Source organism: Kitasatospora sp. NPDC058170, assembly GCF_042883905.1.
Taxonomy (GTDB): Bacteria; Actinomycetota; Actinomycetes; order Streptomycetales; family Streptomycetaceae; genus Kitasatospora.
In genome coordinates, this window is the sequence record NZ_JBHVUV010000004.1 from 114,164 (window position 1) to 170,549 (window position 56,386).

Annotated in this window: 53 protein-coding genes (2 of these 53 cut by a window edge); 18 read left to right on the top strand and 35 right to left on the bottom strand. The window is 72.8% G+C overall.

What is annotated here, in order from left to right; genetic code table 11:
* Together ACFVVX_RS06605 and ACFVVX_RS06610 are read right to left on the bottom strand one after the other, a co-directional pair.
* A protein-coding gene (locus ACFVVX_RS06605) for a response regulator (RefSeq protein WP_387942107.1) crosses the window boundary here: on the bottom strand, window positions 1-7 show its 5' portion. 746 nt of this gene lie to the left of the window's left edge; 7 of the gene's 753 nt are visible here — the first part of the coding sequence; its start codon is at window positions 5-7; the stop codon falls past the left edge of the window.
* A complete protein-coding gene (locus tag ACFVVX_RS06610; RefSeq protein WP_387942109.1) occupies window positions 4-1,068 on the bottom strand; it encodes a sensor histidine kinase in 1,065 nt (354 codons plus the stop codon). The genes ACFVVX_RS06605 and ACFVVX_RS06610 overlap by 4 nt, the downstream gene beginning before the upstream one ends.
* A gap of 192 nt (window positions 1,069-1,260) precedes the next feature.
* On the opposite strand from ACFVVX_RS06610, the gene ACFVVX_RS06615 reads away from it, so the two are divergent.
* A complete protein-coding gene (locus ACFVVX_RS06615) occupies window positions 1,261-1,818 on the top strand; it encodes a hypothetical protein (protein WP_387942112.1) in 558 nt (185 codons plus the stop codon).
* A 9-nt stretch (window positions 1,819-1,827) separates the two neighbouring features.
* On the opposite strand, the gene ACFVVX_RS06620 is transcribed toward ACFVVX_RS06615, so the two are convergent.
* The gene (locus tag ACFVVX_RS06620; RefSeq protein WP_387942114.1) at window positions 1,828-2,844 is read right to left on the bottom strand and encodes an EamA family transporter; all 1,017 of its coding nucleotides are present in this window, start codon (window positions 2,842-2,844) and stop codon (window positions 1,828-1,830) included.
* A 202-nt stretch (window positions 2,845-3,046) separates the two neighbouring features.
* Window positions 3,047-3,745, bottom strand: a complete 699-nt coding sequence (locus tag ACFVVX_RS06625) for a CatB-related O-acetyltransferase (RefSeq protein WP_387942116.1) — start codon at window positions 3,743-3,745, stop codon at window positions 3,047-3,049.
* Between the two features lie 190 nt (window positions 3,746-3,935).
* Here ACFVVX_RS06625 and ACFVVX_RS06630 point away from each other — a divergent pair, with 190 nt between their 5' ends.
* From ACFVVX_RS06630 to ACFVVX_RS06645, 4 genes are all read left to right on the top strand, one after another.
* Window positions 3,936-4,553, top strand: a complete 618-nt coding sequence (locus ACFVVX_RS06630) for a TetR/AcrR family transcriptional regulator (protein ID WP_387942118.1) — start codon at window positions 3,936-3,938, stop codon at window positions 4,551-4,553.
* Window positions 4,554-4,781: 228 nt separating this feature from the next.
* Window positions 4,782-5,447, top strand: a complete 666-nt coding sequence (locus ACFVVX_RS06635) for a peptidylprolyl isomerase (protein WP_387942120.1) — start codon at window positions 4,782-4,784, stop codon at window positions 5,445-5,447.
* A gap of 251 nt (window positions 5,448-5,698) precedes the next feature.
* A complete protein-coding gene (locus ACFVVX_RS06640) occupies window positions 5,699-6,046 on the top strand; it encodes a MazG-like family protein (RefSeq protein ID WP_387942122.1) in 348 nt (115 codons plus the stop codon).
* 165 nt (window positions 6,047-6,211) lie between these two features.
* Entirely contained in the window at window positions 6,212-6,793 is a 582-nt protein-coding gene (locus ACFVVX_RS06645; protein ID WP_387942124.1) for a hypothetical protein, read from the top strand.
* Window positions 6,794-6,943: 150 nt separating this feature from the next.
* Here ACFVVX_RS06645 and ACFVVX_RS06650 read toward each other — a convergent pair whose 3' ends face one another.
* From ACFVVX_RS06650 to ACFVVX_RS06680, 7 genes are all read right to left on the bottom strand, one after another.
* Entirely contained in the window at window positions 6,944-8,227 is a 1,284-nt protein-coding gene (locus ACFVVX_RS06650; protein WP_387942523.1) for a geranylgeranyl reductase family protein, read from the bottom strand.
* Between the two features lie 94 nt (window positions 8,228-8,321).
* The gene (locus ACFVVX_RS06655; protein WP_387942126.1) at window positions 8,322-9,014 is read right to left on the bottom strand and encodes a demethylmenaquinone methyltransferase; all 693 of its coding nucleotides are present in this window, start codon (window positions 9,012-9,014) and stop codon (window positions 8,322-8,324) included.
* A 161-nt stretch (window positions 9,015-9,175) separates the two neighbouring features.
* The gene (locus ACFVVX_RS06660) at window positions 9,176-9,697 is read right to left on the bottom strand and encodes a hypothetical protein (RefSeq protein WP_387942128.1); all 522 of its coding nucleotides are present in this window, start codon (window positions 9,695-9,697) and stop codon (window positions 9,176-9,178) included.
* Between the two features lie 303 nt (window positions 9,698-10,000).
* Window positions 10,001-10,744: a hypothetical protein gene (locus ACFVVX_RS06665; protein WP_387942130.1), complete on the bottom strand. Its 744-nt coding sequence runs from the start codon at window positions 10,742-10,744 to the stop codon at window positions 10,001-10,003.
* Between the two features lie 30 nt (window positions 10,745-10,774).
* Window positions 10,775-11,998, bottom strand: coding sequence for a cyclic dehypoxanthinyl futalosine synthase (gene mqnC / locus ACFVVX_RS06670; protein ID WP_387942132.1), 1,224 nt, complete (start codon window positions 11,996-11,998; stop codon window positions 10,775-10,777).
* 130 nt (window positions 11,999-12,128) lie between these two features.
* The gene (locus ACFVVX_RS06675) at window positions 12,129-13,895 is read right to left on the bottom strand and encodes a protein kinase (protein WP_387942134.1); all 1,767 of its coding nucleotides are present in this window, start codon (window positions 13,893-13,895) and stop codon (window positions 12,129-12,131) included.
* Between the two features lie 209 nt (window positions 13,896-14,104).
* The gene (locus ACFVVX_RS06680; RefSeq protein WP_387942136.1) at window positions 14,105-15,001 is read right to left on the bottom strand and encodes a menaquinone biosynthetic enzyme MqnA/MqnD family protein; all 897 of its coding nucleotides are present in this window, start codon (window positions 14,999-15,001) and stop codon (window positions 14,105-14,107) included.
* A 482-nt stretch (window positions 15,002-15,483) separates the two neighbouring features.
* On the opposite strand from ACFVVX_RS06680, the gene ACFVVX_RS06685 reads away from it, so the two are divergent.
* Window positions 15,484-15,687, top strand: a complete 204-nt coding sequence (locus ACFVVX_RS06685; RefSeq protein ID WP_057227626.1) for a cold-shock protein — start codon at window positions 15,484-15,486, stop codon at window positions 15,685-15,687.
* 184 nt (window positions 15,688-15,871) lie between these two features.
* On the opposite strand, the gene ACFVVX_RS06690 is transcribed toward ACFVVX_RS06685, so the two are convergent.
* Entirely contained in the window at window positions 15,872-17,158 is a 1,287-nt protein-coding gene (locus ACFVVX_RS06690) for an MFS transporter (RefSeq protein WP_387942138.1), read from the bottom strand.
* Window positions 17,159-17,310: 152 nt separating this feature from the next.
* Between ACFVVX_RS06690 and ACFVVX_RS06695 the strand changes: the two genes are divergently transcribed.
* Complete coding sequence (locus ACFVVX_RS06695; RefSeq protein ID WP_387942140.1) at window positions 17,311-18,249, top strand: LuxR C-terminal-related transcriptional regulator; 939 nt, start codon at window positions 17,311-17,313, stop codon at window positions 18,247-18,249.
* Window positions 18,250-18,362: 113 nt separating this feature from the next.
* Here the strand turns inward: ACFVVX_RS06695 and ACFVVX_RS06700 are convergent, their stop codons facing one another.
* Window positions 18,363-19,709 (bottom strand): dicarboxylate/amino acid:cation symporter, encoded by a 1,347-nt coding sequence (locus ACFVVX_RS06700; RefSeq protein WP_387942142.1) that lies wholly within the window; start codon window positions 19,707-19,709, stop codon window positions 18,363-18,365.
* Between the two features lie 420 nt (window positions 19,710-20,129).
* Here ACFVVX_RS06700 and ACFVVX_RS06705 point away from each other — a divergent pair, with 420 nt between their 5' ends.
* Window positions 20,130-21,341, top strand: a complete 1,212-nt coding sequence (locus ACFVVX_RS06705; RefSeq protein WP_387942144.1) for an MFS transporter — start codon at window positions 20,130-20,132, stop codon at window positions 21,339-21,341.
* Between the two features lie 150 nt (window positions 21,342-21,491).
* Here the strand turns inward: ACFVVX_RS06705 and ACFVVX_RS06710 are convergent, their stop codons facing one another.
* From ACFVVX_RS06710 to ACFVVX_RS06725, 4 genes are all read right to left on the bottom strand, one after another.
* Entirely contained in the window at window positions 21,492-22,529 is a 1,038-nt protein-coding gene (locus tag ACFVVX_RS06710) for a LacI family DNA-binding transcriptional regulator (RefSeq protein WP_387942146.1), read from the bottom strand.
* Between the two features lie 206 nt (window positions 22,530-22,735).
* Complete coding sequence (locus ACFVVX_RS06715) at window positions 22,736-23,077, bottom strand: DUF4229 domain-containing protein (RefSeq protein ID WP_387942148.1); 342 nt, start codon at window positions 23,075-23,077, stop codon at window positions 22,736-22,738.
* 133 nt (window positions 23,078-23,210) lie between these two features.
* Complete coding sequence (locus ACFVVX_RS06720) at window positions 23,211-23,738, bottom strand: GNAT family N-acetyltransferase (RefSeq protein WP_387942150.1); 528 nt, start codon at window positions 23,736-23,738, stop codon at window positions 23,211-23,213.
* A gap of 22 nt (window positions 23,739-23,760) precedes the next feature.
* Window positions 23,761-25,101, bottom strand: coding sequence for an MFS transporter (locus ACFVVX_RS06725; RefSeq protein WP_387942525.1), 1,341 nt, complete (start codon window positions 25,099-25,101; stop codon window positions 23,761-23,763).
* 174 nt (window positions 25,102-25,275) lie between these two features.
* Between ACFVVX_RS06725 and ACFVVX_RS06730 the strand changes: the two genes are divergently transcribed.
* On the top strand, window positions 25,276-26,247 hold the full coding sequence (locus ACFVVX_RS06730) for a GlxA family transcriptional regulator (protein WP_387942152.1): 972 nt from the start codon (window positions 25,276-25,278) through the stop codon (window positions 26,245-26,247).
* Window positions 26,248-26,608: 361 nt separating this feature from the next.
* Here the strand turns inward: ACFVVX_RS06730 and ACFVVX_RS06735 are convergent, their stop codons facing one another.
* Entirely contained in the window at window positions 26,609-27,112 is a 504-nt protein-coding gene (locus tag ACFVVX_RS06735) for an ATP-binding protein (RefSeq protein WP_387942154.1), read from the bottom strand.
* Window positions 27,113-27,722: 610 nt separating this feature from the next.
* Here ACFVVX_RS06735 and ACFVVX_RS06740 point away from each other — a divergent pair.
* A complete protein-coding gene (locus ACFVVX_RS06740) occupies window positions 27,723-28,307 on the top strand; it encodes a sigma-70 family RNA polymerase sigma factor (protein ID WP_387942527.1) in 585 nt (194 codons plus the stop codon).
* Window positions 28,304-29,482, top strand: a complete 1,179-nt coding sequence (locus ACFVVX_RS06745; protein ID WP_387942156.1) for a zf-HC2 domain-containing protein — start codon at window positions 28,304-28,306, stop codon at window positions 29,480-29,482. Before ACFVVX_RS06740 ends, ACFVVX_RS06745 begins: the two co-directional genes overlap by 4 nt.
* 40 nt (window positions 29,483-29,522) lie before the next feature.
* Here ACFVVX_RS06745 and purU read toward each other — a convergent pair whose 3' ends face one another.
* A complete protein-coding gene (gene purU / locus ACFVVX_RS06750) occupies window positions 29,523-30,389 on the bottom strand; it encodes a formyltetrahydrofolate deformylase (RefSeq protein ID WP_387942158.1) in 867 nt (288 codons plus the stop codon).
* A gap of 112 nt (window positions 30,390-30,501) precedes the next feature.
* On the bottom strand, window positions 30,502-31,017 hold the full coding sequence (locus ACFVVX_RS06755) for a hypothetical protein (RefSeq protein ID WP_387942160.1): 516 nt from the start codon (window positions 31,015-31,017) through the stop codon (window positions 30,502-30,504).
* A 260-nt stretch (window positions 31,018-31,277) separates the two neighbouring features.
* On the opposite strand from ACFVVX_RS06755, the gene ACFVVX_RS06760 reads away from it, so the two are divergent.
* A complete protein-coding gene (locus ACFVVX_RS06760) occupies window positions 31,278-32,489 on the top strand; it encodes an ABC transporter substrate-binding protein (protein ID WP_387942162.1) in 1,212 nt (403 codons plus the stop codon).
* Between the two features lie 132 nt (window positions 32,490-32,621).
* Here ACFVVX_RS06760 and ACFVVX_RS06765 read toward each other — a convergent pair whose 3' ends face one another.
* Window positions 32,622-33,755: a hypothetical protein gene (locus ACFVVX_RS06765; RefSeq protein ID WP_387942164.1), complete on the bottom strand. Its 1,134-nt coding sequence runs from the start codon at window positions 33,753-33,755 to the stop codon at window positions 32,622-32,624.
* 174 nt (window positions 33,756-33,929) lie between these two features.
* A complete protein-coding gene (locus ACFVVX_RS06770) occupies window positions 33,930-35,306 on the bottom strand; it encodes a transcriptional regulator (RefSeq protein WP_387942166.1) in 1,377 nt (458 codons plus the stop codon).
* A 306-nt stretch (window positions 35,307-35,612) separates the two neighbouring features.
* On the opposite strand from ACFVVX_RS06770, the gene ACFVVX_RS06775 reads away from it, so the two are divergent.
* Window positions 35,613-36,320, top strand: coding sequence for a bifunctional DNA primase/polymerase (locus ACFVVX_RS06775; protein WP_387942168.1), 708 nt, complete (start codon window positions 35,613-35,615; stop codon window positions 36,318-36,320).
* Between the two features lie 531 nt (window positions 36,321-36,851).
* Here ACFVVX_RS06775 and ACFVVX_RS06780 read toward each other — a convergent pair.
* Window positions 36,852-37,544: a metal-dependent transcriptional regulator gene (locus tag ACFVVX_RS06780; RefSeq protein ID WP_387942170.1), complete on the bottom strand. Its 693-nt coding sequence runs from the start codon at window positions 37,542-37,544 to the stop codon at window positions 36,852-36,854.
* A 221-nt stretch (window positions 37,545-37,765) separates the two neighbouring features.
* On the opposite strand from ACFVVX_RS06780, the gene ACFVVX_RS06785 reads away from it, so the two are divergent.
* The 3 genes from ACFVVX_RS06785 to ACFVVX_RS06795 all read left to right on the top strand — a co-directional run bounded on the left by ACFVVX_RS06785 (window position 37,766) and on the right by ACFVVX_RS06795 (window position 40,487).
* Window positions 37,766-38,530: a sugar isomerase domain-containing protein gene (locus ACFVVX_RS06785; RefSeq protein ID WP_387942172.1), complete on the top strand. Its 765-nt coding sequence runs from the start codon at window positions 37,766-37,768 to the stop codon at window positions 38,528-38,530.
* Window positions 38,531-38,688: 158 nt separating this feature from the next.
* Window positions 38,689-39,609, top strand: coding sequence for a DUF4231 domain-containing protein (locus tag ACFVVX_RS06790; protein ID WP_387942174.1), 921 nt, complete (start codon window positions 38,689-38,691; stop codon window positions 39,607-39,609).
* Between the two features lie 23 nt (window positions 39,610-39,632).
* On the top strand, window positions 39,633-40,487 hold the full coding sequence (locus ACFVVX_RS06795; protein WP_387942529.1) for an alpha/beta fold hydrolase: 855 nt from the start codon (window positions 39,633-39,635) through the stop codon (window positions 40,485-40,487).
* A 35-nt stretch (window positions 40,488-40,522) separates the two neighbouring features.
* On the opposite strand, the gene ACFVVX_RS06800 is transcribed toward ACFVVX_RS06795, so the two are convergent.
* The 6 genes from ACFVVX_RS06800 to ACFVVX_RS06825 all read right to left on the bottom strand — a co-directional run bounded on the left by ACFVVX_RS06800 (window position 40,523) and on the right by ACFVVX_RS06825 (window position 48,057).
* Window positions 40,523-41,491 (bottom strand): 2-hydroxyacid dehydrogenase, encoded by a 969-nt coding sequence (locus ACFVVX_RS06800; RefSeq protein WP_387942176.1) that lies wholly within the window; start codon window positions 41,489-41,491, stop codon window positions 40,523-40,525.
* A gap of 85 nt (window positions 41,492-41,576) precedes the next feature.
* On the bottom strand, window positions 41,577-45,569 hold the full coding sequence (gene fxsT / locus ACFVVX_RS06805; protein WP_387942178.1) for an FxSxx-COOH system tetratricopeptide repeat protein: 3,993 nt from the start codon (window positions 45,567-45,569) through the stop codon (window positions 41,577-41,579).
* Window positions 45,566-46,912, bottom strand: a complete 1,347-nt coding sequence (locus ACFVVX_RS06810) for a TIR-like protein FxsC (RefSeq protein WP_387942180.1) — start codon at window positions 46,910-46,912, stop codon at window positions 45,566-45,568. The genes fxsT and ACFVVX_RS06810 overlap by 4 nt, the downstream gene beginning before the upstream one ends.
* Before the next feature lie 322 nt (window positions 46,913-47,234).
* Window positions 47,235-47,453: a hypothetical protein gene (locus ACFVVX_RS06815; protein WP_387942182.1), complete on the bottom strand. Its 219-nt coding sequence runs from the start codon at window positions 47,451-47,453 to the stop codon at window positions 47,235-47,237.
* Window positions 47,450-47,698: a hypothetical protein gene (locus ACFVVX_RS06820; RefSeq protein ID WP_387942184.1), complete on the bottom strand. Its 249-nt coding sequence runs from the start codon at window positions 47,696-47,698 to the stop codon at window positions 47,450-47,452. Before ACFVVX_RS06820 ends, ACFVVX_RS06815 begins: the two co-directional genes overlap by 4 nt.
* Window positions 47,695-48,057 (bottom strand): ATP-binding protein, encoded by a 363-nt coding sequence (locus tag ACFVVX_RS06825; RefSeq protein ID WP_387942186.1) that lies wholly within the window; start codon window positions 48,055-48,057, stop codon window positions 47,695-47,697. Before ACFVVX_RS06825 ends, ACFVVX_RS06820 begins: the two co-directional genes overlap by 4 nt.
* A 319-nt stretch (window positions 48,058-48,376) precedes the next feature.
* On the opposite strand from ACFVVX_RS06825, the gene ACFVVX_RS06830 reads away from it, so the two are divergent.
* Window positions 48,377-49,246: a helix-turn-helix domain-containing protein gene (locus ACFVVX_RS06830; protein ID WP_387942188.1), complete on the top strand. Its 870-nt coding sequence runs from the start codon at window positions 48,377-48,379 to the stop codon at window positions 49,244-49,246.
* Between the two features lie 2 nt (window positions 49,247-49,248).
* The gene (locus tag ACFVVX_RS06835) at window positions 49,249-49,443 is read left to right on the top strand and encodes a DUF397 domain-containing protein (RefSeq protein ID WP_387942190.1); all 195 of its coding nucleotides are present in this window, start codon (window positions 49,249-49,251) and stop codon (window positions 49,441-49,443) included.
* 60 nt (window positions 49,444-49,503) lie between these two features.
* On the opposite strand, the gene ACFVVX_RS06840 is transcribed toward ACFVVX_RS06835, so the two are convergent.
* The 6 genes from ACFVVX_RS06840 to ACFVVX_RS06865 form a co-directional block, all read right to left on the bottom strand.
* Entirely contained in the window at window positions 49,504-50,049 is a 546-nt protein-coding gene (locus ACFVVX_RS06840) for a hypothetical protein (RefSeq protein WP_387942192.1), read from the bottom strand.
* A gap of 30 nt (window positions 50,050-50,079) precedes the next feature.
* Entirely contained in the window at window positions 50,080-51,729 is a 1,650-nt protein-coding gene (locus ACFVVX_RS06845; RefSeq protein WP_387942194.1) for an alpha/beta hydrolase, read from the bottom strand.
* Window positions 51,726-52,025 carry a hypothetical protein gene (locus ACFVVX_RS06850; protein ID WP_387942196.1) on the bottom strand — a complete coding sequence of 100 codons (300 nt, stop codon included), beginning with the start codon at window positions 52,023-52,025 and terminating at the stop codon, window positions 51,726-51,728. The genes ACFVVX_RS06845 and ACFVVX_RS06850 overlap by 4 nt, the downstream gene beginning before the upstream one ends.
* Window positions 52,026-52,420: 395 nt before the next feature.
* Window positions 52,421-53,887, bottom strand: coding sequence for a glycoside hydrolase (locus tag ACFVVX_RS06855; protein ID WP_387942198.1), 1,467 nt, complete (start codon window positions 53,885-53,887; stop codon window positions 52,421-52,423).
* A gap of 218 nt (window positions 53,888-54,105) precedes the next feature.
* Window positions 54,106-54,849 (bottom strand): aminoglycoside N(3)-acetyltransferase, encoded by a 744-nt coding sequence (locus tag ACFVVX_RS06860; RefSeq protein WP_387942200.1) that lies wholly within the window; start codon window positions 54,847-54,849, stop codon window positions 54,106-54,108.
* A 228-nt stretch (window positions 54,850-55,077) separates the two neighbouring features.
* Window positions 55,078-56,386 carry the 3' portion of an FxsB family cyclophane-forming radical SAM/SPASM peptide maturase gene (locus ACFVVX_RS06865; protein ID WP_387942202.1) on the bottom strand. The gene runs 1,040 nt beyond the window's last position, so 1,309 of the gene's 2,349 nt are visible here — the last part of the coding sequence; its start codon lies off the right edge, out of view — the gene reads right to left on this strand; the stop codon is at window positions 55,078-55,080.

Genomic DNA, 56,386 nt, shown 5'->3' on the forward strand with positions numbered 1-56,386 from the left:
TGCTCATCGACCCTCCAAGGGCATGGTTGCCGTTGTTCGCCAGCCGTCACCATCTCGCGCCGCGGTGAGCGTCCCACCCAGCGCCTCCACCCTGGCCGCGAGTCCGGCCAGTCCGCTGCCGCCCCTACGCGGGCCGGGCGGCTGCGCGCCACCACCGTCATCGCGCACCACGATCTCCAGCCTCCTGCCCTCGCTCCGCACCCGAACGTCGACGGCACGGGCGGCCGGCGCGTGCCGGCGGACGTTGGTCAGTGCCTCGACCACGATCCGGTACGCCGTCGCCGCCACCTCCCTCGGGATGGCCGGCCCGTCCGGCACCGCGTCGAGTCGCACCTCGGTACTACCGGAGGACGCGAACCGCTCGGTGAGCTCGACGAGTTCGGCCAGGCCGGGCTGCGGGCTTCGCTCGAGTGCGCTCTCCTCCTCGCTGCGCAGCAGGTGAACGGTCCGGTCCAGCGAGGCCAGCGCCTGCTGCCCGGCCTGCTCTATCCGCTCGAACAGCGCCGCCGCCCGGACCGGATCGGAGGCGGCCAGCACCATACCGGCCTGCGCCTGGGCGACCATGCCGCTGACATCATGCGCGACGAAGTCGTGCAGGTCGTGGGCGAGTTCCAGCCGCTGGGTACGTCGTGCGGCAGCCACCGAGCGCCGCCGGGTGTCGTCCAGCCCGCGCAGATAGAGTCCGGCCAGGACGGCCGGGAGAGCGAGCACCGAGCCGAACCCGAAGAGCGTCAGCGCATCCCCAGGCCCGACGATCTCCTCGAACCGGGAGGGCCAGAGCGCCACCGCACCGCCGACCACCCAGGTCGATGCCGCGCACCGCCACCCCTCCCCGCCGCGCAACGCGAGCACCACCAGCAGCAGGAGAGCGGCCAGTTCGACCAGCCCGACCAGCCCGGGCCATCGGTTGGACTCCGCCCACCGGCCCGCGGCCCAGACGCCGACGGTGACCGCTACCGACACCGCCCCCGCCACACCCGCAACGGCCACTGCCCCGAACCGCGCCCGCGCCGCCCAACCGAGCAGCACGACCACCGGAACGACCACCGACAGAAACTGACTCATCATCGACTCCCCTTCCCCCGAGTGCAGTCAGCCTACGGATCACCAAAGCCGGCCACCTCTGCCGATCGGCACATTCCTCGCGCCTTTCTGAGCAGCCAGAACAGTCCGATCGGCATCTGCCGCCGGCCTTGCCCTGCAGCCAGGCTTGAGTCATCGACCGGCCACCGGGGCCGTTCGGGAGGGGAGTTCACCACCATGATCGACACCAAGCCGTCCGTCCGCCCGATCCCTGTCGCCGACGACGTGCCTCCCGCCCGGCGCTGGGTCGAGCGCGCCGCCGAGGCCGCCGTCTGGACGACGGTCCCGTCCGGCCTCTGGCGCATCGCGTTCGGCTTCGGCGTCCCGGTCGGGGCCAGCGGCGAGATGGCCAAGTTCGCCGGGGACCACCACCCCGGCTGGGGAGCCGTCTACGCGGTGGTCCTCAGCGCACTCGCCGAGACCTTGGCCTTCCTGACGGTCGGCCTGGTCCGCCCCTGGGGTCGGGTCACACCTCGCTGGCTCCCCCTGATCGGCGGCCGGCGCGTCCGCCCCCTGGCCGCCATCGTCCCGGCCGCCGTCGGTTCGGCCATCCTGACCTTCCTCGGCCTCGCCTCACTCTGCGGCGGCTGGGCGAGCGCCATGAGCAATCCCGATTCTCCCCATGGCTTCGCCGGCCTGGTGATGACCCTCTGCTATCTCCCGCTCATAGCCTGGGGTCCGCTGGTCGCCGTGGTCACCATCGACTACGCGCGCCGTACGCTGCGCCGCCGGTAGCCCCGTCCCTCATGCCGACGCCGGTGCCGAGGCTGGAGATGACTCCAGGTCCGGCTCCAGGTCCGGCTCCGGGGTTGGCGTCGGCACCGGGCCGGCTTCGGGCTCCCGGTCGCCTTCGGACTCCGGGTCGACCGCACGCTGCGCGGCCGGGGCACTCGTACGACGGCCCCACTCGGTGCCGATGAGGACGAGCACGGCGCCGAACAGGGCCGGCGGGCCGAGGTGGTCTCCGGCCAGGGTGATACCGAAGACGGCGGCCCAGAGGGGTTCGGTCCCGAGCAGCAGGCTGACCCGGGAGGGCGAGGTGGTCCGCACTGCCCACATCTGGACGAAGAAGGCGAACAAGGTGCAGAGCAGAGTCAAGTGGAGCAGCCAAGCCCACTGCGACGGGCCGTACGAGGCGGCAACGGTCCACGGGGCGGGACCGGCGAGCGGCGCCACCAGGGCGAACACCGCGGTCGCTGTGGCGAGTTGCACCCAGGTGGCGGCCAGCGAGTCCGTTCCCCGGATCGCTGGAATCCGGGACATGGTGAGTACATGGACGGTCCGCACCAGGGCTGCGCCAAGCATCAGCAGGTCGCCGAGCGAGGGCGCCTTCAGCCCTCCTCCCCCGGTGAGCAGCGCGATGCCGAGCACCGACAGGCCTGCCGCCGCCAGAAAGGCACGAGGTAGCGACGTCCGACCGAGGGCGCTCTCAGCGAGAGGAGTGAACACCATCGTGAGGCTGATGATCAGACCTGCATTGGTGGCCGAGGTGTGCACCGCGCCATATGTCTCCAGCAGGAAGATCCCGCTGAGGACCAGGCCCAGCAGTGCGCCGCCCAGCCACTCCCGGCGACCCATCCTGCGCAGGGCAGGCCATGCGAACGCCCCGAGTACCGGCAACATCAGCGCGAACCGCAGCACAAGCATCGCCACGACCGTCCCCGGCTCGGCGACCCGTTGCACCGCCAGAAAGCTCGATCCCCAGACCACTGCGACCAGCAGCACCGGCACGTCACGAACGAAAGAGGAGGAGGTGCGCATGCGTGGGCCCTTCCGGAACGGACGGAATCGACAGACGAGATTCCCGTACGGCATCGGACGGATCCCTGTGCAGAGCGTGAGGCCCGCCATCCTCGCGCATCCCGGCCCGGTCCATCAACGGTTTTACGCTCCCGCTCGGCAGAGCCCGCGCGCACACATCGCAAGCGCGACCAGGCCCAGGACCACCGCAGGACCGGGGCGGTCACCTCCTCGGTGCGGTCTCCGCTCCCCGACCGGGCCCGTCGCCGAGCAGGCCGTTGGCCTCGGCAATCGCCTCGATGTCGGCGGGGGTACCGGCCATGATGTCCCGCACGTGAGCCGTGACGAGTTCGACGGGCCAGTCCCACCAGGCAGCGCGCAGGAGACGGGCCACGTCGGCATCCGCGAAGCGCCGGCGGATCGTACGGGCAGGGTTGCCTCCGACAACCGTGTACGGCTCGACATCCGCGGTCACCATGGCGCCGGCGGCGATGATCGCACCATCACCGATCCGCACACCAGGGAGGACGGTGGCGCCGTAGCCGAACCAGACGTCGTTGCCGATGACGGTGTCACCTCGACTGGGGAGACCGGTGACGATGTCGAGGGTCCGCTCCGTCCAGCTGCCGCCGAACATCGTGAACGGGAAGGTGGAGACCCCCACAGTCGGGTGTGCGGCACCGGCCATGAGAAAGCGGGTGCCGGTGGCGATCGCACAGTACTTGCCGATCACCAACCGCTCCGGCCCGTACGCGTAGAGGACATTGCGCTCCTCGAAGGCGGTGGCAGCGTCGGGGTCGTCGAAGTAGGTGTACTCGCCGACCTCGATGCGCGGGTCGGTGACCAGGGAGCGCAGCAGGACAACCCGGTCATGCCCGGCGAGGGAGTGCAACACGGCGGGGTCGGGGATCGCAGCAGTCATGGGACTCCTCTCGCAGCCTCGAACACTCAAGGCCTCGGCTTCTTGGGCACCCGGCTTCTTCGGGCACCGAGCTCTCCAGGACCCGAGCTCTCCAGGACTCAAGCTCTCGAAATGCGACTCAAGTCGCATTAAGATCGAGGATGACACGCCCCCACCACCACGGCAAGCCTTAATGCGACTGGAGTCGACTTTGAGCGAGAGCAGCCCCACCGCCCCCCGCACGCGGGCGCCGCGCCCCGGCGGTCGCAGCGCCCGCGTCCGTGCGGACGTCGTGACCGCCACGCTCGCCGAGGTCACCGAGAACGGGTACGACGGGCTGACCATCGATGCGGTCGCCGCCCGCTCCGGCGTGCACAAGGCGACGCTGTACCGACGCTGGGGCGGTGTGGACGGGCTGATCGCCGATGCCCTCACCGCCTCGGCCGACACCCCCTGGGAGGCGCCGGACACCGGGGACCTCGGCGAGGACCTCCGCCGGATCACCCACGAGGTGTACGCCGTCTTCACCGACCCCCAGCTGGGCCCCACGCCCACCGCGCTGATCTCCGCAGCCCAGCGCTCGGATGTCGGCGCGGCCGCCCTGCGCGAGTTCTTCGCAGCCCGCCACCGCCAGGCCGCCGGCGTCGCCGAACGGGCCGCGGCCCGAGGCGAGCTTCCCGCCGGCACCGACGGCGCCGAGGTCGCCCGGGCGGCAACCGCCCCGCTCTACTACCGACTGTTCGTCACCGGCGAGCCGCTCGACGCCCGCACCGCCGAGCGGGCCGCCGACGCCGCCGCCCTCGCCGCCCGGGCCGGCCTGTTCACCTGACCCGCCCACCCCAACCGCCGACCACAGCACCCAGCCCGCCAACCCGCCAGCCCGCCAACCCGCCAACCCGCCAACCCGCCAACCCGCCAACCCGCCAACCCGCCAACCGCAACCCCAGGCCACCCAACCGCCCCAAGAACCGCCCGCCGTCTACCGAACCGCGCCCCACCCGTGGATGATGTCGCCATGACAACATCGCCGACCACCATCCTCCGGAAGGCTCGTCAAGTGAAGCGCAAACACTGGGCGTTGCTCACCGCCGCCACCGTCCTCCCGCTGGCCGTGACCACCGGCACCGCGGCCGCGGAGACCCCGCCGACCGCCCCGGCAACCACCACCTGCACGTACACCCCGGCGGTTCCCGCCGACAACTTCAAGGGCATCCCGGTCTTCAATGCCAAGAAGGCCGCCAAGCCCTACAGCGCCACGCTGAAGACCACCCAGGGCTCGATCACCTTCGAGGCCCTGACGGACAAGGCGCCCTGCACCACCTTCTCGTTCCGCTTCCTCGCCGAACACGACTACTTCGACCGCAGTCACTGCCACCGCCTCACCACCCAGCGGATCTACGTCCTGCAGTGCGGCGACCCCACCGGCACCGGCAGCGGCGGCCCCGGCTACTCATTCCCGGACGAGAACCTGACCGGCGCCGTCTACCCCGCCGGAACCGTGGCCATGGCCAACGCCGGGCCGAACACCAACGGCAGCCAGTTCTTCTTCGTCTGGAAGGACACCAAGCTCTCCCCCGCCTACACCCCGTTCGGCCGGATCACCGCGGGTCTGGACGTCCTCCAGAAGATCGCCGCCGGCGGCGAGGACGACCAGAACAACCCCGGCGACGGCTTCCCCACCCTCCCGGTGAACATCCGCAACGTGAAGATCAGCAACCGCTAGACCGCGGCCACCGGCACCACAACGGTGGAAATGCCGCTGGGTCGGCGCCCCGAACCGGCGCCGGGGACCCGACCCAGCGGTAGCCTGCCCAGCGGTAGCCAGCGCAGCGGTAGCCGACCCAACAAGAACCACCCCAGCCGTAGCACCCCAACCGGGAGCCGCCCCACCCCAAGCGCCGCCACGGAGCCGAGACGCCCGCCCGACTCCCGTAGCGTGGTCGGCGTCAGCGGAGCCGTACGGGAGCAGGGCAGATGGACAGCAGGATCTGGGAGAGCGTCGACCACCTGGTCGCCTGGTTGGACGAGGAGAGCCGGCTCCCCTCGCAGGAGGAGCGGTTGCTGCGAATCCTCAAGCTCTCCGAGGAGGTCGGTGAGGTCGGAGCCGCCGTCATAGGCGCCACCGGTCAGAACCCCCGCAAGGGTGTCACCCACAGCTGGGAGGACGTCCAGCACGAACTCTGCGACGTGGTCTTCTCGGCCCTGGTGGCTCTGCGCACCCTCACCCCGGACGCCGCACGCGTTTTCGCCGAGCGGCTCGCCTACGTCGAGCAGCGCTCGGCGGCCAGCCGCCGGGAGCCCGAGGGCGGCCAGGAGGTCTGAGGGCAGGCCTTCGCCGTGTCGACGCCACCCTCCTCGACGCCACCCCCCTCGATGCCAGTCACGTCGATGCCAGTCACGTCGATGCCGGGCGCGGGAACTCCCCGCCGCCGGACGGTGTCCAGGTAGGCGAGGGGGCGGGGAGCCTCCCGGGAGGGGGAGCATCAGGTGTCCGACACCAGTGAGTGGACCGACGAGGCCGTTCCCGGGCCGCAGGGGCGGCAGCCGGGGCAGCGGGCGGCGGCCTGGGCCCTGACGCTGTGCGGAGTGTTCATGGTGGCCGTCGCCGGTTGGGGCGTGGCCGCGATGACGCAGGACCAGTCTGCGCGCGAGACCGACGTCAACCGGGCTGAGCGGCTGGCGCGGCTGCACGCCGAGCAGCATCCGGGCAAGGGCCGGTACTACGTCCCGGAGGCCGCCAGCTACGGCCTGGCACCCGACGGGACGCCGGTCGGCTACCTGCACTACCGCCTCGGCGGCGGTGACGACGTGAACCTGGACGACTTCCTCCGCGTCTACGACCTCCCGCAGCCGGGCGCCCCGGCGCCCCTCCCCGCCGACCTGAGGGCGGCCCTGCCCGGCGAGGAGCCGACCGAGGCGGCACAGCTGCCCGAGCCGCCCGACGGCAACAGCAGCGCCACCAGCACCGGCAGCACCACCACAAGCACCGGCCGGCAGATCTACGTGGTGCCCGCGGACACCGGCCTGGCGGGCGCCGCAGACGTCTACGTACGGGCCACCCGGGGCTGAGCCCCTCCCGAACGGGCTGAGCCTTCCCAGGCGGGCTGAGCCGCTCCCAGCAGACGCGCCCCGCGCAGCCGGAACACCCAGCAGCCGGAGCGCCCAGCAGCCAGGGCACCCGATGCGCGGGATCCGCCGCCCGGTCCCGCCGGAGCGGTCCTAGGCGTTCGGGGCGGCCTTGGCCAGGCCGTTGATGATGCGGTCCATGGCGTCACCGCCCTGGGGGTCGGTCAGGTTGGCCAGCATCTTCAGGACGAACTTCATCAGGACGGGGTGGGTGAGGCCGCGCTGGGTGGCGAGCTGCATCACCTTGGGGTTGCCGATGAGCTTCACGAAGCCGCGGCCGAGGGTGTAGTAACCGCCGTAGACGTCCTTGAGGATGCGCGGGTACGCCTGGAGGGCGCGCTCGCGTCCCGCTTCGGTCACCCGGGCGTGGGCCTGGACGATGACCCCGGCGGCGATCTGCCCGGATTCCATCGCGTAGGCGATGCCCTCGCCGTTGAACGGGTTGACCATGCCGGCCGCGTCGCCGACCAGCAGCAGGCCGCGGGTGTAGTGCGGCTGCCGGTTGAAGGCCATCGGCAGGGCCGCGCCGCGGATCGGGTCGGTCATGTTCTCCGGCGTGTAGCCCCACTCCTCCGGCATGCTGGCGCACCAGGCCTTGAGCACCTCGCGCCAGTCCAGCTCGCCGAAGGCGGGCGAGGAGTTGAGGATGCCGAGGCCGACGTTGGACGTGCCGTCGCCCATCCCGAAGATCCAGCCGTAGCCGGGCAGCAGCTTCCGCTGGCCGTCCCGGGTGTCCCACAGCTCCAGCCAGGACTCCAGGTAGTCGTCGTCGTGGCGCGGCGAGGTGAAGTACGTCCGGTAGGCGACGCCCATCGGGCGGTCCTCGCGGCGGTGCAGGCCCATGGCGAGCGAGAGCCGCGTCGAGTTGCCGTCGGCGGCGACGACGAGCGGGGCCCGGAAGACGACCGGGCGCTTCTCCTCGCCGAGCTTGGCGGTGACGCCGACGATCCGGCCGGTGCGGTCGTCCAGTACCGGACCGCTGACGTTGCACCGCTCGTACAGCCGGGCGCCGGCCTTCTCGGCCTGCCGGGCCAGCAGTTCGTCGAAGTCGGCGCGCTTGCGGACCAGCCCGTAGTCGGGGAAGGCCGACAGTTCGGGCCAGTCCAGCTCCAGCCGGACGCCGCCGCCGATGATCCGCAGGCCCTTGTTGTGCAGCCAGCCGTTCTCCAGCGACACGTCGATGCCCATGTCGACCAGCTGCTTGGTGGCACGCGGGGTCAGGCCGTCGCCGCAGACCTTCTCGCGCGGGAACGCCGTCTTCTCCAGCAGCAGCACGTCCAGGCCGGCCTGCGCGAGGTAGTACGCGGTGGTGGCACCCGCCGGACCCGCGCCGACCACGATGACGTCGGCGGTGCTCTCCACGACCCCTGCGCTCAGGTCAACTGCGGTCTCGGACACGGTGGGCACACTCCTGCTGCGGGTCGGCTGGGCTTGGACGAGTCTACGAGCTACTGACGGTCGACCGGCCCGCTCAGACCTTGTACGCGCGGTGCAGTGCGACGATCCCGCCGGTGAGGTTCCGCCAGGCGGCCTTGCCCCAGCCGGCCTCCTGTAGCTTCGCGGCCAGCCCGGGCTGGTCCGGCCAGGCGCGGATGGACTCGGCGAGGTAGACGTAGGCGTCCGGGTTGCTGCTGACGGCGGTGGCCACCGGCGGCAGCGCGCGCATCAGGTACTCGGTGTAGACCGTCCGGAACGGCGTCCAGGTCGGGGTGGAGAACTCGCAGATCACGAGCTTGCCGCCGGGCTTGGTGACCCGGTACATCTCGCGCAGCCCGGCCTCGGTGTCGTGCACGTTGCGCAGCGCGAAGGAGATCGTCACCGCGTCGAAGGTGTCGTCGGCGAACGGCAGCCTGGTGGCGTCGCCGGCGGTGAGCGGCAGCTCGGGGTGGCGGCGCTTGCCCTCGGTGAGCATGCCCACCGAGAAGTCGCACGGGACGACCTTGGCGCCGGCGTCGACGAAAGGCAGCGAGGAGGTGCCGGTGCCGGCCCCGAGGTCGAGCAGGAGGTCTCCCGGTCCGGCGGCCACCGCCTCGGCCACCGCCCGGCGCCAGGCGCGGGCCTGGCCCAGGGAGATCACGTCGTTGGTGCGGTCGTACTTCGCCGCGACGTCGTCGAACATGGCGGCGACTTCGTGCGGCTGCTTGTCCAGAGAGGCTCGGGTCACGACCCCATTGTTCACCCTGAGGACAACGACACGGGCAAGGGGGCACGCCGTCCGCCGCAGGAGGTCCTCACCGACCCGCCCACCAGGGTCCCGGAGCACCCGCCCAGGACCCGAAAGCACCCGCCCAGGGCCCCGGAGCACCCGCCAGGAGCGCCGAAGCGTCAGTGCAGGCCCCGGCGCCCGCCCGAGCGGCGCCGGCGGCGCGAGCGCTTGCCCTGCGTTATCGCGGGCATCCCGTCCGGCAGCGCGCCCGCGGCGAGCGCGACGGTGGTGGCGAAGCGGCTCTGACCGCTGCGGATGGCCACCGCCCGGCGGTGCCGCAGGATCCGCAGCATGCAGACGGCGAAGAACAGCAGGGCCACCGGCACGCTGAACCTGGCCAGTCCGACTCCGACCGGCTGCGGGTAGGTGTCGCCGCAGATCCGCACCGCGCCCGCGTCGTCGGCGGCGTGCTCCAGGCAGATCGCGTCGCCGAGCTTGGCGCCGTCCGCCAGCGGCAGTGCGGCGGCGGTGTGCGGCTGGCCGGCGGCCCGGTAGCTGACGGCGCTGTAGGAGCCGCCGCCGGTGGGCAGCTGGGTGACGACGCCCTCCACTCTCACCGGGTGGGCGCCGATCCGGTCCGCCTGGTCGGCTTGGCGCCAACCGAGCAGGCACATGCCGACGGCCAGCACGGCGCTGAGCACAGCGGCGAGGTACCAACCACGGCCCAACCGCGGGGATCGCGGCGGGGGGACGGTCGCGGATCGCATGGTTCCTGTCCTGGCTTGCCTTCGGGGCCTGGGACAGGGCCCCGACACCCGCCGGGGGGCGGGTGATGTGTGGTGAGGGTACGGAGTGAGCTGTCCGGGATCGTATCCGCTGGCGGGCCCTCAGGTCACGGCGAAGGGTGAATCAGACGATATGGCCGCCAGTGAAGTTCGGCGGCACACGAAGGAAGTCCGGTACGTCGCACGGGAATCCGGCTACCGGCGGGTAGGCGGTCGGGCTCAGCGGCGCCGGTACAGCAGGCGCCCGGCCAGCACGGTGGCGAGGCAGCCGCCGGGGCGCGGCGCGCCGTCCACGGCACCGAACACCGCGAAGTCGGCCCGCCCACCGACCGTCAGCCGCCCGTACACCGCCGCGGCGAGCGGCAGCACGGCAAGCGGGTCCAGCGGCCCCTCGACCCCCGCAGACCCCTCTCCCGAAGCACCCGGATCCCCCGAGGCGCCCGAAACTCCCGCAGCCGCCGAACCCCCCGGACCTCCCAGCGCAGCCAGCCCCGACCGCGCCACCGCCATCCGCACCACATCGTGCTCGAACGGACCGGCCACCGCCGTCACCCCGAAGCCGAGCATCCGCTGCAGCCCGCGCCGGGCGCTCGCGCCGTACCGCGCCGGATCGGCCCCACCCGCACCGCCCGCACCGCCCGCTCCACCCGGACCGCCCGCAGAGCCGCCCGCACCGCCCGCAAGCCCCCCGGGCACCGGCTCGCTGCCGACCCCCTCGCGCGGGTCCGGGTGGTAGGCGCACTCCAGCAGCCAGTGCCCGTACGGGTTGCACAGCCCGGGCGTGAGCACGGCGTCCCCCCAGTCCCGCACCCGGGCCTGCGGATACGCGGCCGCCACCTCCCCGAGCGGGCCGAGCGCAGCGATCCGCTCGCCCTGCACCACCACCGCCCCGTCGGAGATCGGCGGGGCGGCGGGGTCGGCCGGGTCGGGCAGCACGAGGGCGGCCCGGTGCAGGGTCAGCACGGCGGGAGCGGGGTCGGCACGGCGGGAGCGTCAGCCGTTGTCGAGGATCTTCAGCTCGGGGTGCGCCGTGCCGCCCTCGATCGCGGTGGAGGCGATGTGCGAGGCGACCCGCGGGTCCACCGGGTCGTTCGCCGGGTCGTCCAGCACCCGCAGGTGCTGGTACGTGGTCGAGCGCTGGGCGGGCACGCGGTCGGCGGCCCGGATCAGGTGGATCAGCTCGGTGAGGTTGGAGCGGTGCTTGGCACCGGCCGCCGAGACGACGTTCTCCTCCAGCATGACCGAGCCCAGGTCGTCCGCACCGTAGTGCAGCGACAGCTGGCCGGCCTCCTTGCCGGTGGTCAGCCAGGAGCCCTGGATGTGGGCGATGTTGTCGAGGAACAGGCGGGCGATGGCGATCATCCGCAGGTACTCGAAGACGGTGGCCTGGGTCGAGCCCTTCAGGTGGTTGTTCTGCGGCTGGTAGGTGTACGGGATGAACGCCCGGAAGCCGCCGGTGCGGTCCTGCACCTCGCGGATCATCCGCAGGTGCTCGATCCGCTCGGCGTTGGTCTCGCCGGTGCCCATCAGCATGGTGGAGGTGGACTCCACGCCCAGGCGGTGCGCGGCCTCCATGATCTCCAGCCAGCGCTCGCCGGACTCCTTGAGCGGCGCGATCGCCTTGCGCGGCCGCTCCGGCAGCAGCTCGGCGCCGGCACCCGCGAAGGAGTCCAGGCCGGCCTTGTGGATCCGGGTGATGGCCTCCTCGATGGAGACCTTGGAGATCCGCGCCATGTGCTCGACCTCGGAGGCGCCCAGCGAGTGGATCACCAGCTGCGGGAAGTCCGCCTTGATCGCCGAGAACGCGCGCTCGTAGTACTCCACGCCGTAGTCCGGGTGGTGGCCGCCCTGGAACATGATCTGGGTGCCGCCCAGCTCGACCGTCTCCGCGCAGCGGCGCAGGATCTCGTCGAGGTCGCGGGACCAGCCCTTGTCGCTCTTCGGCGCCACGTAGAACGCGCAGAACTTGCACGCCGTCACACAGACGTTGGTGTAGTTGATGTTGCGCTCGATGATGTACGTCGCGATGTGCTCGGTACCGGCGTAGCGGCGGCGGCGGACCGCGTCGGCCGCCGAGCCGAGCGCGTGCAGCGGCGCCGAGCGGTACAGCTCCAGCGCCTCCTCCGGGCTGATCCGGCCGCCGCCGGCGGCCCGGTCGAGGATGGCCTGCAGGTCGGTGCTGGGCGCATCGAGGGTGGTCGCTGCGAGCTCGGACACCTGGCGGCCTTCTCTCTCTCGGGTACTGCTGCGTGTTCTGGAGGTACTGCTGGAACCACCGCTGGCTACGGCTGGAACCACCGCTGGCTACGGCCGAACCAGCCTACGCCAGCCCTTGCGCGTGCCTGCGTCAGCCCGCGTGCCGCAGCGTCCCGGACGGGTTCCCGGCCGGCGGGTCGGCGGAGGTGAAGCGGATCGTGCCGTCCTTCTGCAGGGTGAGCGTCTCCGAGTTCGAGCCTCCGGTGCACGCCCCGGGAAGCGAGGAGCCGACCAGCCGGGACGTGAAGACCAGCTTCTCCGGTGACACCGCGTCGAGCCTCCAGGCGCCGTCGCAGGTGACCGAGAGCGAACCGGCGATGACGACGGTGTTGTGGCTGGTGGTGCTCTCCTGGCCGAGCGCGGCCGGGCCGATGACCAGCGTGGTGACACCGGCGGGCAGCCGCTTCTCGGTGGTCATGTCCCCGCTCCAGGTGCCGAGGAAGGCACTCGGCACCACACTCGGGCCGGAAGCCGAACCGGAGCCGGGCCCCGCCCCGGTCGCCGGCGGGGGTACCGGGAGGATGGTCGTCGAACTGGACGAGGACGTCGTGGTGGAGGAGGTGGCCGACATGCTGAACGTGGCGCTGACGGTCGTCGCCGTGGTGGCCCCGGCCTCCGGATCCGGGCCCGGCTCCCCGCCCGACCGCAGTCCCCGGTAGATGCCGTACCCGAGGGCCGGGACCACCAGCGCGGCCACCAGGATGGCCACCACCCCGGAGCGCGTGCGGCTGCCGCCCTCCGGCCGGGTGCCGGCGGGGACGCGATCCACCGGCGAGGCCACCCCGGCGGGGACCCGGTCCACCGGCGCGACCGCCCCGCTGGGGACGCGGTCCGCCGGCGCGACCGCCTCGGTCGGCGTCCGGCCCACCGGTTCGGCCGGCCGGGCGCCCCCGGCGCGCGGCCCGGGACCGGCGCTCACTCCCTCGGCACCCGGCTCCCCCGCCTCCAGCTCCCCCGCCTCCAGGTCCAGCAGCTGGACGGCACTGCGCCCCACCGCCGCCGCCAGCGCGGGCGGCAGCCAACCACCGCGCCCGAGCCGGACGGTGGCGCCGCCGTCGCCGTCCAGCCGGGCCCGCAACTGCGCGGGGGTCGGCCGGGCGGCCGGGTCCTTGGCCAGGCAGCCGAGCACGACCGAGCGCAGCGGCTCGACCAGGCCGGTCAGGTCCGGTTCCTCGTGCAGCACCCGGTAGAGCAGTACCGCGGCACTCACGGCCTCCCCGAACGGCGGCGTGCCGGTGGCCGCGAAGGCGAGCACCGCGCCGAGCGAGAAGACGTCGCTCGACGGTCCGGCGGGCAGCCCGGCCGCCTGCTCCGGCGACATGAAGCCGGGCGAGCCGACCACGTAGCCGGACTGGGTGAAGCCGCTGGTCGCGTCCAGCGCGCGGGCGATACCGAAGTCGATCAGCCGCGGCCCGTCCAGGGTGAGCAGCACGTTGGACGGTTTGACGTCCCGGTGGACCAGCCCCAGCCCGTGCACGTGCGCCAGCGCCTCGGCGAGTCCGGCGCCGAGGGTCCGCACGGCCGGCTCGGGCAGCGGCCCGAACTCCCGGACGGCGGCGCCGAGCGCGGGCCCGGCGACGTATCCGGTGGCCACCCACGGGTGCTCGCCCTCGGTGTCCGCGTCCAGGACGGGCGCCGTCCAGGCCCCGCCGACCAGCCGGGCGGCGGCGACCTCCTGCCGGAAGCGGGCGCGGAACTCGGCGTCCTCGGCCAGCTCACCGCGCACCAGCTTGACGGCCACCGTGCGCCCGCCCGCCGTCCGGCCGAGGTAGACCCGGCCCATGCCGCCCGCGCCGAGCCGGCGCAGCAGCCGGTACCGGCCCACCTCACGCGGATCGTCCGACCCCAGTGCCTGCATCCCCCGCACGCTCCCCTCGCCCGCCCGGCGTCCGCCGAGGTCATGTGCCGACGCTACCGGGCGGCCGGGGCCTGGAGGGGGATGGTTTGTCCCCCTCCTCCGCCGGGTGCGTTGCCGACCCGCCGACCTCGACGTCTCCGCCCTCGACCCTCGACCCCGCGGCCGTCAGAGTTCGCTGCACCACCGGTGCGTTGCCGACCCCGCGGCCGTCAGACCACCGCCGGTGCGGTCTCCAGCAGCCGCACCGCGACGTCCGGGGCGAAGCCGCTGTCGTGGCCGACCCGGCGGGCGAACTCCGCGACGCCCGCCAGCTGCCGCTCACCGAGCGAGAAGTCCAGCGCCTCGCTGAAGTAGCGCTCCAGCACCCCCGCGTCGAACTCCTCCCAGCGGGCCGCGTGCTCGGCCACCTCACGGGCCTCCACCAGTGAGAGGTCCCGGGACTCCAGGAAGGCCCGGTGCACCGCGGCCGTCAGCTCGGGGCTGCGCTCGGCGAAGTCACGGCGGGCGGCCCAGACCGCGAAGACGAAGGGCAGACCGGTCCACTCCTTCCACATCTCGCCGAGGTCGTGCACCGCCAGCCCCTGCGCGGCCGCCTGGCCCAGGTAGGCCCGCAGCGCCGGGTCGCCGATCAGCACGGCGGCGTCCGCGTCGGCGAGCATCGCGTCCAGGTCGGGCGGGCAGCTGAAGTACTCCGGCCGCACCCCTTCGCGCTCCTCCAGCAGCAGCCGCGCGAGCCGCACCGAGGTCCGGCTGGTGGAGCCGAGGGCGACCCGGCGGCCGTCCAACTCGGCGAGCGGGAGCTTGCTGACGATCACGCAGGACATCACCGGTCCGTCGCTGCCGACCGCGATGTCGGGCAGGACCAGCAGGTCGTCCGCGTGGCGCAGGTACTCCACGCAGGTGATCGGACCGATGTCCAGAGAACCGCCCACCAACTGGTCACTCAGCTTCTCGGGAGTGTCCTTGGTGAGATCGAGATCCAGCAGATTGCCGGTCCTGGCCAAGCCCCAGTAGAGGGGGACGCAGTTCAGGAACTGAATATGTCCGACCCGCGGCCTGACCGGCGTCCCCGAGGTCTCCTGGACTACCGCAACCGGTTCTGCCACTGCCGTCACTCCCTTGCTGTTCGTGCCCTCCCCGCAGGGTATGCCCGGCGTTCCCGACGGCCCGCACCGGCCTTGCGACACGCTCTGGATCGTCCTCGGGAGAGGCTGCGAACCCGGCCTCCCGACACCGCCCGGACCCCCCGTCCAGGACGCCTCGAACCGGCCTCCGGACGGGCTCCACGCACCCCTTCGGGACAGCCTCCCAGGGCCTAACAACCGTCCTGGGCAGGCCTTCCGACACGCCTTGTCCGGACCGCAAGTCACCTCTGGTCGTCACAGCGCACGCATGCTAGCGTTGCCCTCAGTTGCAGTTTGATTCCCCTTGCAGTACTTGAAGCCTGCGGAGCATGTAACCGCAGGCTTTTTGTAGTTTTTCAGCAATATCGAAAAACTCCGGACCCGTCCGGAGGCAGGGCGATCAGCGCAGCGGACCGGGTGCCACACGGTGTGGCCCCCAATACGTCCCTCGCAAGGAGAACGGCATGGCTCAGGGAACCGTCAAGTGGTTCAACGCTGAGAAGGGCTTCGGCTTCATCGCCCAGGAGGGCGGCGGCCCCGACGTCTTCGTCCACTACTCCGCCATCAACGCGAACGGTTTCCGCTCGCTGGAGGAGAACCAGGCGGTCAGCTTCGACGTCACCCAGGGTCCGAAGGGCCCGCAGGCGGAGAACGTTACCGCTATCTGATCATCCTCTGATGTTCTGATCGCTCGGGACCCCTCGGGTCCGCCGGCGGCCCCCGCGGCCGTCACCATGAGCACAAGAGCAGTACCCAAGGGGGCCCGCCGATCGGTGGGCCCCCTGCCTTTGTGTCCTTGCGCCGAGGGCCCCTCAGCCGCCAGCCTCCGCCCTCAGCCACCGCCCTCCGCCGTCACGCCGCGCTCGGCAGCTCGCGGCCGAGCCAGGCCAGCGAGGAGAGGCCGAGCGGCACCAGCGCCAGGCAGAGCCCGAGCGCCGTCACCAGCACCGTCCCGCGCAGCCCGAGGCTCGCGCCCAGCCAGCCGCCCAGCAGCGCTCCCAGCGGGGCCACCCCCATCGCCACGAACCGGTTGGTCGCCGCCACCCTGCCCTGGAGCCCGTCCGGGGTGATCGACTGCCGGATGGTCAGCATCGCCACGTTGTTGGCGGTGCCGAAGGCGGCGAAGAGCAGGTTGACCAGCATCAGGGCGGCGACGGCGAGCGGCCCGCCGCCGTGCACCAGGGCGGTCAGCGGCATCACCAGGTTGGCCACCGCCGCCGTCAGCAGCAGCGCCCGGCCGTACCCGAGCCGGCCCGGCAGCCGAGCCGCCAGCACCGCGCCCAGCAGGAACCCCGGCCCGAGCGCCGCCAGCACCAGCCCGATCGCACCGGGCGACAGGCCGAGCGTGCGCGGGAGGAACTGGAGGTAGGCCACCTCGAAGGCCGTGAAGGAGAGGTTGAAGACGGCGGCCATCACCGTCATCGTCCGCAGCCGCTCGCTGCGGACCAGCAGCCGCAGCCCCTCCCGGATCTCCTGCAGCGGCTTCCCCGTCGGCACCGGCCGGCGCTCCTCCCGGTCCCGGATCAGCAGCAGGCTCACCACCGAACCCGCGTACGAGAGCGCCGCCGCACAGACCGCCACCGGCGCGGTCAGCCACTGCACCAGCAGGCCGCCCAGCGCCGGTCCGCCGATCGTCGCGGCCGACTGACTGGAGCCCAGCAGCGCGTTGCCCGCCGCCAGGTCGTCCCGGTGCAGCAGCCTCGGCAGGTAGGCCTGCGCGGCCACGTCGAACAGCACCGTGCCGCAACCGGTCAGGAAGGCGGCGGCGTAGAGCGTGCCGATGCCCAGCTCGTCCGCCCAGTGGAGCAGTGGCACGGCGGCCAGGACGGCGGCCCGCCCGATGTCCGCCGCCGCCATCAGCCGGCGGCGGCGCAGCCGGTCCGCGAGCACGCCGGCGACCAGCGCGAGCAGCAGGTACGGCAGCCGGGCCACCGAGGCGAGCAGGCCGACCTGCCCGGAGTCCGCCGCGAGCGCGAGCACCGCGGTGAGGGGCAGCGCGAGGTCGCCGATCTGGGTGGCGAAGAGGGACGCGGTCTGCGCGGTCCAGAGGCGGGCGAAGTCGGGCCGGCGGAGCAGTGGGGTGGTGGCAGCGGTGGCGGTGAGGGTTTCGGCGGTGGCAGCGGTGACGGTTTCGGGCATGGGTGTTCCCTGGAAGCTGTGGTCGGGGGCGGGTCGCGGCTCGGGGAGGCGCCTCGCGAACCGTGATCAGCATCGCGTCGGAACGGGCTCGTGGTCGAGAGCCCCTTGATCGCATGATGGTGAGCCACAGCAAGCTGCACGGGGGACGGACCATGACGGATGCGGACATCACGGAGAAGCTGCGCGGACTGCGCCCGGCGGACCTCGCGCTGTACCGGTACGCCGTCGAGCACCCGGGCTTCCGCGCGTCCGAGGCGGAGCCCGGTTCGGTCCACGCGCTCTGTGCGGCGGGCCTGTTGCGCGCCTGCGCGGACGGCCGGTGGGAGCCGGTCGACCCGCGCACGGCGGGCGCCTCCGTGGTCACCGCCGAGGCCCGCCTGCGCCGCGACCTGGCCGGACTCGGCGATGCGCGGGCGACGCTGGACGCGCTCGGCGAGCTGTACGCGGCCCGGGCGGTCGAGGCGCCGTTGGAGAGTGTCGAGTCGGTGGCGGCGGTCCTCCCCCTCATCGAGGAGGCCGCGGCGGCGGCCCGGACGGAGGTCCTGGTCACCCAGCCGGACCGGGCCTGGCCGCTGGACGAACTCGCCCTCGCCCGGCGCGGGGTGCGCGTACGCCTGCTGCACCACCACACCGCGCGCTACCACGCCCCGACCCAGGAGCGGGTCGCCGAACTCGTCGGGGCCGGCGCCGCCGCCCGGACGCTGGCCGAACCCGGCGCCCGGATGCTCGCCTTCGACCGCCGCGTCGTCCTCCTCCCCCACACCGCCGGGGGCGCCGTGGTCGTCCGCGACCCGTCCACCGTCGCCTTCCTGTGCGACGCCTTCGACCGCGGCTGGAACCTCGCCTCCCCCTACAACCCCTGCGACCCGCGCGCCGAGGTCCGCACCGAGGTGCAGAGCGCCATCCTCGCGATGCTCAGCGAGGGCCTGCGCGACGAGACCATCGCCAGGAGGCTCGGCGTCTCGCTGCGCACCTGCCGCAAGTACATCGCCGAGATCTTCGAACTCCTCGGCGCCGAGAGCCGGTTCCAGGCCGGCTACCTGACCCGCGCCAAGCAGATCCTCCGCGCGACCGACGGCGCACCGGGCTGACCTGGTTCACCTGGCTCACGTAGCTCACCTGGTTCACCGGCGCCCGCCCTCCGGCCGGCACACGAGCAGGCCCGCCCCCGGACCGGGGACGGGCCTGCTCGAAGCGTCGGCCGTCAGACGGCGACGGCCTCCTTCTTCCCGGCCTGGGCCGGGACGGCGGCCGCGGGCAGGTCCTCGTAGAGGTCGCCGGCCGGGTTGTTGTACGCGGTGAGGTCGAGGGTCTTCTCGCGGGCCGCGACCAGGATCGGCACGAGCGCCTGACCGGCGACGTTGGTCGCGGTGCGGATCATGTCGAGGATCGGGTCGATGGCGAGGAGGAGGCCGACGCCCTCCAGCGGGAGGCCCAGGGTGGAGAGGGTGAGGGTCAGCATCACGATCGCGCCGGTGAGGCCCGCGGTGGCGGCGGAGCCGATGACCGAGACGAAGGCGATCAGCAGGTAGTCCTTGATGCCGAGGTCGATGCCGTACACCTGGGCGACGAAGATCGCGGCGATCGACGGGTAGATCGCGGCGCAGCCGTCCATTTTCGTGGTGGCGCCGAACGGGACGGCGAAGGAGGCGTACTCGCTGGGGACGCCGAGGCGCTCGGTGACGCGGCGGGTGACCGGGAGGGTGCCGACGGAGGAGCGGGAGACGAAGGCCAGCTGGATGGCGGGCCAGGCGCCCTTGAAGAAGTTCAGCGGGTTGAGGCCGCCGGCGAACTTCAGCAGCAGGGAGTAGACGACGAACAGCACCAGCGCGCAGCCGATGTAGATGTCCGCGGTGAGGGTGGCGAAGGGCTTGAGCAGGTCCCAGCCGTACTTGGCGACGGACTTGCCGATCAGGCCGAGGGTGCCGAGCGGGGAGAGCCGGATGACCCACCAGAGGGCGGTCTGGGTGAGCTCCAGGACCGACTCGCTGAGCTTGAGGACCGGCTCGGCCTTGGTGCCGAGCTTGATGATCGCAGCACCGACCACGACCGCCAGGAAGACGATCTGGAGCACGTTCACCTGGGTGAACGCGTCGACGATGTTGGTCGGGAAGATGCCGGTCAGGAAGTCGATCCAGGTACCGGTGGACTTCGGCGGCTTGAGGCCCTCGGTCTTGAGGTTGGTGCCCTCGCCCGGGTTGGTGAGCAGGCCCAGGCCCAGGCCGATCGCGACGGCGATCAGCGAGGTGATCAGGAACCAGAGCAGGGTGCGGACGGCCAGCCGGGCCGCGTTGGTGACGTTGCGAAGGTTGGCGACCGAGACCACGATCGCGGTGAAGACCAGCGGCGGGACGGCCAGCTTCAGCAGCTGGACGAAGATCTTGCCGATGGTCTCCAGGGTGGTGGCCAGCCAGGAGATGTCAGCGGTGCGGGCCAGGTAGCCGAGGCCGACGCCGAACACGAGGCCGGCGACGATCTGGACCCAGAACGGGGTCTTGCGGATTCTGGCGAGCACGGACGGCGACGAGGTCGCCTCGGGCGCTGTGGACATGACGGTGCGGCTCCGGGGGAGGGCGTTGCTGACGGTGAGGTGAGGCGGGGAAGGCGGCACGGCGCAGGGGCCGGGCGGGGAGGGCTGGGCCCCCGGTCAGGGGCGTGCCGCCTGGATACAGCTCATGGCGCGACAACGGCGCGGGCTGTCCACAGCACCGGACAGGCGGCAACCGCGGGCGGCGCCGGGCATCGAGCCCAGGCCGTGCATCCGGGGTGCGCCTGAGGTGGTCATGGCCGACACGTTAGCAGTAAAGGTTTGAGATGTTCAAAGTAGTTGTTTGAGATCCGGACAGTTCCGGACACGAACGAGGCTGACGCACCATCAGCTGATCCGCACCCGGCGATTGACCACAGTGTGGTTATACGTATAACTTGGAGGCCGCCCCGCCCACGCCTGCCCAGAACCGGAGAGCCGTCCATGGGCTATCTCGCCCTGCTCCGCGCCCCCCACGTCAGCCGACTGCTCTTCGGCACCCTGCTCGGCCGCCTGCCCGCCGGAATGACCGCGCTGGTCATCGCCCTCGCCCTGCGCGAGGCCGGCACGCCGTACAGCCGGATCGGTCTGGCCACCGCCGCGTACGCCATCTCGGCCGCCGTCGGCGGGCCCGTGCTGGGCCGGATCGTGGACCGCACCGGGCAGCCGCGGGTGCTCGTCGCCTCCGCCGTGGTCGCCGGCGGCGGCTACGCACTGCTGGCGCTCGCGCCCGGCTCCGCGCTGGCCGCACCGATCGGCGCCGCGATAGCCGGGCTCGCCATGCCGCCGCTCGAACCCTGCCTGCGCTCGCTCTGGCCGGATGTCGTCGAGGAGCGGCAGCTCGACACCGCGTACGCCTTCGACTCCGCCTCGCAGCAGATCCTGTACGTCGCCGGACCGCTCGCGGTGGCCGGGATCGCGGGCGCGTTCAGCCCGGTCGCGGCGCTCTGGGTGGCGGCCGGGCTGGGGCTGGCCGGGGCGCTGGTCGTCGCCACCGCCGGACCGGCCCGGGCCTGGCAGGCGCCGCCGCGCGAGCACTCCTCGGGGCTGCTCGGACCGCTGCGCTCCCCCGGCCTGGTGCTGCTGCTGATCGGGCTGGCGGGCGCGGGCTGGGCCGTCGGCGCGCAGAACGTGCTGTTCATCGCCTACGCCGAGGCGCACGAGGGCGGCCTGCCGGGCGGGGCCGGGACGCTGCTGGCGCTGGCGGCGCTCGGCGGACTGCTGGGCGCGCTCGCGTACGGCGCGGTGCGGTGGCGCAGCAGCACGGCGACCCGGACCTGGGTGATGGCGCTCGGCATGGCGGCCGGCTACCTGCCGCTGGTCCTGCTGCCCGGGCCGTACGCGATGGCGGGGCTGGCGTTCGTCTCCGGGATCGGGCTGGCTCCGCTGCTGGCGGCGGCGTTCGTCCTGGTCGCCGAGCTGGCGCCGGTCGGCACGGTGACGGAGGCGTTCGCCTGGCTGGTGACGCTGTTCGCGACCGGCAACTCGCTCGGCTACGCCGTCTCCGGCAACCTCGCGGAGGACTCGCTGCGGCCGGTGGCGCTCTGCGCGGCGGGCGGGATCACGCTGGGCGGGCTGCTGCTGTTCGGCGCCCGCGGCTGGTTCCGGCCGGCGCCGGTCGGCCACGCCGTCGAGCAGCCGGTCCCGGTGGGCTGACCGGGCCGACCGGGCCGCCGGCCGTAGGGGGCCGGGTACCGAGGGGACGAGCCCCCTCCTGAAGACGTGGCTGCGCCCGTCGGACCGGGTGGTCTGGCCGACGGGCGCAGTCGCATACCCGGGACCGGACCGGGAACCCGGCCACCGGCACTAGTCCGAGCGGCCCTTGCCGAAGGCGGCGAAAGCGGCGGAGGCGGCGGGAGCCGGGGCGGTCGAGGAGCGCAGGACCAGCGAGGTGGCCAGCGGCGGGACCGGAGCGACCGGCGCACCGCGCAGCAGTCCGGCCAGTGCCTCGACCCCGGCCCGGCCCAACTCCTCGCCGGGCAGGTCGACCGTGGTCAGCGGCGGGGCGAGCAGCCCGGCCACCGGGATGTTGTCGATGCCGACCACCGAGAGGTCAACCGGCACCCGCAGCCCGAGTTCGGCGGCCGCCTGGTAGACGCCGGAGGCCACCACGTCGTCGTCGCAGATCACCGCGCGCGGGTGGTCGGGGCGCTCCAGCAGCCGGCGGGCGGCACTGCGGGCGGCGGGCTGGCCCTCGTTGAGGCTGACGCCCAGCTCGACCACGTCCAGGCCGAGCGCCCCGGCGGCCTGCTCGAACGCGGCCTGGCGGACCCGGAAGGTGTACGCGGAGTGGGTGGAGCGCAGCCGCCCGACCCGGCGGTGGCCGAGCCCGGCCAGGTGCTCGACGGCGGCGCGCATCCCGCCGGCCACGTCGAGCTCGACGGTGGGGCGGGCGCGGTCGGTGCCGGGGTCGGCGTCCAGGAAGACGACGGGGGTGTCGGCGGGCAGTTCGCCGAGCTGGCTGTCGTCCGGGGAGCAGATCAGCAGGCCGTCGAAACGGCTGGTGGTGGCGGCGTCGGCGAGGGTGGCACTGCCCCAGCCGGAGCTGACCACGACGGCCAGGCCGTGTCGGCCGGCCTCCTCGTGGACGCCCTCCAGCACCCGGCCGAAGAAGGGGCCGAGGATGTTCGGCACGGCGAGCAGGATCATGCCGCTGCGGCCCAGCCGGAGCTGCCGCCCCGCCGCCTGCGGGCGGTAGCCGAGGCTGCGGGCGGCCTCCCGGACCCGCTCGCGGGTGGCGTCGGAGACCCGGCGGCCGGCCTCGGCGCCGGAGAACACCAGGGAGACGGTGGCCTGCGAGACGCCGGCGAGCCGCGCCACGTCCCGCCCGGTGGGCTTGCGCACGGCGGCCGGCCAGGTGCCGCTCGCTGCGCCGGGGCCCTCCGCCTCGTGAACGCCCTGAACGCCGTCAACGCCGTGGTCGCCGTGAACCCCATGTGTACCGTGCGTACCGTGCGTGCCGGGGACGCCGTGCGCACCGTCGGCACCGGGGGTCGGACCGGCCGACGTCCCGTGCGGCGGTCCCGGGTCGGGGGCGGCGGACACGGTGGTCAGTTCTGCAGGGCCGCCGCGCGGGCGGCGTCGTCGGCGGCGTCCTCCTCCGCGTTCTGGGCGGCGATCCGCTCGGCCGTCCGGTTGCGGATACCGGTGACCTTGCCGGAGATCTGGGCCGACATGTCGTCGCGCTGCCTGCTCAGCAGCACGTAGCTCAGCGGCGCCGAGACCACCGCGGCCAGCAGGAAGAGGAAGACCACACCGGCCTGGCCCGTGACGGGGATGACCTTGAAGTGCCCGAGCAGCAGGGCGACCAGCAGGCAGCCGAGGAAGATGCTGACGCGCATGGAGGTGTAGCGGAGCGTGGCGTGCGACTTGTTGCTCACAGGGCTGCTCACGGGGACACGTCCTTCTCTGCGCGGGGCTGGGCCGGTCTCCCAGTGAAGCATGCCCAACGGGCGGCGCGGGGAACGGGTCTCCCGATCCCCGCGCGTGGTCCGCCCGCCCGTACGGCCCCCGCCGGGCCCCGCCTCAGCGCAGGTCGAGCCACATGGTGACGTCGTCCCGGTCGTCCCCGGGGGCGACCCGGATCGCGCCGGGCACCCGCCCGACCTCGGTGTAGCCGCAGCGGCCGTAGAAGGCCTCCAGCCCGAGGCCGCCGCGCAGGGTCAGCCGCAGACCGTCGAGGCCCCAGGCCCGGGCGGCCCGCTCGGCCTCGGCCATCAGGTCGGCGCCGTAGCCGCGGCCCTGGAGGTCGGGGTGGACCATGACCCGCTTGAGCATCCGCCAGTGCTCCATCAGGCCGAACCGCATGGACTCGAAGAACAGCAGGCCGGCGAGCCTGCCGCTGCCGTCCTCGCGGGCGATCAGCAGCCGGTCCGGCCCGTCCGGCCCGAGGCCGGCGAACTGCTCGTCGGCCGTGTCCCAGACCGCGTCCTGCGTCACCGGCGCGACGAAGCCGACGGCACCGCCGGCGTTGGTGACGTCCGTCCAGAGCCGCACGACCTCGGTGCGCAGGTCGGGGTCCGGCTTGGGGTCGAGGGTGAAGACGAGTGTCATGGCCCCCGAGCCTACTGGCCCCTTACGACATGGCCGGAACGGAGCGGTCCGTTCGGCCGCCGCGCAGCGCCAGGCAGAGCAGCACGGCGACTACGCAGAGCCCGCCGGCCGCGTACCAGGCGAGGTCGTAGGTGCCGAGCGCGTCGCGGGCCAGGCCCGCCAGGCCGGCCACCACGGCGGCGCCGATCTGGTGGCAGGCCAGCACCCAGCCGAAGACGATCGGTGCGTCCCCGCCGAAGTGGCGGCGGCAGAGCGCGACGGTCGGCGGCACGGTGGCCACCCAGTCCAGGCCGTAGAAGATCACGAAGGCCAGGATCGGCGGCTCCAGCGAGCCCTCGAACAGCCGCGGCAGCAGGAACAGCGAGAGCCCGCGCAGCGCGTAGTAGACGACCAGCAGCCACCGGGAGTCGAAGCGGTCGGTGAACCAGCCGCTGGCTATCGTCCCGACCACGTCGAAGACGCCGACCAGGGCCAGCAGGCTCGCCGCCGTGGTGACGGGCATGCCGTGGTCGTGGGCGGCGGGGATGAAGTGGGTGCCGACCAGTCCGGCGGTGGTCGCGCCGCAGATCGCGAAGGAGCCGGCGAGCAGCCAGAACGCCCGGCTGCGGGCGGCGTCCCGGAGCACCCGCAGCGAGCGGACCAGTGCCCGGCCGTCCGCGGCCGGGGCGGGCGGCGCCTCGGTCGCGCCGTACGGGAGCAGACCGAGGTCGGCGGGGCGCTCGCGCATCAGCAGCAGGACCGGGACGGCGACCGCGCTGGCCGCCAGCGAGACCACGACCACCGCCGAGCGCCAGCCGTGCTGCTCCACCAGCCAGGCGCCGACCGGCAGGAAGACCAGGTTGCCGGCCGCCCCGGCGGCCGTGAGCACGCCGGTGACCAGACCCTGGCGGGCCTGGAACCAGCGGCCGGTGATGGTGGTGGCGAAGGCGCCGGCCATCGAGCCGCTGCCCAGGCCGACCAGCACGCCCCAGCAGAGCACCAGTTGCCAGGGCTCGCGCATCAGCATGGTGAGGCCGGAGCCGACCGAGATGGTCAGCAGGGCGCAGACCACCACCAGGCGGACGCCGAAGCGGTCCATCAGGGCGGCGGCGAAGGGGGCGGTGAGGCCGTAGAGGGTGAGGTTGACCGAGGTGGCGCTGGAGATCGTCCCCATCGACCAGCCGAACTCGTTGTGCAGCGCGTCCATCATCAGGCTGGGCGCGGAGCGGAATCCGGCCGAGCCCAGCAGGACGACCAGGGAGACGGCGGCGATCACCCAGGCGTAGTGCGGTCGGGCGACGCGGCGGCCGACCGGGGCGGGGGAACCGGCAGGCGCGAGGGCGGGCGCATCGACGGGGGCGGGGGAACCGCCAGAGGCAGAGATAGAGACAGAGGCGGGGGAACCGGCAGGGGTGGGGGTGGTCCGTTCGTTCACCCGGCCGAGTCTCCCGGGCGGCCCGAACGGCCACGAGTGGCCTGACTGCCAGGTTCCGCAAGGATCGGGCCACGACCCGGCGTAGGCTGGGGCGACGAACCGGACGCAGGAGAGGGGCGCGCGGTGGCGCACAAGGTCGCGGTGCTGGCGCTCGACGAGGTGATCGCCTTCGAACTGGGCATCCCCTCAAGGATCTTCGAGTCGGCCAAGGACCCCGCCGACGTCCCGCTCTACCAGGTGGCCACCTGCACCGTGGACGGCCGGCCGGTCGCGACCAGCACCGACTTCCGGATCGCCGTCGACCACGGGCCCGAACTGCTGGAGTGGGCCGACACCGTGGTGATCCCGGCCGCCAAGGGCCCAGGGCCGAAGGATGGCCGGCTCGACCCCGCCGTGACCGCCGCGCTGGCCCGGATCCGGCCCGGCACCCGGCTGCTGTCGATCTGCACCGGCTCCTTCGTGCTGGCCGCCGCCGGACTGCTGGACGGCCGCCCGGCCACCACCCACTGGCGCTACACCGACAGCTTCGCCGCGCTGTTCCCGAAGGTCCGGCTCGATCCGGACGTGCTGTTCACGGACGACGGCGACGTGCTCACCTCGGGCGGGGTGGCGGCCGGCGTCGACCTCTGCCTGCACGTGGTGCGCCGCGACCACGGCAGCGCGGTCGCCAACGCGGTGGCCCGCACCTGCCTGGTGCCGCCGTGGCGCGAGGGCGGCCAGAAGCAGTACGTGGAGCTCCCCCGCCCGGCCGCCGAGACCGGCCCCGGCACCGCCACCGTCCGCGCCTGGGCGCTGGAGCACCTGGACCAGCCGCTCTCGCTGCGCCAACTCGCCGCCCGGGCGGGCATGAGCGTGCGGACCTTCACCCGGCGGTTCCGGGAGGAGACGGGCGCCAGCCCCGGCCAGTGGCTCACGGTGCAGCGCACCGAACGGGCCCGCCAGCTGCTGGAACGCACCGACATGACGATCGACCAGGTCGCGCGGGAGTCCGGGTTCGGGACGGCCGCCTCACTGCGGCTGCAGCTGCGCGAACGCCTGGACGTGGCACCGAGCGTGTACCGGCGGACCTTCCGGGCGGTGGAGCAGCCGGGGTGACGACCGGGCGTCAGGTGGCCGGAAACCGCCTCCCACGGCGGACGGATTGGATGGCGGCAGGCCGCACGCACCCCGAGCACGGCACGGCAGGCCGCCATCCAACCTCGACGCACGGGCCCTGAACCCGCGTCGCCGCACTCCGCACTCGCCAAGGAGCCAGCGCACGACCGGCAGACCACGGCCCCCCTGCTGACATGATCCCCCTGGACAGCAGCACCGCAGCGGCGTTCGGGTGTTCCCTCGGCGTCCCCTCGCAACGGAGAGCTGCTCCCAAGAGTGATCAGTCGGATACTTCACGTCAATGGGTTGTCCGAAATTCGGAATGGTTGCGTCAGGTTTCGGCCCGTTGATCGTCCGGACCTCACTGCGCCAGCGCGGCCCAGTCCACCGCGGTCAGCGGGTCCACCACCGGGGCGCCCGCGCCGATCTCGCACCAGACCCGCTTGCCCGAACCGTCCGGATACCAGCCCCAGCGGTCGCAGAGCAGCTCGACCAGCTCCAGGCCGCGCCCGTTGGTGGCGTCCTCGTCCGGGCCGGCGTGCCGGGGGGCCGGCGCGGCCTGGCTGGCGTCGGCGACCTCGACCCGCAGCGGGCCGACCGTCGCCGCCTCGCGCACGCCCTCGCCCCGGCCCGCCGCCCCGCACTCCGCCTCGTCCACCGGGAGGCAGAGCCGCAGCACCGCCGGACACCCGGTGTGCACCACGGCGTTGGTGACCAGTTCGGAGACCACCAGCACCACCGTCTCGGCGAGCGGCGCGTCCGGGTCCACGCCGTGGTTCAGCAGCCGTGAGCGCACCCAGCTACGAGCCCGGCCGACCTCGGCCGGGTCCGCCCGCACCGCCAGCTGTACCTGAAGAACCTGCACCGCTCCACCACCCGCACTCGCAGTTCGGCCATCGTCTCGATCGGGCCGGATCGTCCTGCCGGGGCCCTGGAGACGCCCTGGCGCTCACCGAAGACCGGGCCACCGCACATCTCGCCCGCGTCATCTCGTCCGTCGCGCACTGGCTGCGACACGAATACGCCTCAGGATGATTCGGCTGACGGACCGCAGCAAGCGCTTCGGGCATATTCCAGCGATCGGGGGACAGGGCAGTGCATACTGTCCCGTTCACTCATCCGAGCCTCGTACCGGCGATCGTCCGGCCGGGCCCGACCTGCCGGACACGCAGTGGCGAACCTACCGCCGGACGCCCCCGACACCGCACCCGCCACTCGCGAACCACCCGTGCGACATATGTCCAACTGCCTTCGAACAGCGGCTTCGGAGGCAGATCCCATGGACGGCCGATCCCATGGACGGCACATCCCATCGGCGGCACATCCCATGGACGGCAGATCCCATCGGCGGCACATCCCACGATGTGACGATCCGAAACTGCGTGTTCCATTCTTCACGGAATCCGCCCGGCCCCCGAAGGCCGCAAGATACCGTTGAGTACGCCAGCGAGCCCACGTCAGGAGGGTGGTTGACGATGGCCACCCCCGGCAGCGCCCCGCGCTGGGACGAGCAGCTGCAACGGCGCCTCGCCCGGGGCGAGGAGACGGCGCTCGGCGAACTGTACGACCAACTCGCCCCGATGGTGCACGGGCTGGCCGGGCGGATACTGGCCGACCAGACCGCCGCCGCCCAGCTCACCCGCGAGATATTCGCCCATGTCTGGGAGCACCCCGAGTCCTTCGACCCCGCCCAGGGCTCGCTGCGCTCCTGGCTCGGCGCACTGACCCACCGCCGGGCGGTGGACCGGCTGCGGGTGCGGCGCGCCCAACAGCCCGGCGCCGAGGGCCCGGGCGAGGAGGAGATCCGGGCCGTCGCCACCGCCGCCCGGGTCCAGTACGTGGTCGACTCCCTGCCGCAGAGCCTGCGTGAGACGATCGCCGTGACGTACTACGACGGACGCACCTACCAGGAGGCGGCCCGCCGGCTCGGTATCAGCGAGCAGACCGCCAAGCAGCGGATGCGGCTGGGTCTGGAGCTGCTGGCCACCGAACTCGCCGAGGAGCGCGCCCGCCAGCGGCGGACCGGGCAACCGGGCGGAAGCGAGGACGGGGGCACGTGACGATCACCGAGGAGCAGCACGAGGCCCTGCGCTCACTGCTCGGCGCCTGGGCCCTGGGCGCCTGCCCGCACCGCGAGGCCGCCGAGTTGGAGCGGCACCTGGCGGCCTGCCCCGGCTGCGCCGCGGAGGCCGCCCGGCTGCGGGAGGCGGCCGGCTGGCTCTCCGCGGACGAGCCGCTCGACCAGCCCGGCGCGCTGCGCCAGCAGGTGATCGACTGGTGCCTGGCCCGCCGCCCGGCCGAACTGCCCGTCCCCGGCTGGGGAGCGCCCTACACCGCCGAGACCGCCAAGCTGGACTCGCTGCTGCGCGACCTCGGCCCGGAGGAGTGGCAGGAGGTGGCCGAACTCCCCTGGCACGGCGGCACCGACCGCCTGCGCCCGGCCGAGGTGCTCTGCCATCTCGCCGCCGTGGACGGCTACCTGGCCCGTGCCCTCGGCCTGCCCGACCCCGTCCCGGGCGGCCCGCCGGTGGCGGCCGCCGCCCGCCGGGTGCCACCGCAGGACGGCGAACCCGCTCCGCCCGCGCCCCGGGTCCCGCCGCAGGGCGGTCCGTGGGCCGGGATCACCGAGCGCACCGCCCGGATGATCGCCGAACAGTCCGGCCTGCCACCGCAGTCGGTGCGGGCCCGGTGGCGCCGGCTGACCCACGAGCTGGTCCGCAGCGCCGCGCTGGCACCGCAGGGCAACACGCCCGTCGACTTCGGCTTCGCCACCGTCCCGCTGCGCGACGCCTTCGTCGACCGGGCCTTCGAGTGCTACGTCCACGGCGAGGACGTGGCCCGCGCGGTCGCCTACCCGTACGACCCGCCGGCGCCGCAGCACCTGCGGCAGATGGTCGACCTGGCGGTGCGGATGCTGCCACTGGCCCTGGCCGGACTGCGCGCGACCGCGCCCGCCGGGCCGGCCGGGGAGCCCCGGGGCGGCGCCCGGCAGGGCCGGCGGCTTCGGCTGGTGATCGACGGCCCGGCGTCCGGCGAGTGGCTGATACCCCTGGACGGCCCGGAGAGCGGCCCGCCCGGCGGGGAGCCGGTGGCCTCGATGGTGCTGGACGGGCTGGAGTTCTGCCAACTGGCCGCCGCGCACCGCGACCCGGACCGGGTGCCGGTCGGCGAGCACGGCGACCGGGCCGCGATCCGCGAGGTGCTGCGCGCGACGCCGCTGCTGTCGCGCCCCTGAGGCACCGGGGCGCGACCGGCCGCGTGCCGGGTGGGTGGGGTCAGGCGAAGACGACGGTCCGGGTGCCGTTGAGCAGCACCCGGTGCTCGCTGTGCCACTTCACCGCGCGGGCCAGCGCCTGGCACTCGACGTCCCGGCCGAGCGCGACCAGCTGGTCCGGGGTGATGTCGTGCGTCACCCGGGCCACCTCCTGCTCGATGATCGGGCCCTCGTCCAGGTCGGCGGTGACGTAGTGCGCGGTGGCGCCGATCACCTTCACACCGCGGGCGTGCGCCTGGTGGTACGGCTTGGCGCCCTTGAAGCTCGGCAGGAAGGAGTGGTGGATGTTGATCACCTTGCCGGACAGCGCGGTGCACAGGTCGTCCGACAGCACCTGCATGTAGCGGGCCAGCACCACCAGGTCGACGTCCTCCTTGGCCACCAGGTCCAGCAGCTGCTGCTCGGCGTCGGCCTTGTTGTCCCGGGTGACCGGGATGTGGCGGAACGGGATGCCGTAGCCCTCGGTCAGCTCCTGGAAGTCCGTGTGGTTGGAGACCACCGCGGCGATCTCCACCGGCAGCGCGCCGATCCGGGTGCGGAACAGCAGGTCGTTCAGGCAGTGCCCGAACTTGCTGACCATCAGGACGATCCGCATCTTCTCCTCGGTCGGGTGGATCTGCCAGTCCATCCCGAACGAGGCGCCGATCGCGGCGAAGCTGGCCCGCAGCTTGTCCACGGAGACCGGCTCGGCGGCGGAGAAGTGCACCCGCATGAAGAACAGCCCGCTGTCCCCGTCACCGAACTGCTGGCTGTCGATGATGTTGCACCCGGTCATGAAGAGGTAACTGGAGACCGCGTGCACGATGCCCTGCTTGTCGGGGCAGGACAGCGTGAGGACGTACTGGGCGCTGGCCGACTGCTGTTCCACGGTGGGGTTGTCCCGTCCTGAGGTCGTGCCGTATGGGTGGTCCAGCGTGTCACATCCTGGACAGCGGGCGTCCGGCTGCCCGTACTGCGGGACGCCCTGCTCAGGAGCGGGTTCAGACCTGGGTGAGGATCCGCAGGACCTCCAGCGAACGCGGCGGCGCGTCCGGGTCCTCACCGTCGTTGAGCGCCAGCTTCACGTGCGCCTCGCGGGCGGCCCGGACGGCCTCCGGCCAGCCGTGGTGGCCGAGGTAGTCGGAGGCCGGGGCGTCCGCGCCGACCTCGTGCAGGATCCGGAGCACCCGGAGCACCGCGACGTCCACCACGGCGGCCTCGGCCGAGTCACGCAGGATCGTCCCCACGTACTTCTCGGCCGACCAGCGGTCCAGCCAGGTGTCCTCGACCAGCCGGTAGACGGCGTCGGTCACGTCGCCGTAGCCCTCCCGGCCGGACAACCAGGTGTCCTGCTGGAATCCGGGGTCGGACAGCATGTGCAGCGCCGAGCGCAGTCGGGCTCGCCAGCGCCACCAGGGCAGGTCGTTGAGCGGCATGCCGCCCATCGTGCTGGAGCGGTGCCCCGGACGAGAAGGGTTTCGGGCAGACCGATACGAAGAATCTGTGCTGGCGGACATGGAGGACGATCGTACGTTCCCCGACCGTTCGCGCTCTACTCGCGATCTACACGCGTCCCCACCCGGAGTTCGACCGCCGTTGGCCGTTCGTTTGGTTTTCGTCCCTCTCTGCTTGTGGCATGCGGGCTTGGGTGGTTCCAGTGCGCGCATAGAGCGCCCGGGAGGGAAGACCGATGACCAGCCGAAGGGGCTCGTCCCAGGATCAGCACCCGATTGCGGATCGGCGTCGCCGGCGCCCGATCGCGGCAGCGGCCACCGCGGTGGCACTGCTCCCAACCCTCTTCTCGGCCTCCGCGTGCGGCGGACCGGCCGACGCCTCCACCGGCAGTGGCGAGCTCACCGTGATGACCTGGGCACCGGCCGGGACCGGCACCGCCGACCGGCCCGGGATGACCGCGCTGGCCGAGGCGATCAGCCGGGACATCAACGGCAAGGGCGGCCTGAACGGCCGCAGGCTGCGGGTCCTGACCTGCAACGAGCACAACACCCCGGCCGGGGCGACGGCCTGCGCCCAGCAGGCCGTGGACGCCAAGGCGACCGCCGTGATCGGCTCGTACAGCCAGTTCGGCGACAACTTCATGCCCATCCTGGAGCGCGCCGGCATCCCGCTGGTCGGCGGCTACGGCCTCTCCACCCCGGAGTTCAGCAGCCCGCTGTCCTACCCGGTCGACGGCGGCATGCCGGCCCTGATCGGCGGCAGCGGACGGCAGCTGGTCGACGCCGGGTGCCGGACCGTCTCGCTGGTCCGCCCGGACACCCCGGCCGGCGACAACCTGCTCGGCTACCTGGCCAACGCGCTCAAGCCCGCCGGGATCAAGCTGCTGGACGTCAAGGCGCCGGAGCAGTCCACCGACTACACCGCGGTGGCCCGCAAGGCGATCGGCAAGGACGAACCGGCGAACTGCCTGACCAGCGCACTCGGCGCCGAGCCGACCGGCAACCTGCTCGACTCCTACCGCCGGCTGGGCCCGAAGAACACCCGGATCGCCTCGGTGATCGGCAGCGTCCAGCAGTCGGTGGTCGACTCCACCGGCGGCGACAACGGCCCGCTGGCCGGCGCGTACGTGACCAGCTGGTACCCGCCGGAGTCGGCGAAGATCTGGGACGCGCTGCGCTCGGTGGCCCGTACCGACAGCGCGGGCGTCACCATCGATGTCGCCGACCCCGGGGTGCAGACCACCTGGGTCGCGTACGAGGTGTTCCGGCAGGCCGCCGAGCGGGTGGCGGCGGCCGGGCGGACGCTCAACGCCAAGTCGCTGACCGCGCTGCTGGACAGCGGGGACCAGATGGACGTCGGGATCACCCCGCCGCTCAGCTGGGGCACCACCAACATGCTGGCCAGCACCGAGTCGCCCCGGCTGGTGAACACCTGGGTCACCTACCAGGTGGTCAAGGGCGGTCGGCTGACCTTGCAGCAGCCCGGCTTCGTGGACGTGCGCTGGGTGCTCACCGGGAGCAGGCCGCCGGCCTGACCTGCGCGACCGGGCGCTGAAGGGCGCTGCGGCGCGCCCGACGGCACGAAGGGCACCGAACGTCGCGGGGCCGGACCGCTCTGGTCCGGCCCTCGGCGTCGGCGGGCCCGGGCGCCCTGTGCGGCCCCGGGCTCAGAGGTCGCCGTCGGTCCTGGTCGGCAGGCCGGTCTGGCCGGCCACGGCGTTCCAGAGGCCGGCGGCCTGCTTCTTGGCGGTGGTGGCCGTACCGCTGGACTGGACCGCGTTCTTGTAGTGCTGGTTGTCCAGCTTCTTGGGGTCGCAGCCTGCCTGCGAGTCCCCGGCCCAGGCCGCGTACTCGTCGTCGGCCGTCGCCGAGGCCTGCCAGGCCTGGTTGAGCTGGTCCACCAGCTGCTGGCCGCTCGGCAGCTGGTCCGCCTTGAGCTTCGAGAGCTTCGCCTGGAGGTCCCGGCGCTTGCCCGCCGCCTCGGTCAGCGCCTGCTGGGACTCGGGCAGCTTGTCGCACTTCTGCACCGACCCCACCGCGCCGATCACCGCCTGGCGGCTGTCGTTGGCGGTGGCGAGCAGGTCGGAGAGCGCCTGCGCCTGGGCCTTGACCTCCGGGCTGACGGCGGGGGCCGAACCGCCCGTGGTGGGCGCGGTGCCGGCGGTGGTGCCGGTGGCCACGGGGGCGGCCTGCTTCTCCTTGCCCGGCTTCTCGTCGTCGCCGCCCATCAGGACGGCGACCAGGATGCCGGCCGCCACACAGCCCGCCACCACACCACCGACGATCAGCTTGCCGGACGAGCGCCCGCCGCCCTGGCGGGCGGAGACCTGCGAGGTCGGGTAGTCCCCGGCCGGCGGGTAGTCCTGCGCCGGAGGGTAGTCCTGCGCGGGCGGCTGGTACGCCGGGTACGCCTGCTGCTGCTGTGGCTGCGGCGGGTAGCCGGGCAGCGGGGCGGCCTGCTGCTGCGGCATCGCCTGCGTCGGGTAGGCGTGGCTCTGGTCCTGGTAGCCCTGCTGCGGGGCGCCTCCGGGGTACGGCGGGAGGTACTGGGTGGCCGGGGCCGGGTCGGCCGCCGGCTGCCCGCCGTACGGGCCGCCCTGGGCCGGGACGCCCTCCCCCAGGTACTCCGGCTGGCCCGTCGGCGCACCGGGCGGCAGCGGCTGCCCGTGCGGGCCCGGCTGCACCGGCTGCCCGTGGGGCTGAGGCTGCTGGGGCTGCTGGGGCTGCTGACCGGGCTCCGGGCGAAACAGATCGTCCAGGTTGAAGTCACCCGAGTTGGGGTACGAGCGGCGCTGGCTCAACGCGTTTCCTCACCTGTGCACGACCGCGCGCTGACGGCGGACCACATCTCGTCGGTTCTTGGGAGCATCACAGTTCCTTGGACGTCGCGCCCACGCTACCGGTTCACCGAACCGGGTGACCACGTGGGCGGGACATCCCTCACCGGCCCCGCACCTACCGCACCCCGGCGCTGGTCAGGCGGCCTCCGCCTCCGCCCGGGCCTGGAACTCGCGGACCACCCGCTGTTCCCGGAACGGCTCCAGCCGGCGGCGGAACTCGTCCAGGTACTCCACGCCCCGGTTGGAGCGCAGCCCGCTCAGCAGCCGCACCGCCTGCGCACCCGTCTCACAGGCGCGCTCCAGGTCCCGCTGCTGGAGCTGGGCCGTCGCGAGCAGCACCAGGTCCACCGCGCGGCGCCGGACCCTGGTCGGCGGGTGCAGGTCCAGCGCCCGCCGGGCGTAGTGCTCGGCCGGACCGGCCTGCTCCAAGTCCCGGTGGCAGTGCGCCAGCTCGTCGGCCAGGTAGGCGTCGTCGAAGTGGACGATCCAGTCCGGGTCGTCCTCCGGGCGGCGCCGCTCCATCGCCTCCAGGGCCTTGGCCGCCACCGCCTCGCAGGAGCGGGCGTCCCCCAGCAGGGCGTGGCCGCGCGCCTCGGCCGCGTAGAACATCGCCATCGCCGTCGGGGTGGCCACCGAGCGGGCGCCCTCCTGGGCGGCGCGGGCGAGTTGGGCGATCTCCCGAGGGTTGCCCAGGGTCGCCGCCAGGTGGCTCATCGAGGCGGCCAGCACGTACCCGCCGTAGCCCCGGTCGTCCGCCGCCTGGGCGAGCCGCAGCGCCTGGATGTAGTACCGCTGGGCGAGGCCCGGCTGGCCGGTGTCCACCGCCATGTAGCCGGCCAGCTCCGTCAACCGGGCGACCGCCGCGAAGAGTTGCCGACCGGTCTCCTCCCGGTAGGCGCCGCCGAGCAGGCTGGAGACCACGCTGTTGAGGTAGTGGACGACCACCGGACGGACGTGGCCGCTGCCGAAGCGGTGGTCCAGGTCGACCAGCATCGCGGTGGTCGCCTTGATCGCCGCGACGTCGGTCGGGCCCACCCGCGGGCCGCCGGTCCGGGCCACCACCGGGTCCGGCGGGGTGATCAGCCAGTCCCGGCTGGGCTCGACCAGCGCGGAGGCCGCGACCGTGGCACCGGTCAGGAAGTCCCGCCGGCCGACGTCGCTGCGCCACAGCTCGCAGACCTGCTCCAGCGCGGCGTTCAGCGTCGGCGCGAACTGCAGCCCGATACCGGAGCTGAGGTTCTTGCCGTCGGCCATGCCGATCTCCTCGACCGACACACCGCGGCCGAGTTTGCGGCCGAGCGCCTCGGCGATCACCGCCGGCGCCTGGCCGCGCGGTTGCTGGCCCCGCAGCCAGCGCGCCACCGACGTCTTGTCGTACCGCAGGTCCAGGCCGTGCTCGGCCCCGCACAGATTGACTCTCCGTGCCAGACCGGCGTTCGAGCAGCTGGCCTCCTGGATCAACTGCTGCAGGCGCTCGTTGGGCTGTCGTGCGACAAGTGGTCTCGCGGCCATTGGGCTTCGCCTCCCCACACCCTCCGGTCCCGGCCGGCGGGCGACGATTCTGCTGATCTGTTGCCGACTGTCCGACCGTCCAAGGAATCTGACACCAGGTTAGCGATCAGCAACGCCAGCGGGATACCCACGGTGACGATCCCCACCCCCCACGCGCCCTGGGAAATGCTCCCGTGCGCCCCCACTGCGCCCGCCCCCGCCCACCCCAACTCGGTTGCCTCACCGGTTCGGGTGACATTGCCGCCACGCGGAAGACCGGCTCCCGCGCGGCCGTAACCAGCCTCACGCACGGTAGTTGAGCAGCGCGTGGAAGACATCCCAGGACCCCCCGACCAGGGCGGCAGTGCCGAACTGCCCCCGCTGCTCATCGAAGCCGTCAGCTACGCCGAGAACCGCCACTGGGAGGTCGCCCCGGGCGCCTGGCTGATCGACGGCGACGGTCCGGCCCGCTGCTCGTGCGGCGACCTGCGCTGCCCACTGCCCGGGGCCCACCCGCTCGACGCGGACTGGGCCCGCAAGGCGAGCGCCGGCCCGGGTGCGGTGCGCCGGTGGTGGACCGAGCGCCCCGCGGCGTCGATCCTGCTGCCCACCGGCCGCTCCTTCGACGTCCTGGACGTGCCCGAGGTGGCCGGCTGCCTGGCCCTGGCCCGGATGGAGCGGATGGACCTCCAGCTCGGCCCGGTGGTCGCCGTCCCGGCCGCGCCCGGGCGGGTCGGGCGGCGGCTGCACTTCCTGGTGCTCCCCGGGGTGGCGGCCAAGCTCCCCGAGATGCTCCGCAAGCTCGGCTGGCCGCAGGGCCGGCTCGACCTGGTGGCCCGCGGCGAGGGCGACTGGACGGTCGCCCCGCCCTCCCGGGTCGGTCCGTGCGGCTTCGCCCAGTGGGCCCGCTCGCCCTCCGCGCTGAACCGCTGGCTGCCGGACGCGGCCGAGCTGATCAGCCCGCTGGCGTACGCGTGCGGGCGCGAGGCCCCCGCGGCGCACCCCCAGGCGGCCCAGCCGGCGGCGGTCCACTGAGCCGTCCGGTCCGGGGCCGACGGTGTGATTCACCGTCCCGTGAACGGCCGCCCTACGCCTATCGGGTGAGGGTGTGCACCGCGCGACACCCCGCGCGCGACTGACGGGCCTTGCCTCCCACCGGAGGCAGGGCCCGTCACACGCATGTCCGGATAAGGCTTCGGTGTACCCGCTGGTCAACGGCGAAAGCCCCTCGTACGAGTGACAACGCTCAAGGATTGCCATGATCTGCCGAGGGGAGAAATTCCATCGTGAGGGGACGCCGGAAGGGGCGCTCGGACGGGGAAGCCGGGCGGGGCGGTCGGGAGGGAACCGGAGGGGACGGAGGGGATCAGGAGGGGAACGGAGGGGACGGGAGGGAGCAGGAGGGGACCGCAGGGGAGGTCCGCGGTACCGGCCGGGTTCGGGGTGGCCGGTGCCGCGGGGCGGGAGGGAACGGGGAGGAACGAGCAGGGCCCGGTACTGGGGAGTACCGGGCCCTGCTCATGTCCTGCGACTCCTCCGCCGCGGTACGGCACCGCGGCCGGAAGGTCAGACCTGCGCCACGAAGACGTGCGCGGCGATCTCCTTGCCCAGCTCGGCGGCGTTCTCGCCGCTGCCCACCAGCACCCCGCCGACCCCGGCCGTGACCTTGACCGTCGAGCCCGGCCGGATGCCGGCCCGGCGCAGCGTGCGCATCAGCTCGCCGTCGGTCTGGATCGGCTCACCGATCCGGCGGACCACCACGCTGGCGCCCGCGGTACCCGGCTGCACCGCGTCCAGCGAGATGAGCGCGGCGTCGAAGCCCTCGCCCTCGGCCTTGGCGTCGCCCAGCTCGTCCAGACCCGGGATCGGGTTGCCGTACGGGGACTGGGTGGGGTGGCCGAGCATCGCGAGGACCTTGCGCTCCACGGTCTCGCTCATGACGTGCTCCCAGCGGCAGGCCTCCTCGTGCACCTGCTCCCACTCCAGGCCGATCACGTCGACCAGCAGGCACTCGGCGATGCGGTGCTTGCGCATCACCCGCACCGCGAGCCGGCGCCCCTCCTCGGTCAGCTCCAGATGGCGGTCGCCCGCGACCTGGAGCAGCCCGTCGCGCTCCATCCGGCCGACCGTCTGGCTGACCGTGGGACCGCTCTGCTCCAGGCGCTCGGCGATCCGGGCGCGCATCGGGGTGATGCCCTCCTCCTCCAGCTCCAGGATGGTGCGAAGGTACATCTCAGTGGTGTCGATCAGCCCAGACATCGCCGCTGGCTCCGTTCCTCGGTGTCCTCACCGCCAATTCTGACGTACCGCGCAGACAACCGAGTCCGCGCCGGGGCCCCTGGGCCCGGTTTTCGTTCCTGTTGACAGCGGAGCCGCCGAGGCACCACGGTGCTCGCCGTAGCTTTCTCCACTGGCGGTCTGGACCACCCGGACCGCCCCACCCGGCCGGCTCCCCCACCGGCAGAGAGCGAAGGCAACAGATGAGCGACCTGGTCGGCCGGTACTTCGACACCGCGATCGCCCACCTCCAGCGGGTCCGCACGGAGGAGGCGGAGAACATCGAGGCGGCCGCCGCACTGCTCGCGGAGGCGGTCTCCGACGGACGCCGAATCTTCACCTTCGGTTCCGGCCACTCCTCGCTGGCCGCCCAGGACGTGGTCTACCGGGCCGGCGGCCTGGTCCCGATGAACCTGCTGGACGTCCCCGGGATGGCCGGGGTGACGGTGATGCCCGCGCCGCTCGCCAGCGCGCTGGAGCGGGTCTCCGGCCTGGCCACCACCACCCTGGACCTCACCCCGGCGACCACCGGGGACCTGCTCTTCGTCATCTCGCTCTCCGGCCGCCAGGTGATGCCGGTCGAGCTGGCCCAGTACGCCCGCTCCCGCGGCCTCAAGGTGATCGGGGTGACCTCGCTCGCCTACCCGGCCGAGGTCGCCTCGGCGCACCCCTCCGGCGGCTACCTGAAGGACCACTGCGACGTGGTGCTGGACAACAAGATCGCGGTCGGCGACGGCGAGCTGACCCACCCGGCCGCCGAGACCACCTTCGGCCCGGTCTCCACCATCGTCACCAGCGCCCTGATGCAGGCCGTGGTCGCCTCGGCGGTCGGCCGGCTGGCCGATGCGGCGGCCGCCGGCACCGGCGTCACCCCGCCGCTCTTCCGCTCCGGCAACGTGCCCGGCGGCACCGAGTGGAACGCCAAGCAGATGGCCGACAACGCGGACCGGATCTTCTACACCTACTGAGACCGGCCGCGGGGCGCCCCGCGGCCGCCGCGGGGCGAGGGCCGCGATATGGGACAACCTCCGGGTCTTCCCGGCCATTGCGGCCGGGCCGGGGGCGTACCGGCGGCCGGGCCGGGGCAGGACAGCGGTGCGACCGGAGCGACGGGTGGGGGCCGAGGATGGCATCGGGTGCGGGGCCGATGGGGTGGGTGCGCGAGCGGGAGCTGCTGCCCGAGCTGTTCTGGGCCGCCGACTCGGCCTCCCAGCAGGGCCAGCGCCGGGCCGTCCTGCTCTCCGCCTGGGAGCTGGTGCTTCTGGTCGCCGCCGCCGCGACCGGCTCCGCCGACGGCGCCCCCTGGGCCTGGCCGGCCGCCGTCGCCTACCTCGGCGCGATCGCGCTGGCCGTGGTGGTCAGCCGGCAGAACCCGCAGGGCCTCTGGTACGAGGGCCGGGCGGCCGCCGAGTCGGTGAAGACCCTGGCCTGGAAGTTCGCCGTCCGCGCCGACGCCTACCAGCCGCCCCCGCGCAGCCTCCCGGACGCCGAGGGCCTGTACAGCTTCCAGCTCGGGCGGGTGATGCAGGCCTTCCAGGGCAGCCGCGCGGTCGGCACCGGCACCGGCGCCGAGATCACCGAGACGATGCGCGGCCTGCGCGCCCAGCCGCTGGCGGTCCGCCGCGAGGCGTACCTCCAGGAGCGGATCCAGGTGCAGCACGACTGGTACCGGACGAAGGCCCGGTACTGCGCGCGGGCCGGCTTCTGGACCGGGGTGCTGGGCGTGGTGCTGCCGCTGCTCGGCCTGGTGCTGGCGGTGCTGCGGGCGATGGGCGAGTTCGGCTACGACGCGCTGGGCACCGTCTCGGCGGTGGCCGCCTCGGTCACCGCCTGGTCCCAGCTGCGCCAGTACCGCCCGCTGGCCGCCGCGTACGCCCTGGCCGCCGACGAGCTGGAGCTGATCCGGACCCAGCTGGCCCGGCTGGACCTGCGGGCGGCCGACGCGGAGGAGGTCTGGGCCCGACTGGCGCGGGACGCCGAGGACGCGGTCTCCCGCGAGCACACCACCTGGCAGGCCCGCCGCGAGGTCCGCGGCCGGGAGCACTGAGGAGGCCGCGCGTGGCGTTACGGATGATCAAGGCGGCGGACGGCCGCGCCCTCGCGGTCGAGATCCTGGGCGATCCGCGCGGGCGGCCGGTCTTCCTGCTGCACGGGACCCCCGGCAGCCGGGTCGGCCCGCACCCGCGCACCACCGTGCTGTACCGGCTGGGCGTCCGGCTGATCTCCTTCGACCGGCCCGGCTACGGCGACTCCACCCGGCTGCCCGGCCGCCGGGTGAGCGCGGCGGCGGCGGACGTGCGGACCATCGCGGACGAGCTCGGGCTCACCGACTTCGCGATCCTCGGCCGCTCCGGCGGCGGTCCGCACGCGCTGGCCTGTGCCGCGCTGCTGCCCGACCGGGTCGCCCGGGTGGCCGTCCTGGTCAGCCTGGCGCCCCGGGCGGCGGCCGGCCTGGACTGGTACGCCGGGATGACCCCGTCCAACGTGCGGGCCTACCGGGAGGCCGAGCGGGGCCACGACCGGATCGCCGACGCGATGCAGTTCCGCTCCCAGCAGATCAAGGACGACCCGGTCAGCCTGCTCAAGGGCCTGCGGCCCGAACTGCCGCCCACCGACCGGGAGGTGGTCGCCGACGCCGGACTGCGCCGGATGCTGCAGAGCAACTACGTCGAGGCCTTCCGGCACAGCGCGGACGGCTGGATCGACGACGTGCTGGCGTTCACCGCCGACTGGGGCTTCAAGGTCGAGGACATCGCGGTGCCGACCTGGCTGTGGCACGGCGCGGACGACCAGTTCTCCCCGGTCGAGCACTCCCGCTGGCTGGCCGACCACGTGCCCGGCGCCACGCTCTTCCTGGAGCCCGGCGCCGCGCACTTCGGCGCCTTCCGGGTGATGACGGCGGCGCTCGGCTGGGCCGCGGGCTAGCGCCCGCGGGCCCGGAGCGTGCGCTACGGCGGGCGCTACGGCGTGCCGACCGGCGTCACCGGTGCGCCGCCGGCCAGCACCGCGAGGACGTTGTCGACGGCGAGGCCGCCCATCGCCTGGCGGGTGCGGACGGTCGCGCTGCCCAGGTGCGGGGCCAGCACGGCCCGCTCCTGGGCCAGCAGTTCGGCGGGGACGGCGGGCTCGCGCTCGAAGTTGTCGACGGCGGCGGCGAACAGCGCCCCCGACTCCAGGGCGGCGGCCAGCGCCACCTCGTCCACCACCCCGGCGGTCATGCTGACCACCACCGCGCCGGCCGGCAGCAGGGCCAGCCGGTCGGCGTCCAGCAGGTGGCGGGTGGCGGCGCTCAGCGGGCAGGTGACCACCAGGACCGTCGACTGGGCGAGCAGGTCGTCCAGCGGCAGCAGGCGGGCCCCCTCGGCCTCCCCGGGCGGCAGCTCGCGGCGGTTGTGGTAGGCGACCGGCATGTCGAAGGCCCGGGCCCGGCGGGCGACGGCCTGCCCGATCCGGCCCATGCCGAGGACGCCCAGCGGGGTGCCGGACAGCTCCATCCCGAGCAGGAAGGTCGGTGCCCAGGCCCACGGCCGGCCGGACCGCAGCCACCGCTCGCCCTCGCCGAGCCGGCGGGTGGCGGCCAGCAGCAGCGCCCAGGCCATGTCCGCGGTGGCGGCGGTGAGCACGCCGGGGGTGTTGCTGACCAGCACGCCGCGCTCGGCGCAGGCGGCCAGGTCGACGTTGTGGTGGCCGACCGCGTGGTTGGCCACGATCCGCAGGCCCGGACCGGCCGCGTCCAGGAACTCGCCGTCCACCACGTCGTCCAGGGTGGTGATGACGGCCGACCGGCCCCGGACGGCCGCCAGCAGCTCGGCGCGTGCCATCGGCAGCTCCGAGTCGTGCCGGGTGGCCGCGTGGTGCGCGGTGAGCCGTTCGACCACCCCGGGCGCGAGGCGGCGGGTGACCAGGACCGGGGGCAGGGGCTCGCTCATAGGGCCCGAAGCATACGCCGGGTACGCCCCGGGCCCGTAGGCCCCCAGGCCCCTTGCCCGCCCCGGGCCCCCAGGCCCCCGCCTCTTACACCGGCTGCGGCTCCAGGTCCCGGTTGATCCGCTTCCAGCCCCGGGCCGAGACGGTGTTGGGGTGCTCCTCGCCGAACTGGCGGATCAGCTCGGCGACCGACCGGGCCCGCAGCTCGGCGGCCTGGGTGTGCCGGCCGGCCGAGCGCAGGGTGACGGCCAGGTTGGCCTCGCAGGCCACGGCGTCCGGGTGCCGGGGCGTGTAGCGGTCGCACAGGCCCGCGTAGGCCGCGCGCTCCAGCTCCTCGGCGCGGTCGTACTCGCCGTCGTCGCCGTAGGCGTTGGCGAGGTTGATCATCGCGTTCAGGGTGAACGGGTGCTCCGGTCCGACGGTGCTCAACAGCGAGTCGACCGTCGCCCGCCCGCGCTCGATCGCCTCCCGGATGTCCCCGCTGCCGCGCAGGTAGATGCCCAGGTTGTTGGCGCAGGCCAGGGTGAACGGGTGCTCGTCGCCGAACAGCCGCCGGTGGCCCTCGTACACGGTGACGGCGAGGTCGCGGGCCGCCTCCTTGTCGCCGGAGGCGCTGTAGTCGGCGGCGAGGTTGAGCGCGCAGGCCAGCGCGTCGGGTGCGTCGGCGCCGTACCGCTCCAGGTAGCGCTCGTAGGTCTCCTTGGTGATCCGGCGGGCCTCGGCCAGCTGTCCGGCCTTGCGCAGCGAGACGGCCAGCGACTTGGCGTTGCGCAGGTTCTCCGGCAGGTCCGGCTCCAGCACGTCGCCGAAGTCGGCGGTGACCTCCTGGAGCAGGTCCGCCGAGCCCTTGTAGTCGCCCAGTTCGCGCAGGTCACGGGCGAGGTTGGACTTGGTGGACAGGGTGTACGGGTGGCGCGGGCCGAGGACGGCGGTGCGCCGGTCCAGGGTCTCGCGGTCCAGGTCGCGGGCGGCCTCGCTGTCGCCGACCAGCCGGAAGTCGATCGCCAGGTTGTTCGCCATGGAGAGCGTGCGCGGGTGGTCCTCGCCGAACAGCTCGCGGAACTGGTCGAGGATCTCGCGGTCCAGTTCGAGCGCCTCCTGGAACCGGCCGAGGGCCCGGCGGTCGGCGCCCAGCGAACCGGCCGTCATCAGGGTGTACGGGTGGTGCTCGCCGAGCAGCACCCGCTGGCGGGCCAGGGTGGACTCGTCCAGCGCCAGCGCCTCGGCGTAGTTGCCCTGCGAGCGCAGCACGTTGGCGAGCTGGAAGCGCAGCAGCAGGGTCTGCCGGTCGTCGATGCCGAGCTTGCGGCTCCACTCGGTGTCCAGCGCGTGGCCGAGATCGCGGGCGCGCTCCAGCTCGCCGCGCTTCCACAGGTAGCGGACCCGGTCGATGAGCAGCTGCCGGGTGTCGGCCTCGTCGCAGTTGTGCGCCTTGGAGGGCGAGAGGTGCGGCCAGATCTCGTCGAAGGCGGGCCAGTTGGCCGGGTCGTCGGTGTCGCCGAGGACGGGCCGGGCGCCGGTCAGGATGCGGTGCACCTCGTGGACGGCGACCTCCTGCTCGTCCTCGGTCATCTCGGAGCGGATCACCGCCTGGACCAGCCGGTGCACCTGGAAGCTGTTGCTGCCGGCGTCGACCTTGGCGAGCGCGTACCGGCCGATCGCCTGGATCACCTTGCCCAGCATGAACTTGTCGTTGAGGTCCTCGTCGTACTTCACCAGCGCGCGGATCATCTGGTCGCTGTAGAAGAGGTTCATCGAGATCGGCTCCGGCGCGAAGAACGCGCAGAGCTGCAGCAGCCGGACGGCCGCCGGGGACTGCGTGCGCAGCCGGGCGATGGAGACGTTCCAGGTGGCGCCCACCGGCGTCGGGTAGTCGGCCGGGCGGGCGACGGCCAGCGCGCGGGCGGCCTCGGCCTGCAGCTGGGAGACGTAGGTGTCGACGGGCGTGCCGGTGGTGTCCAGCCAGGCCGCGGCGACCTCGACGGCCAGCGGCAGGTCGCCGACCGCCTCGGCGACCCGGTCGGCGTCGGGGCGGGAGAGGCCGCGGGCGCGCCGGCACAGGTGCTCGACGCTCTCGCCGCGGGTGAAGACGTCGACCTCCAGCGCCTCCGCGTGCCCGGACCAGGCCTGGTTGCGGGAGGTGACCAGGATGTGGCCCGAGCCGCCGGGGAAGAACCGGCGGATCTCGGCGGGCTCGTCGGCGTTGTCGAAGATCAGCAGCCAGCGCGCGGTCGGCACCCCGCGCCGCAGCGCCTCCCGGGCGGCCTCGGCGGCCTCGGTGACCGAGTCGCCGACCCGCAGGCCGAGCCGGCGGGCCAGTTCGGCCAGCGAGGGGGCGACCAGCTCGGTCTGCTCGGCGTCGATCCACCAGACCAGGTCGTAGTCGGACATGAAGCGGTGCGCGTACTCCAGCGCCACCTGGGTCTTGCCGACGCCGCCGAGCCCGTACAGGGTCTGCGGGGTGGGCAGCACGGCGGCCATCCCGCCGCGCAGCTGGTTGCGCAGCTGCTCCAGGACGGCGGCGCGGCCGGTGAAGGAGGGGTTGCGCGGCGGCACGTCCCAGACCTGGGGCTTGCTGCCGGGGAAGCGCGGGCCGGTGCCGGTGGTCTCGGCGAGCGGGACGTCCGCGCGGCCGAGCGCCCGCAGCAGGGTCTGCACGGACTGCGTCTCGTCCCGGCCGACCAGGTCGACCGGGTTGCGGTTGCTGAACGGCGCGGTGAGCCGGACGTCGCCGACCCGGACGGGCACCAGCTGGCGGCGGGTGCCGGACGGGTCGGAGCTGACCACGGACTCCCAGAGCGCGCGGGCCTGCGGCGAGCGCTGGTAGGCGGGCGAGAGCACGGCGACCGTCCGGTAGGCGGCGTCGATCCCCCGCTCGGTCTCCTGGCGGGGGTCCGAGCCGGCGCTCAGGTCCCGGGGCAGGACGCGGAATCCGGCCCGGGTGAGGACGGATTCGATCCAGTCCGCCCACATCCGGTCCTCGGGCACGTAGGAGAGGTAGAGGTCGGCCGGGACGGACGGGCGGCGGCGGGTGAAGGCGTCCACGTAGCGCAGCCGCACCTCCTCGTCGACCGTCGGGAGCGAGGCGGCCCGGCCCTCGGTGATCATGCCGGTCAGCCGCTCGCAGGCGGCCAGCATCGAGGTCGGGGCGCCGCTCTGGTCGCCGAAGGTGGCCAGGATCTCCTCGTAGGCGTAGAACGGCCGGTACGGGATCTCCACCGAGCCCCAGTAGTGGGCGAGTTCCTCGCCGTTGAGGCCGGCCGGCAGCCCGTCGAAGCGGATCCTGGCGAGCGCCCGGCCGGCGTCCGCCTTCTCCTTCTCGCCCTCGTCGATGCGCATCGGGACGGGCAGGATGCGGATGCCGCGCTCGCGGTAGCGGTCGTGGATGTGCTGGGCGATCCGGGAGGCGCCGTCGATGGACTGGTCGCTCAGCGTGAAGCAGACCACCAGGTCGTCGGGCATCTGCACGGTGCAGATCTCGGCGATGTCGGAGAGGCCGGTCCGGGAGTCGATCAGGACGTAGTCGTAGCGCTTGCTCATGTCGGCGCGCAGGGCGTCGAAGAACTGCCCGCCGTCGAACCGGTCGTAGAAGATGTCCCAGTCGAGGTGGGTGACGGCCTCGGAGTAGTCCCGGTTGAACTGGCCGGCGGAGAGGAAGTCCAGGCTGCCGCCGGCCGGGAAGAGCGGCCAGGCCAGCGAGAGCGCGTGCGGGTGCACCCGGGCGAAGTCGAGGTGCCAGCCCTCGGCGTGCTCGACCGGCCGCAGCGCCTCCTCCCGGTACTCGGCGATCAGGTCCATCATCCCGGTGGTCCCGGCCAGTACGGCCGGGTCGAGGAACGGGTGGAAGAACTTGGCCAGGCCGGGCGCCTCCAGGTCCCAGTCCACGGTGAGCACCCGGAAGCCGTTGGCGGCCAGGATCCAGGCGGTGTTGGCGAGCGCCATGGTGCGCCCGGTGCCGCCCTTGTACGAGTAGAAGGTGATGATCCGGCCGTTCCGGTCCTGCTCCGCCTCCCGCTGGGCGACGAGCTCGGCGGCGCTCAGGCCGCCGACCCGGAGGTTCCTGGTCCGGTTCTCGCTCATGTGATTCCTCCCCCGGGCGGCCCGTCGTCCGGGTGGTCGCCTCCGTGGCGTTCTGGGTGGTCGTCGTCGCCGAACGGCGCGGGCCCGTCGTGCCCGCGCCGGAAGGCGTCCCGCAGGTTGGGCCGGGACGGCGCCGGCTCCTCCGGCTCGGTCCTGGTCCGGCCCTCGAAGGCGTACTTGGCCTTCATCGCGGCCCGGGGAAGAGCGTCGTCGAACTCCTCCAGGCTGCTCAGCCCGGGTGCCCCGCCCATGACGCCGAGGAAGCTCGGCCGGCCCGCCCGGCGGGTGATGCGCAGCGCCTGGTCGCTCAGACCGCCCAGCTCGCCGTGCCGCTCCTCGCACTCCGGGTCGTCCATGTTCCACGGTTCCAGGACGCTCACCCAGGTCGCGTCCGACCGGTCGAAGCGCCGGACCAGTTCGCGGCGCTGCTCGTCCCGCAGCGCCCAGCGGTCCAGCAGGAGCAGCCCCGGCGCGGCGGCCTCGCCGCCGATGATCGCGTCCGCCTCCTCCTCGAACTCGTGCACGGTCGGCTGGAACCCCAACTGCCGTGCCAGCCGGACGGCGTGCTGGGCGATCGGGGAGCCGGCCGGCCGGTACGGGTGCCAGTCGGTGCGCTTGGCGCCGTAGTAGTCCGGGTTGCGGTCCGGCGGCACCTCGCCCTGGTGGTAGGAGAGCACGGAGATCCGCAGCTGCTTGGTCGGCGCCGTCACGTTGAACGCGCTCGGCAGCCCGTTGAACTCCAGCCGCCGCCCGACCGGGATCACCGTCTCCTCCGCCACCTGCACGATCCGCGCCGCCAGCCGGTGCACCGCCAGCTCGTACGCGGACCGGAAGTAGGTGAGCTTCATCAGCGCGTAGAGGCCCTCGGTGGCGTAGTCCGGGCCGAAACTGGCATGGTTGAACTGGAGTTCGCTCGCCACCTCGGGCAGCCGGTAGCGGCTCATCGGGGCCCAGAGCACCGGGACGATGCCGCTGGTCCGCTCGGAGTCGATGTTCGCCGGGTAGACCGGCCGCCGGGTGAAGGAGTGCCACTCCTGGCCGCACGGAACGCTGTTGAAGTAGCGCGGCGAGTACAGCGGCACGAAGACCCGGCAGGTGGCCAGCTCCTCGGAGAGCCGGTCGGCCCACAACTCGCCCTGGTGCATGGACTCGTCCATGAACCCGACCTGTACCCCGGCGGGCACGGTGGTCAGCTGGAGCACCGCCTCGCAGAGGTCCCGGTACAGCTGCCGCACCCAGTGGTTCGGATCGCCGGCCCCCCGCGCACCGGCCTTCGGAGTGTGGGCGTAACTGAGGAAGAAGTACGGCCGGGCTGCGTCCTCGTCCCAGCCATGGTCGTTCACACGCGCCTCCCCCTGGCCCGCCGGCAACCTGATTCCCGCAGTCCCCGCACGCGGGGCTTCAGTGTAGGAACGACTGAGGGGCTAATGGAATAGCACATCACCCCGAGGGAGTTGACATGGCCGTAACGATCGGGGGCGCACGGCCTGCACCGGTAGCCGCCCCGGCGCACGCGAAAGCGGGCCCCACTCCTCCCAGCAGGGCCCGCAACTCACCCTCCTCCGGCGTCCTCCACGGGGTCGGCCCGATCTCCCGCCGACTTCGTCAGCGCCCGACCGAGCCCACCGACGACGGCCGCCACGATGATGAGGACCAGCAGGCCCGTCACGCGGCACCGCCGGACGCGAGGGGCTTCCCGCACCGCCACCCGAGCCGCCAGGCGAGGCCGTGCATCAGCTCCTCACCCTGCGCGCGGGTGAGCCGGAACAACAGCTCCCCGTCCGGTTCGGCGTTGACGCGCTCGTCGACCGCGAGCCGCACCTGCACCGGCAGGTCGGTAGACGGTTCGACGCCCAGGTAGGGGACGGTCGTGGTGCTGCTCACTGCCGACCACGCTCCCGCTTGAACTCGCGCAGGAGGGCGAGGAGGTTGATCACGGTGCTGGTCGGCCCGTTGCCGAAGGTGACCAGCACCCGGCCGTCGACGACGCTGTGGGTGGTGGCGGAGGGCAGCAGGACGCCGAACTCGCGACCCTCGGAGCGCAGTTCCTCGATCATTTCGGCCACCTGGCGCTCGGTGAGCAGGCGGATCCCGGGGTCGGCCGGCTCGACCGGCTGGAGGGCGCTCACGCGGCGCAGTCCAGCTCGAACCAGATGTCCTTGCCGCGCTTGCGGGGTTCGGCGCCCCAGCGGTGGGTGAGGCCCTCGACCAGCTGGAGGCCGCGTCCGGACTCGGCGAGGTCGGTGGGCGGCCGCCGCTCGGGGAGCTCGGAGCTCTCGTCGGAGACGGAGACCCGGAGCGTGCCGCCGAGGATGACGACGAGGACGACCGGGGAGGGGGTCCGGCCGTGCCGCCAGGCGTTGACGATCAGCTCGGCGAGGGCGAGTTCGGCGCCGAAGATGGCGTCCTGGTTCCACCCGGCGCGCACCATGGCGCCGCTCAGGGTCTGCCGAGCGAGGGCGAGGGAAGGGGTGTTGAAGTTACACACGGGGAATCTCCCTGCGGTGTAGAGGGGGCACACCTGGAGGGTCTGTCGCCGTGAGCAAGCCCGCGACGGGGTTGGAGGCGCCGCCTACGAGTGCTCTTCGGTGCCCGGGCAGCCGGTACCAACTGCCTTGATTCTGGACGTTACTGACAATCCGTCCGGTGGGCGATGCAAGAAGACTGTAAGGGATTTAGGTCCAACTTTGCAATACGCTCCGCAGCAACGCCTACACTGTCCGTAGGCGCCCGCTTGCGCACGCCCACCAAAGTGGCGTCTGGACAGGCTCACGCGCCAAACTGCCCGGAGCCAGGAAGGGACGCGCGTGGGACTCAGGAGTGGAATCACCGAACGACAGCGCCGCTTCGGCGAGGAGCTGCGCCGCCTACGCGAAGCCGCAGACCTCTCCGGCCCGGAGATCGGCGAATTGCTCGGTATGAAGGGACCTGCCGTCAGCCACACCGAGGCTGGCAGACTCACCCTCAACGTCGAGCGACTGCATGTCTGGCTCGACACATGCCAGGTCACCGACCCCGACTACCGGGCCGGACTCATCGCCATGTGCCAGAGCAACAGCAAGGGATGGTGGAGCGACTTCAGGCCACATGTGCACTCCACCGCGCTCGATCTCGCCGAACTTGAGGCCAGCGCAACCGGCCTCGACAGCTACCAGACGCTGCTGATCCCCGGGCTTCTCCAGACAAAGGCGTACAGCGAGACCATCCTCGAATACGCCGAGAAGAAGGTCGAGTTCCGCCGCAAGCGCCAACACGTACTGAACGTGGAGAACGCGCCCCCGTTCCGGGCGGTGATCCACGAAGCGGCGCTGCACATGATGTACGGCGGCCCGACCGTCATGCGGGACCAGCTGAATCATCTGGTCGAGGTGGCGCGGCTGCCACATGTGACGATCCAGATCCTCCCGTTCGACTGCACCGCCTACTCGTCCACCGACGCACCGTTCGTGTTGGCGCATGGGCGGCATCATCGGCTGGACACCGTCCTGCTCGAACATCCGCACAATTCGTCGTTCCTTGGGGATCCCGAAGGGGTAGCCTCGTTCCGGCGGAAGTTCGACCAGCTCAGAAGCTTGGCACTTCCCCCGCTGGACTCGGCCGCCGCCTCACCGTCCCCGACCTCTCGGGACTCATGTGGCCTGCTCCAGCACATCCGCTACAAGGTTCAGGGAAGGTAGCCGTGAATCAGCTCAACTGGCAGAAATCCAGCTTCAGCGGCGACAGGGCCGACTGCGTCGAGATCGCCACGGACGGTGACCTCGTCCACATCCGCGAGTCGGACGATCCTTCGAACGTTGTAACGACCACCAAGACGAAGCTCGACGCCTGGATCCGCGGCGCGAAGGCCGGCGAGTTCGACCACTTCGCCCTCTGAACCCCAACGCGGCCCGTGTCCCAGCACTCTGGGACACGGGCCGCTGCACAGGCGTCGCAACTACGACGGCGGCATGAGGCACGGGGTGTTGACGCCGAGGGCCATGCGATCGTTGCCCGCCGTGCTGGAGACGTCGACGTGGTAGTTGCTGACCGGATGCCGCGCGAAGACCAGTGACTCCGGCGAATGGTCGGGCATCTCCCGGTAGTCGGTGATCTTGAGGCCCTCGCCCGTGAGCAGGTCCCTGACCTTGCGAACGACCTCATTGTGTTGGGCGTTGGGAACGTTGCTGTGCACCGCGTACCTGAAGGTGAACCGGCCATCCGACGCCACTTCGCCGTTTCTGCCCACGCAGGAGGTGAAGAGTGACTGGACTGGTTCGTCATTGATCTGGATGTCTGCGACCTGGGCCAGATGCGCGACGAACTGCCGGGCCCAGTCCTCGGCCTCGTCGCGTGACTTGACCGGCAGCGGGTCATCCTTCCCCGGAGTGGGCGACGCGCCAGGGGCGGGACCGGAGGACATGCAGGCTCCAAGGGTTGTGACCATGAGCACGGCGCTCAGAAGGCGGCCTGCTCGAACGACGGTGCGGTGCGGGGTTGCCATGACGGTGGGTCCTTCGGCTGTGTCGGGACCTCAATGGGGGATCGAACCCCAGAGCAGGTCCTCCTTCGGGGCGGTAGTCGGCTTCTGCCCAACCATGACCTTCGCTTGATTGGCCAGACTGTCGCTGCCCTCGTCCCAGTACCCTCCGTGCCCTGAGGTGTCGATGTGGATGTTGGTCCCGCCGAATCCCGCGATGTGCGGGCCAGGGCCCAGGCTCCAGCCGCCGACCAGCCTGGTCGCATCGTCGGTGGCCTCGCCGATCCACAGGTGCTCGGGGTCCGTGTTCAGCTGGTCGGCCGAGCTGACGCCCATTCCGGGGCTTCCCAGGGTGACAATGTCGTCGGCGCGCAAGCCGCTCCCGTCACTGTCTACGACGCCTACCGCATAACTGCCATAGCTGTGGGCGATATAGGTGACGTGGCTCTTCGGCCCGCCGTGCGCTTCCGCGAGGCCGTTGGAGAATCGCCGCATGTCCTCGGCTCCGTCGATCCCTCGCATGGGGTTGGCGGCTTCCGGAAGGCTCTCGGGGGTGTCATAGCCGAGGTAGGAGATCACAGCGACTCTCTCGCCGGGCCCGGCGTAGCTCTCAGCCTGATCCTGAAGCTGCTGGATGCGCGTGATCTGCCCCGGGACGCCCGTGAGATCCGTGTTCGTACCGGGGACGAATACGGTGGTGTGCGCGGCCTTGTCCGGATTTCCCGTTGCGACGATCGCGCGCCCGTCCCCGTTGTACGCCTCGGGATCGAGGCCGAGAAGGAACATCTGGTGCGCTTCGTCCTTCTCGGCGTCCTTCTCGCCAAGCTTCCTCTTGGTCTCCGCCAGCGCTGCCACACGCTTCCCGTACGCCTCCTGGTCGAGGCCGAAGTCTGCCGGGTGGCCCGCTTCGAGCGCATCGAGCTTCTGATCGAGGACGAGCCGGTTGGCCTTGTCCCGCACCGTGGCCGGCAGGCCGTCCATCCTCCCCAACTCGGCCGGACGTAAGGCCAGATACGTGCCCTGCTGCTCCGGGGTCAGGCCTTTCCACCACTCGGCCGACCTCTTCGGGTCCTTGCCGTCCGGCATGTACTCGCCTGCGAGGCCCAGGTCCTTCATCACATCCGCGGCATCGAGCCTGGTCTCCGCGATCGCGCCGTAGCCCCGCCTGTCGCCCAGGATGTCGGCACCCAGCCTGCCGAGGGCGGTCCTGCCCTGGTCGCTGGCGTCCTGTGCGGCCTTCACGGCCGCGTTGATCCGGTCCTGGTAGGCGCCCTTCGCCGAGGCGAGCGCGCGACGGGCCTCATCCGTTCGGGAGTCCTGGTCGTGGCGCTCGTCCCAGGTCTGAGCCGGCAGATCGACGACTCCGTCGAGTGAGACGGTCAGCCCGGCGTCCTGGGCACGATGAACCGCGTTCGTAAGGTTGGTCTGCGCCTGGTACATCCGGTCCGCAACAGTGTTCAGCGTCAAGGCCACAGCCTCGGCTTCCACCCGGACGATATCCACCTGCTGCTCGGTACGGGCCATGTACTCGAAGGCCGCACCTGCGTCGGCGCCGTGCCAGCCCTGGTGCAACGGCCCACTGACCTGCGCACGGTGACGGGAGTCCACGGTGCTCGCCGCTTGGGCCAGCGCCTTCCAGCTCTTCGCGGCGTCGCGCAGGCCCTGCGGGTCGAACTTCAGCAGGAGCTCGTAGGTGCTGCTCACTCCACGCCCCCCTTCCACGCCCCGGCGATGGCCTGCTCATTTCGGTCGTGCGCATCCGCGTTCGCCACCAACTTGGTGGCGGTGGAGGCCAACCGCTGCCGGACCTGGTCGAGCGGAGCCGCCCAGCCCGTCCCCAGCTGATCGAGTGCACCGGCCACCGACCAACCGGCCAACTGACCCGAGGCTGTCTTCGCCGCAGTCAGTGCGGCGGTGATCGGCGTGGCGAACTCCTCGCCCAACGCTTGCGACACCCCTGCGGAGTCGCGTAACTCCCTACCGACCTTGATGTCTGGCATCGCGATCTCCCCCCAGAGATGACAATGTACGTGTGCACGAATCGCACGGACCAAGGCTTGGCGCTACGTCCACGACATCGCGCTACGCATCCGACCGAGCACTCAGATGCTATGTGTCGACTCGGCGCTCGTGTTCGATTTCGCCAACTCGCCTGTTCAAATGGCGTGGCGCGAGGGGCGGAAGAGTCGCGGTGGCCAGGCCCACCGCGGCCCTCGGTGGACCAGGTGGCAGCGAGCCGGCGCCGATCTTCAACTCGTGGACAGCCCGGGGAGATTCAGCCGCGCAGACCCGAGCAGCGGCACTCGCGCAGGGGATGGGGGAGAGACCGGCCGCCCCGGCGCACGCGAAAGCGGGCCCCGCTCCGGTCGGCGGGGCCCGCAACTCGCGCCATGGGCTAGCGGCGGATCCCGGAGATCTCGAAGGTCTGCACCGACCGTGCCGGGAACTGCGACCAGAACCGGGTTCCGCTGATCCTCGTGTCCAGGCGGTGCTCGTAGCGCCTGCCCCCGTCGAACTCGGTGCACCACCGGTCGACCATGGTCCCCTCCGCCGGGATCACGCCGAAGAGGGAGAGGTGGATGTCGATCCACTGCGCGTCGCCGCGGTTCACCGCGACCACGACCAGCTTCCCCGCGGCGTCGTCGTAGGCCGCCACCACGTCCGGATGCCCGGTCTCGATGATCAGCATGCCGGGCCTGATGTGCCGGGTGTACTGGGCCAGGACGAAGAACTTGGTGTTGACCCTGGAGACCCCCGAGCCGTCGAGCTCGATCGCCCCGTAGCCGGGGGAGTCCGCGATCTGCCAGTAGACGAAGGCGGTCGGGTGGAGCTCGTGCAGCTCGCGGTTGATGCTCTCGGCGGTGGTGAACCCGTTGGCGATCCAGTCCGTGTACTCCGACTGCCAGATGCGCTTCCCGGCCGCCGCGGCGGCCGCGTACAGCTGGTCGCGCGGCTGGCTACGGGCGTAGCCGTGCACGTTGACCTTGCCGATCCGCTGCCGGGTGGCGTCGTCGAAGGCGTTCCAGGTGTACAGCGCCGTGTCGTAGTCGTACTCGTCCAGCCCGGCCACCTGCATCCAGCCGAGGCCGAGGACGTCCAGCTGCGACCGGGTGTGCGCGATGAGCTCGGCCTGCTGGGCCGGGGAGAAGTAGCAGCCCTCCTGGCTGTGCCCCCACGAGCCGCCCCACGCCGCCCCGGGCTCGTTGACGGGCTGGACGGAGGAGAAGTCGATCCCCCAGTGGTCGTGCGCGTAGCGCGCCACCGTGGCGAGGTACGCGGCGTGCCGCCCGAAGTCCCGCTCGTTGAGGTTGCAGCTCCCGTCGTCCGCGCCGAACGGGTCGTTGTTCTTCAGCATCCACCACATCGGCGAGTTGGAGAACAGTTCGAAGACGTCCGCCCCGCGGTCCCGGGCCAGCCACATCATGTCGCGCTGTCGGGCGTCGGCGTTCCAGTTCCAGCTCGCCGAGCCCGGATCGTCGTCGTACCAGTCGAGTTGGTAGCCCTCGATGTGCTTGTAGTCGTCGATCACGGGCGCCGGCTGCATGGTCCGGCCGTCGATGCTGTTGACCCCCGAGGCACCCGCGTTGTACCGCACGATGTTCAGGCCGAGGCCCGGCACGGTCTGCCCGAGGAGCTCCGTCCGACCGCGTCCGAACAGGGCGTCGGCGACGGCCTGGTCGGGCCCCACGTGCTTGGCCCACCAGCCGAGCGAGGTGCCCCAGCCCTCCCAGGGTCCCCAGTCGGTCGCCGGGTTCAGCACCGTGGCGAAGTCCGCGTGGGCCGTCCCCGCCCCCAGCGCGACGCCCGCCGCACCCGCCGGTAGCGCCGCGAGTGCGCGCAGCATGCCTCGACGACTGATCATCGAACCCTCCCCGGGACACCGTTGTCCCCTCCCCAGGGGCAACGGAGTCGATCTTGCACCAACGGCACGGGAGTCTCAATGGTCTCCGGGCGAACCGTCGGTGGCGGCCCGGCGAACCGGGCTCACCATCGGGTCGAACGGGTGCGAACCGTGTGCGCCGGAACACGGCACCGCGCCACGACGGCCCGCCGGACGGGCGCGCTGCGGCGGACGGTGCGTCAGTCCTGCGTACCGCGCCGGCGGTGCAGGATGCCGGTGGCCACGTCGACCGCCTCCCGGACCGACAGGAGGCGGCAGCGGGCACCGCCGATGCGGCGCTCGGTGACGCCCACGGCCTCCCGCAGGACCTCGCTGCCCAGCTCGGCGAAGTGGAGGTCGTCCAGGTCGGGGGCCTTGAAGGAGATCCAGCCCTGGGGGCCCGCGCAGCGGTACTCGCGAAGAGGGACGTCGGGCATCCGCTGGTCGGCCAGGTGGAAGGCGGTGAAGCGGGACATCGGGACGCCGATCATCACCACCCGCGCGTCCAGGTCGTAGAGGCGGCCGAGGGGGGAGTCGGGGCCCAGGTGGGAGGTGAGGTCGTGGGTGCGGGTGATCTCCCGGGCGAGCCTGCCGAGGGCCGCGAACGAGGTCTGCGGGTGGGAGCTGCGCCGGGCGCCCCGGTGGGTGCGGATCTGTTCGGAGAGGGCGCCCATGGTCGGCGAGCAGGGCGTGGTGGCCGGGTCGAAGGGGGGCATCCCCGAGCGGTAGGCGTCCACCTGGGAGGGCGAGAGGCCGGCCGTCGCGGCCGCGTGGATCCGGGAGGTGGCGGAGTTCTCGGGGGTCGCGGTGTAGGCGACCAGGGTGCCGCGGGCGGGGGCGTCGAGGGCGTGCAGCAGGGCGTCCACCACGGTCGCGGCGCCGCCGGGGACCGGACCCAGGGCCCGCAGGGAGGCCTGGACGTGGACGACCATGCCCGGGCGCACGCCGAGTTCGGTGAAGTGCTCGGCCAGTTCGGTCTTTCCGAGGACTCGCGGTTCGGTGAGGATGTCGGTTCCCCAGGGTGAGGGCCCCGGGCGCGGGAGCCCGGGGCGGATGGGCGTTCAGCGGCGGTACGGCGTTGCTGCGGTACGGCGTTGCTGCGGTGCTGTGGCGCTGCGGTACGACGGTGCTGTGCTGCTGCGTTGCTGTGGCGCTGTGCTGCTGCGGTGCGTTCAGCCGTGGACCACGGCCGTCGCCCGGGCCGCCCGCTCGGCGGCCGCGGGCAGCGGCACCTCCAGCCAGGGGCCGATGGTCCCGCGCATGCCGTCGGCGAAGCGCAAGCCGAGCGCCGTCAGCGAGCCCGACCCGGCGAGCCGTTCGACCGCCTCGGCGGTGTAGCGGCGCCACAGGGCGAACTGCAGGCGCGCGTGGTCGGCGGCCGCGCCGGGCAGGCCGTCGTAGGCGAGGGTCCGGGTGCCCCAGAACTCGGTGACGGCCAGGTGCGCGTAGGTGCCCTGGAGCAGCCCTTCGAGCGGGCGCGGGTCCGGGCGCCAGGGGGCGGGGTAGAGCCGGGTGTCGGCCGGGTCGTGGAGGTCCAGCAGGTCCAGGACGGCGCCCAGCTTCACGTGCTGGAACTCGTGGGCCAGCAGCAGCCCCAGGATCGGCGAGGTGGCGGGCCTGGCGATGCCGACGGCCCCGAACGCCTGCCGGGCCGCCGCGCTGAGGTCCCGCCCGGCCGGGCCGGGCCGCAGCGGGGTCACCGTGGTCAGGCCGGCCCGGATGCCCTCGGCGTAGCCCGGCAGGTCGTGGCCGAGCAGTTCCCAGGCCTCGCGCAGCGCCCCGGTCCAGTTGAGCCGCTCGGCCTCGGACAGGCGCTCCTCGACCGGGTGGTCGTGGCTGTCGCGCTGCGGGTCGGTGTCCTCCAGAGCGATCGTCCAGCCGTCGGCCAGTCTGATCCGGTGGACGGGCTGCCAGCGCGGGTCGGCCGGGGTGATCTCCTCGCCGGAGGCCGTGCGGACCGTGAAGCCGCCTGCCGCCCCCGTGACGACCGCCTCCCCGTCCGGCAGCCCGGCCAGCCGCCCCAGGGTCGGCAGCGCCAGCACGCCGCCCCGGACGGGCACGGCCAGTGCGTCGCCCTGCCCGGCCCGGACCGCCGCCGCGGCGGCCAGCCCGGCCAGCGGCCCGAGGCCCGCGCCGAGGTCCCCCGCGAGCCGCCGGGCCGCCCAGGCCCGCGCGTACGGGTGGGCCAGGACGGCGTCCAGGGCCGCGGGAGCGGTGCGGTCGAGGGTGGACAGCTGGTCCCAGGCGGCCGAGTGGCGCAGACCCGAGGCGCCCCAGGCGGCGGCCAGCATGGCCCTGGTCACGGCGAGTTGGGAGCGGGCCAGCGCCCGGACGGTGTCCGGGCCGCCGTGGCCGCGGGCCAGCTCGTCGAGCTGCTGCTCGGTGAGCGCCGCCGGCACCACCGGTTCGGTTCCCTGCGCGGGCACGGCGGGCAGCGGGTTTCCCCGGCCGGCGATGCCGTTGATGAGCGTCATGAGGTCC

Excerpts from the sequence above, each read along its gene's own strand:
- ACFVVX_RS06610 (WP_387942109.1), bottom strand. The coding sequence starts at position 1,068 with ATGATGAGTCAGTTTCTGTCGGTGGTCGTTCCGGTGGTCGTGCTGCTC.
- ACFVVX_RS06615 (WP_387942112.1), top strand. The coding sequence starts at position 1,261 with ATGATCGACACCAAGCCGTCCGTCCGCCCGATCCCTGTCGCCGACGAC.
- ACFVVX_RS06620 (WP_387942114.1), bottom strand. The coding sequence starts at position 2,844 with ATGCGCACCTCCTCCTCTTTCGTTCGTGACGTGCCGGTGCTGCTGGTC.
- ACFVVX_RS06625 (WP_387942116.1), bottom strand. The coding sequence starts at position 3,745 with ATGACTGCTGCGATCCCCGACCCCGCCGTGTTGCACTCCCTCGCCGGG.
- ACFVVX_RS06640 (WP_387942122.1), top strand. The coding sequence starts at position 5,699 with ATGGACAGCAGGATCTGGGAGAGCGTCGACCACCTGGTCGCCTGGTTG.
- ACFVVX_RS06675 (WP_387942134.1), bottom strand. The coding sequence starts at position 13,895 with ATGCAGGCACTGGGGTCGGACGATCCGCGTGAGGTGGGCCGGTACCGG.
- ACFVVX_RS06685 (WP_057227626.1), top strand. The coding sequence starts at position 15,484 with ATGGCTCAGGGAACCGTCAAGTGGTTCAACGCTGAGAAGGGCTTCGGC.
- ACFVVX_RS06690 (WP_387942138.1), bottom strand. The coding sequence starts at position 17,158 with ATGCCCGAAACCGTCACCGCTGCCACCGCCGAAACCCTCACCGCCACC.
- ACFVVX_RS06695 (WP_387942140.1), top strand. The coding sequence starts at position 17,311 with ATGACGGATGCGGACATCACGGAGAAGCTGCGCGGACTGCGCCCGGCG.
- ACFVVX_RS06700 (WP_387942142.1), bottom strand. The coding sequence starts at position 19,709 with ATGTCCACAGCGCCCGAGGCGACCTCGTCGCCGTCCGTGCTCGCCAGA.
- ACFVVX_RS06705 (WP_387942144.1), top strand. The coding sequence starts at position 20,130 with ATGGGCTATCTCGCCCTGCTCCGCGCCCCCCACGTCAGCCGACTGCTC.
- ACFVVX_RS06720 (WP_387942150.1), bottom strand. The coding sequence starts at position 23,738 with ATGACACTCGTCTTCACCCTCGACCCCAAGCCGGACCCCGACCTGCGC.
- ACFVVX_RS06740 (WP_387942527.1), top strand. The coding sequence starts at position 27,723 with ATGGCCACCCCCGGCAGCGCCCCGCGCTGGGACGAGCAGCTGCAACGG.
- ACFVVX_RS06755 (WP_387942160.1), bottom strand. The coding sequence starts at position 31,017 with ATGTCCGCCAGCACAGATTCTTCGTATCGGTCTGCCCGAAACCCTTCT.
- ACFVVX_RS06770 (WP_387942166.1), bottom strand. The coding sequence starts at position 35,306 with ATGGCCGCGAGACCACTTGTCGCACGACAGCCCAACGAGCGCCTGCAG.
- ACFVVX_RS06780 (WP_387942170.1), bottom strand. The coding sequence starts at position 37,544 with ATGTCTGGGCTGATCGACACCACTGAGATGTACCTTCGCACCATCCTG.
- ACFVVX_RS06785 (WP_387942172.1), top strand. The coding sequence starts at position 37,766 with ATGAGCGACCTGGTCGGCCGGTACTTCGACACCGCGATCGCCCACCTC.
- ACFVVX_RS06790 (WP_387942174.1), top strand. The coding sequence starts at position 38,689 with ATGGCATCGGGTGCGGGGCCGATGGGGTGGGTGCGCGAGCGGGAGCTG.
- ACFVVX_RS06795 (WP_387942529.1), top strand. The coding sequence starts at position 39,633 with ATGATCAAGGCGGCGGACGGCCGCGCCCTCGCGGTCGAGATCCTGGGC.
- ACFVVX_RS06800 (WP_387942176.1), bottom strand. The coding sequence starts at position 41,491 with ATGAGCGAGCCCCTGCCCCCGGTCCTGGTCACCCGCCGCCTCGCGCCC.
- fxsT (WP_387942178.1), bottom strand. The coding sequence starts at position 45,569 with ATGAGCGAGAACCGGACCAGGAACCTCCGGGTCGGCGGCCTGAGCGCC.
- ACFVVX_RS06840 (WP_387942192.1), bottom strand. The coding sequence starts at position 50,049 with ATGGCAACCCCGCACCGCACCGTCGTTCGAGCAGGCCGCCTTCTGAGC.
- ACFVVX_RS06850 (WP_387942196.1), bottom strand. The coding sequence starts at position 52,025 with ATGCCAGACATCAAGGTCGGTAGGGAGTTACGCGACTCCGCAGGGGTG.
- ACFVVX_RS06855 (WP_387942198.1), bottom strand. The coding sequence starts at position 53,887 with ATGATCAGTCGTCGAGGCATGCTGCGCGCACTCGCGGCGCTACCGGCG.